Here is a 57,671-nt window from a genome sequence, read left to right on the forward strand (position 1 = left end):
CGCGGGTAAAAAAATATTAATAATGGTTGTGGCAGTAGCATTAGCAATTTCAGGGGTTTACTTAATTGAAAGCAATTACTATTTTTCCCCTCAAAACACCACTTATTCTCCCCAATTAGCAGCTTCAACAGTATATATTGAAAATGGAGTTTCAGGTGTGGTTACGTTAACAGATCCGTTTTTGAACAAAACAATAAATATTAATGTTGTCTCTGATCCAATGGACTCTGGTTCAGGAGTTACCGTGACTAAGGATGGATATATAGTAACAGCATTTCATGTTGTTTCTGATCCTGATACCCTCGACAATCAAGATACACTTAAAAAAATGAATAGCAGTGATATAAACCATTATGTGGAAGAGGCTGCAGTAAGAGAGTACATATCAAATGTTAACCCTCAACTGGGTACCAAACTGCTAAATGGTGATAGTAGTAGTAACTCATATAGTTATGAAACAAATCAACAGGATATAAGTGCAATAACAGAAACATTGAGTCAAAAAAATTTATTAACTGTAAAATCATCTCAACAAGTTATAAAAGTCAAATTTCCTGCATCTGTTAACGGTGGAAACTCACTCAACGCCAGCTTGATTGATGTTGGAAATCCTGGAACCGATGAAGACGTTGCCATACTGAAAGTTAACCCTGTTAACAATAATCTGCCAGTACTTTCTGTTAGCTCACAAAAACCAACAATTGGTGAAAGTGTCAGCATATATGGTTATCCTGGTAATGATAGTGGGAACTATCAAAAAACCCAATCATCTGTAACGCCAAAATCAACATCAGGCTCCTTGATATCAGAAATATCCAGCTATGGAACTGTTTACTATAAAACAAGTGCACCCACAGCTTCAGGTTATAGTGGAGGCCCGGTTTTTAACTCTCAAAATAATGTGATGGGAATCTTAATTTATGGTTCTATAGTTAAACAACAATCAAAAACAGAATCAGGTATATTCCTATCTTCAGATTACATAATACAGATATGCAAAGCTAACAACGTTTCTATTACAGTTGTTTAACATAAAAAGTTCGTTTTATACTTTTGTAATTGTGCCATTTTCTCAAGTTGATCTTGGAATTAATATTATCAATCATGAATCTAATTTTTTTTATGAATCTGATCAAGATATTTTCTATTGAATCAGATCAAGATGAATTAAAGGAGAATGAACCAAATGAACATACCTCAAAAAGTGATAGACATTATTGAGCCAGTTTATGTGATGGAAGGTGCTGGTGTACTCTTGCGCAGGAGTATAGCGACCCAAAGGCTGGATCACCTTGACCCATTCCTACTTTTTGATCACTTTGGATCGGATAACCCTGAAGATTATCTTCCAGGCTTTCCCATGCACCCCCACAGAGGGATCGAGACTGTGACGTATATGTTAAACGGTCAGGTTGTTCACAAAGACAGTCTGGGCAACTCGGGAACTATTGACGGTGGTGATGTCCAGTGGATGACTGCAGGTAGCGGAATTATTCATGAAGAAATGCCAAAACCCCCTGAAAATGGGAGAATGGAAGGATTTCAGCTCTGGGTAAACCTTCCAGCCAAGTTGAAAATGACAACACCACGTTACCAGGAGATTAAATCATCAAAGGTCCCTGAAATTCAACGTGAGGATGGAGTTGTTGTTAGGGTCATCGCAGGTGAGGTAGATGGTGTGAAAGGTGCTATCACTGAAATATACGCTGATCCAGAGTATTTGGACGTATTCCTTCCTGCAGGATGTTCCTTTGAACAGCCCGTTTCCGAGGGTTATTCTGCTTTTGCTTACGTATTTTCTGGAGAAGGGCTTTTTGGTGACCTTGAGTCTGGGACAGCCGTTCAGTCAACTCAGCTTTTAGTGTTTGGTGAGGGAGATTTAGTCAAAGTCTACGCTGACCAAGTTCCAGTCAGGTTCCTCTTAATTTCCGGAAAACCTCTAAACGAGCCAATTGCACGTTATGGTCCCTTTGTGATGAACACCGATGAAGAGATCGAACAGGCCCTTGAAGACCTCAACAATGGCACTTTTGTCAAATAAGCCTTTATTTATCAATTAATTTTTAACATGATTTCATTTGGTAGGAACAGTTTAGCTGATAATAATGCCCACTTTGTTATTGAACTTATTTTTAACGCCCAATTTAAAAACCATAATTATTTATAATTTTTAAGAGATATTTAATAAAAGATTCTTTGGATGTAATAAAAATTGGATTAAGTGGGGGGTTTTAAAATGGCAGAAGGAAGAAATGTTTTTATAGGCATTCTGGCGATAATACTGGGATTAATAGTTATACTGTTCCCAATAGTTAGTGTTGCCACATTCAGTATTCTTGTAGGTGTTGGAATTATTTTCCTGGGTATCTGGTTACTGCTTCAAGGCTTCAATATCTGGGGCAAGAACATGGTAGCCGGAATAGCCGACGTAATATTGGCTATTTTTGCAATAGGGTACGGATTGATATTTGTTGGGAATATTAAAGGACTGGAATTTTTGACATTTTTAGCACTTTACGTTGTGGGAGTTTTCATAATAATAACAGGTTTAACAGCCCTATTTTCTGATAAAGGTGTCAAAGGAAGATCTATTGGTGCTGTAGGGGTTGTGCTGGGTATTTTATTCATGATAATTGGTACATACCTCAGGAATATATTCGTTTTAGCCGGAATAATAGGTGCTTTCCTGATAATTGCAGGAATAATGGAGATTTTTGAGTTAGGAGGAGAAATAGTTCCTGAGACATTGAAGTAGTTATTCATCAATTCTTGGTGTTCCCGTTAATTATTTTCATCTTTTTTTATTTTTGTAAAATCTTGGATATTTCTTAGTTTAAACCAAGTAAAGTTAAAAAACATCAAATTAATAAATAGGAGTTGAATAACATGACAAAAGTGAAAGGAACCAATAAAAGAACAAGACCAAAACCAAAATACAAAAAACCTGGAAGTAAAAGGGGAAGGGGAGTTAAGAAGAGATAACTCATATACTGGACGGCATAGTTTACTTCTCAGTAGTGCTTATATTAGCCAAGTTTCTATTCGAACAGATCTTATTAAAGGATCGTGCAGAATCTTCAAGCATTTGGCCACCAATACAAACTTTAAACAGTGGGGAACAGTCTTATTATTTCATCTATTGCTTTTTCACGTGTATCCATAAAATATTTAACTTGTTTTTTTGCAGTTTCAATTCCACCAGTTAGCTCATCTTTTAGAGGATTTATACCTACTAAATTGCTATAAATTTTTGTTATTGGTTTTTTATCTTTGAAAGGTTGGTAATAATCCTCGACTTTTTGGGCAATGCTTTCTTCGACAGGTATGATCAACCTCAAATTTTCATCGTGCCTGAATGGAACTCTCATTCCAGGCAAATATTGTTCTGGGATCCCTGCATCGAGCAATGCTTCATTTCTGAATCCCATCTGAAGCAAATGGACATCGGTTTTTATCTCAGAATATAACTGAGTTATTCGTTTTTTTTCTTTATCGGGGATATGTGCATCACTTTTTCCATACCAATTACTCAAGAAATCATCTGCCAAACGTTTGTGTCCTCCTTTGAGAATATCATAAGTTATACCCGCATCAATGATATCGAGTTTCTTTGTAACTGGTGTTGAATCCCGCAGGATAGCATCTACTTGGGTTCCAGCACTATCAAAAACAACAGGTAATGGTAAATTGTTGGAATCTGAAAAAAAATAATTAAATATTGCTTGAAATGTTGGACCGCGCTGAATGTTTCCCCAATCAACAGCTCTTACTATCCACGTCTTCATATTTCAACTATTTATGTGTAATGAGTTTATATGTTATTGTGTTTGCATCAATCTTCTGATTCATATCTTACATAATGACGTGAAATGGAATTCTCCCATAGATGTCATGTAATCCAAATTAAAATACATATAATCAATAATCCAAATTGGAACACATATTCCAGAGTAAAATATTGAAAATAGATGTTCATTATCTTTCTTTTATGATAATACTAAATATGTTCATGTCTAAATTTAAATTGAACATAGGAAGTTACAACATGAACGGAAAAATTTTTCTACTGGAAAATGGGAACGAACTGATTAAAATGGAAGAGCGAGAATACGCCTCAGAACTTATACTGCAGGATCTAATTGCAGATTATCCTGATCTACTTGCAGGGGATCAGATGGATGAAGAAAATCCTAGAAAATGGCTTTTAGTTAAAAAAGAACAGGAACTATACTTGGAGGAGGAAGGATCCAACGTTGTTTACTTGGATCACCTCTTCGTAGATCAAGACGGTGTTCCAACCCTCGTGGAGGTTAAAAGAAGTAGCGACACCCGTATAAGGAGGGAAGTAGTTGGGCAGATGCTTGATTATGCATCCAACGCAGTTGTATACCTCCAAGTTGAAGAGATGATGAGCAGTGTTGAATCCAACTTTTCGGGTCATGAGATGGGAGATATTTTATCTTATAAACTTGGGTTTGATGGGGATCCCGATGAATTTTGGCTTAAGGTTAAAACGAATCTTCAAGCTGGTAAAGTCAGGATGATCTTTTTGGCGGACAGTATACCTCCAGAGCTTAAAAGAATAGTTGAGTTTCTCAATGAACAGATGGACCCTGCAGAAGCATTTGCAGTGGAAGTTAAACAGTACGTGGGTGAGGGACTTAAAACACTGGTGCCAAGACTCACAGGACAGACTGCTGAGGCACAAAAAAAGAGAAACATTTCAAAAAAGCTTGATGAGAGAATATTTTTTGAAAACCTTGATGATGCTGGAAAAGATTTCTTCAAAGGATTATTTGAATTTTCCAGAAAAAATGATCTTAAAGTTATTTGGGGCACAAAAAGCTTCTCTTTGAATGTTGATCTGAATGGAAACAATGTGACTGTTCTCAGAGGGTACTGCAATTTGAGTGCATTTAAACAGGTTTTATTCGTAATATTTGGCAGTATATCCAGTAAAGTTCCAGATGGAAAATCAATTGTAGATGAGTATGCTAAAGGAATGGATGGTGTTGCTGTAAAAGTTTCAGATGGTTATAGATTGGATATAAATGATAATCTAAATAAAAACCAGCTTGAAAAGTTCTATGAAGTTTTAACTCATGTTATTGGGATGATAAGAGTTTCGTAAATGAAGTTGAGTTTAAATTCACTTATTTTTTTTATTTATCTTAATTTTTTAATTCAAATTCTACACAGTTTCTTTAAACGGCTTTAATGTTAGATTTGCACTGGTATATAAAAAAAATCTTAAAGATCTAAAAAAAGAATTGGAATGAAACTTATTCAACATTGGTTTCCATATTGGTATCGATTATGGTGTCAAAGGGTATTTTTTTATCCCATCCACTCTTTTTGAAGATGCCCATGAAACAGACACCAATGATTCTGGGGGTTTCCTCTGAAATCTTATGGATCATGTCCACAACATCTTCAGGAGGACATCCAAACTTGGGCATGGCAAGACCACCAAGTACCACAACAACTGCAGGATCTTCAGGGTCAGCCATTTCATCAACCACACTGATTCCGATATTTTCCTGTTTTTTTATCTTCCTTGCTTCAGTTGTATCTGCATTCGGAACATAAACCATATCAAAACCTTTATCCCTGATACTGTAAGAAAGCAGTTCAATAAAAGGCGTGCATACATCTGCTGAACCTGTAAACACTACTTTGGAACCTTCAGGTATATCTACAACACTCTTCCTGAATGCTCCTGTAAAACCAACTATCCCTTTATTATCCACACAATACCCCTCCATGACATTTTCTATTCTTTTTGGGCTTAAAATTTTCTATAATAATCTGTGTTATTAAGTTTCTATCCCTGGCAAGTTTATTGTGTTAATTTCACCCATAGTTTCCAGTAACACAATTTAAAAGCAGAAAGTAATCTTAATTATTTTTCTGTGCCAAGATTAGAACCACTAAAGTTATTAGTAGTAAGATCCAGAAAAGAGGGTTACATAAGACGTAAACCACGATCCATGTAATAACTGCTAAAATAACCATGATCAAATCGAAGATCAATACCCCAATTACCATTAAAACTACAACACCTAACACTACAATAAGAAACAAGCCTAAAGCTCCGCCAAATATTTCAGTAATTGCCCTTAAACACATAACATTCCTTTTCCTTTTGTGAGTTATAATCAAACTATCTTTACAATTTTCAAGGCACCGTAGGATAAATCTTACCGGTTTTACTCTCCTTACAAAACGTTCTGAAGTCGCAGGCATCACAGGTTCTTTTTTCAGGATTTATCTTCCATGAAGACTGGATTCCACAACCCTTAACCTCCTTGATTATGCTGCCTTCAATATCATCCACAACTGTATCAAATTCACTCAGGGATTTTTTCTGGTTATCGTAATCAACAGGAATTATCCTTATTGAGCGCAGTTTTTTAAGGGAATTTGAAAGTGCAGGAGGTTCAGATTGATCGTTCCATCTCAATATATTCTCCAGATCATCAGCGTAGGGTTTAATATCTGTTTTACCCTCCTCAACATCTCTTTTAAGTTCCTGGATATCGTCCTTGAAAAGTGAGAGTTCGTTGAGGTAGAAAAGGATTCCCACCAGAACTTCGCTGGATTCTGGCTGCATGGACCTTAACCAGGAGTAGGTTAAAACCTGCCATTGGTGGTGTTGCCATGAGGGAGAATTTATTGGAGGTCTCTGCATACCTTTGTAATCCACTATTATCTCATATTCAGGTTTTTCAAGATTTTCAAGTTTGTACTGGAAAACAGGGTTCTGGTGCAGGTATTTAATTATCAAATTTTTATCTGAGGCTTCATCAAGTTTAACAGAGCTTAAAACATCGATTATTCCGGTGATTCCATAGTAGTTTGACCGGCTTGTACCCTTCTGGTAGTGCGGCATGTCCCTTATGCCCTTAAGCTTTACCTCAGAATCGTCTATTAATGGAAATAGGTGTGGTCCCCAGGTGTTTATAGCTGCTTCTGCCCTTATGCTTGCAACCAGTTTATGAGGATGGTTGTGGTCAGGGCAGAGGCCCTGATTTTCATCCTCAGCTTTGAAAGGACAGAAAAGATTGGCAGGAGGTTGCAATCCTCTTGAACGCATTCTTTTATCTATTTCAAGTTCAATATCTCTTATCTGGGTTTCCCAATCCCATGGGAAATCCTTCCAATCATGTTCATCCCAGCGCAGGTACGCCTCCTCCATAACTCCGTGAATAAAGTCACCGAACCATAACTGTATTGGCATGGCTGGAGGTAGAGTTCCTTTGTTCTGGTAGCGGTACTGCAGGCCGCAGGTAAGGTAAGAAAGAAGGTCTCCTGTGAGACTGTACTCAGGGATGATGTAGGGTTTAGATCTAACTGAAAGTGCCATTTATTGTCACCTTTTTACGAAAAATTTTAATTTCTTTTATACTGCTATATGAAAATATTAAATTCTCGATTTGTTTCAAGTTTTAAACTTCAATTGTACTTTTTTCAGGTTCAAATTTATATTACTACTACTCTCCTTTTAATCCTTTTCAAGTTTTAATCCTATTTAATGAACATTTTTAAGATTTAAGGCCTGTTATATTTGCTTCAAGTTTTCAAGACCGGGCCAGTGCCATGAACCATCCCGGGACCATCCTGTGGCCACGTTTGGAATTTCGTGGTGATCATGTTTGGTTTCATAACCTCCTTTAACAGGGTTGATTCCCACAAGCAGAAGCACATCCTGGGGTCTGCTGAAGGCCACGAAGTACTGTCTTATGAGGTCGTCGAAAGCCCGATCCTGGCCTGAGCGGTTGGGACTCTCCAGTGGGGAGCATGCCCTCAGCTCATCTTCAAGGTTGCAGGATTTCCCACCTTCTTCTGGGAAGCGTTTAAATGCATTTTTATGATGGTTTGTCCTGAAATCTGAACCCACATCCACTATCACCACTGGAAATTCCAGTCCCTTGGACTGGTGTATTGACATGATGTTGATCCTGTTGTCTGGAAGTGTTTCTAAAAGGTTTTCATCAACGTCTATCGCCCCTGTGGCTAGGGGTGTGAAAACATTCCAGAAAAGCTCCTTAATTGAAGATAATTCCAGTTCTACATCCTCATCGAAGATCATGTCCCCTCCAAAACTGCTGAAAAGGGCGGTCTGTGCAATGGTCCGGGTTATGGCCTCAAGGTACACCAGTCCCTCAACATCGTCCTGCATGGATGGTATCCATGTCACAAGTTTGTAGGCTAAATCCAAAAGTGGTACATCTCTTTTCCACTTTTTACGGCCAAGTGGAGTACGGGACTGCCATGCTGCAACAAACTCTCCAAGAGAGATAGGTGATCGAGGTTCGGGCTCTGTTTCCACGTACATCTGGGCAGTTTCCCTCCATGAATTTAATCGGTGGACTGCAGTTTTTGGGAGCTTTTCTATGGAATCCTGAACCTGGCATTGTGGGTCTATACATTCAAGTAAAAGGCCGCAGAATACTCCGGCATCATCTGTTCTCTCCAGATTCTGTCCGCGGGGGTTGAACACATCAATTGGGGGGTTGAGATTTCCAAGGTCTTCTCTCAGATAAAATGGCAGTCTTTTCTTTTTAAAAGCTGTGATCTCCAGAGGTGAGCTTAAAAGTATGGACACATCAGTTGGGGAACCATCCTCTGGATCTGCCCTCACCTCAAACTCTTTGTTTTTGAAAGTGAAGTGGAATCCATCGTAGATCACCTGGTGGATGAATCTGGAAAGGTCCTCTGCCAGGGTTTCAACATCATCCCTGAACATGCCGAGCACTGGAAAATCAGTAAATTCTGGCATTCTTGCAGGTTCTATTGGAGGTTTGCCCTCAACCCTTGCCTCCTGGAATTCATTGTCCAGAAGGGCGAACCTGTTGCAGAAATTGACTATTGATTCTGTGGAACGGTAGTTTCTGGAAAGGTTGATGAGTTCAGGTTCTATCTGGAGGTGCTGAACTGTTCTATCCTTGAAGTTGGTGAAAAGATCCACGGTTGCTCCCCTGAACCTGTAAAGTGACTGGTCATCGTCCCCAACCACGGTGAAACTGCCACCGTTATTTATTGCAGAGCGTGCAAGTTCGAAGTATATCTGCTCCTGCAGCAGATTGGTGTCCTGGTACTCGTCCACAAGAACCAGTTTAAGTTCCTGAAGAAAACTTTCCAGTTTCTTATCCCTTAACTTATCCAGAAAATCCGCCTCTAAAATTGCAAAGTCAAAAAGAAGTCTTTCTTGCAGTTCATGCACGTAATCGTTAATTGCATCACAGGCAATTTGAGCCCCAGGATGTTTGTTTTCTTTTTGAAACTCTTCCCAACGGACCTGATCGTAGTAAACACGGTCTTTGATTTCCAGGAGATTTTTGCTCATCTCGTTGGTGTTAAAACCGAATTTTGTCCCTCGAAGACCTATCAAGAAATCCTTCAAATCTTCGTTGTGGTGCCTTTCCTCCTTAAAAAGCCCCACCCTCATCATCAGGGCGTTTGCAACAAAATCCTCAATAACAACAGGCGGAGGAGAACCAGGGTCCCTGTGATTTCTTAAAATATCCTCGGAGATGCTGTCAAGGGTCCCGGTTATTATCTGGTTAAAATCAAGTCTTTGAAGGCGGGTTTTAAATGATTTATATTCTGGATCCTCAAGGAGCCTCTGTCTTATCTGGTCGCCCCAGCTTAAAATCCTTGATCGAAGTTCTGCAGCTGCCTTTCTTGTGAAAGTTGTTGCAAGGATGCTTCCGGGATTGACGTCGTCCACGTAGATGAATTTAAGGATCTTCAACACCATAACCGTGGTTTTCCCGGAACCTGGACCTGCAACTATGAACTGAGATTCATTTTTATTGGCTGAGATTGCCCTGTTTTGATCAGGGTTTTTGTCCTCCCTGATATCACGGTTGAGGTTTTCTATGACTATTTTTTGGAATTTTGACCAGGTTAACATTGTAATCATATTTTTTTAAATGTTTTGAAACTACAAGATAAGAAGGTTCAACCTCTCCATGAACTGGACAAACCCATGTAGTTGCAGTTTTAATATTAACTGGTTTATTATTCCAATTTAAATAGGTAATGATTTTTGGATGGTTTTTAACTGGAAAAGGAGGATTTAAAAATAAGGTGTTGGTTTAAATAAGAAATTTTATTAATCCAAGGATGCTAAATATAAGTAAAGTAAAATTGGAAATGGTGTTGGATATGCAGAGCATTAAACGATATGAAATTACAGATGTTCAAAGGAAGAATATACTGGATTCTATTCAATCTGTTTTAATGGGAAAAAAGGAAATTCTCTTTGCATACCTTCATGGATCCTTTCTGCAAAACCTTTTCAGGGATGTTGACCTGGCCATTTATGTTGACCAAGACATTGGAAGGAAGGAAGCATTTCACTTTGAACTGGCTTTGGAGAGGGAGCTGGATGAACATTTAAGTTTTCCAGCAGATGTTAGAATTCTGAATTATTCACCATTATCCTTCAAATTCAAGGTCTTAAAGGATGGAAAGCTTTTGATAACCCAGGATGAAGGTTTAAGAAGTGATTTTGAGTCTTTAACTATGAACGAGTATCATGATTTTAATTTTTACAGAAAACGATACATGAAAGAGGTTTTTGGCCTTGAAATTTGATGAAGATAGGGTTGCTAAGCTGTCCTCAGAGGTACTTAAATCTCTGGAAGGACTAAGGGAGATTTCAGATATTTCTAAGGAAGAATTTCTGAAAAAACATTATTTAATTGCTGGTGCCAAATATTACCTCATAGTTTCAATAGAAGCTATTATTGATTTATCTAATCATATTATCTCACAAAATAGCTTTAGAATACCTGAAAGCTACTCTGATACATTTAGAGTAATGGCTGAAGCTGAGATTATACCTTTAACCTTAACAGAAAGATTGATAGAAATGGCAAAGTTCAGAAATAGATTGGTACATATATACTGGGAAGTGGATGATGAACTGGTTTATGATATAATAAGAGAGGATATAACTGACATTGATGACTTTCTGCAAAATTTCATTGCATCTTTAAAATCTTAAAGACTTTTTAAGAGCTATTTTTTATCTTTAGAAAATATTTTTTGTGTTATCAAAAATATTCCTTGTATTTCTTTCTAAAATTTATTTAAATTGACATAGAAAAGATTCAGTATCATGAAAAAAAGTTCAAGTGCGGGGTCAGGGACTCGAACCCTGGTAGGCCTACGCCAGCAGGTCTTGAGCCTGCCCCCTTTGGCCGCTCGGGTAACCCCGCCTAGAGATAATCTATTTATATTCTGATTATTTAAAGTTATTTATTATTAATAATGGGTTTGGGGATACTTAAAGGGATTTAACTTCAAATTGTAGTTGGATTAAGGAGCAGTTAAAGGTTGAGCGCTGATATTTATGTGTTGAAGCGACCTTCATTTACCTTTAATCAGTTCTTTCAGTTCATCCATTTCTAACTGTAATTTATCCAGTTTATCATGAATAGTTTTTTCTTCTTCCTCTTCAGAGCGTTCAACTAACTTTGAAGTTATTGTGGCTGTAAGAAAGCCCATAAATCCTATTCCAGTGAACATTATTATGGCTGCTATAACTTTACCTATATCAGTTTTTGGTGATATGTCACCGTAGCCCACTGTTGTTATGGTAACTAATGTGAACCATAGAGCATCAGTTAAACTGTGAATGTTACTATTTACACCTTTCTCAACTAAAAAAAGAGCCATCGATCCTGAAAATAGTATTAATATTACTATAAAAAATCCATAATCTATCCGTGTTTTATGTAAAAATTCAAATGCATGTGCAATCTCCTTTTTGAAAAGTGAAACAATCCGTATTAATCTGAAATATCGAAACAAAAATCCTACCTGTGGTGCAAGGATCTCTGGAACCATTCCAATAATGTCAGTCCAGTTAGCTTTTAGAAATTCTTTTTTATCTTTTGATTTCAAGAGTTTGTTAATAAAATCAGGTATTATGATTAACACTACAATTAAATCAAAATAAACAATCAATGTATAAATTTCAGGACTTACAGGAATGAATGTTATGATGGTAAGTAAAATAATATCCAGGAGGATTAAAACTATTATGAACATCTCGGCAAAACGTTTCAATGTTGGTGTTATGGATGAATCAATAGATGATTCTGGCTTTTTTTCTTTCATGAATGTTATTGCTGTAGTAATAAAGAGTTTTAACTTTTTTTTCATAGAGTTGTCCTTCAAATATTTTTACTTACATGAGGCTGATCCTTATTTTGTTCCATGACGACCAATACTTAGTTAAAGTTTAATATTACTGGTTTATTATTCCCATTTAAATAGATAATGATTTTTTAATGTAATATAAACTTCAATTCCAAGATTTATATGATAAAGTGAACAAGCATTTGGATAAATTTGTTTCGATAGGAGATAAATAGATTAAGATTTGTTTAATGTAAATTCATATTTTCTAAAAATATTTCAAATATTTTAAGTATTATGTGGTACATAGTAACATGTGGAGTATAGATAATTATGAAATATATTATTTCAGGTTACTTTTTTTTGGATTAAATTGGGGGTTGAAGTTATGAAAAACATAGTAGAGACCGGTATAGAAATGGGGCAGTTTAATACATTGGTGGCTGCGGTTAAGGCCGCGGGACTTGTTGAAACATTAAGTAGTGAAGGCCCATTCACAGTGTTTGCTCCAAACGACGATGCTTTCGCTAAATTACCTGAAGGAACCGTGGAAGGACTCCTCAAAGACAAGGAAAAATTAACAGAAGTTCTTACATATCATGTGATTCCAGGCAGGTATCCGGCATCAGACGTCATTAAAATGAAATCTGCAAAAACCCTCCAGGGCAGGGAAGTAAGGATCCATACTGCAAAGGGTTTTATGGTAGGTAGGGCTAATATTATCCAACCGGACATCATGTGCACCAATGGAGTGTGCCATATGATAGATGCAGTACTACTGCCAGAGTAGTGGCATTATAATAAAAAATTAAGGACATTATAATAAAAATTAATTTTTTTTATTGGAATTTTTTATAGGTTTAGAGAAGGGCTTATATTATTTGATATTATAGATGAATAAAGAAATTTTTTTGATTTGAATATTTATTAAATAAATCTTTGAAATTGATTTTCGAAATTTTGAATTGAATGTTAAAAACAGGGCTGGTTTTAGCAATAAATCAGTTAATGAATAAAAGCTTCTGTTTTGACGAATAAAAGCTTTCGTTTCTAACAAAAATAAAAGTAGGGATAAGATATGAGTGAGTTAATCCACACAAAAGATAAAGGCGTTATGGTACCCACCAAAACTAAAGACGTCATTAAATGTAGTAAATGTAATTTTAAAGTTCATAAAAACCATATACATCAGAAATATGAACAGGGAATTCTGGAAATACCAGTAAAATGATTTTCATTTTGAGCTGGATTAAATGGTAACTTAAAAAAGTATAAATAATTAAAAGTTTCTGTGATGTTCAAGTTCCTTAACATGTAGGGTGCAGTTAACCTTGCACACTCTAGATTTAACTCCTGCAAACATAATGTATCGGGGGTTTCTTTTAAAAACCAGTTCAAAGTTTATTATTTAAATAATTTGGAATCTGTTTAAGTTTATTTTATTCTATCTGATTATTGTCAAACATTTTATGTGTCTTGGGTACATAGTAACATATGAAGACAAATATTATGAAATAAAATATTTCAGGTTACCTTTTTTTGAGATTACATGGAGGTTGAATTAAATGAAAAATATAGTTGAGACAGGCATAGAAATGGGGAAGTTTAATAAGTTAATGGCTGCAGTTGAGGCTGCGGGGCTTGTTGAAACATTAAGTAATGATGGTCCATTCACAGTCTTCGCTCCAAACGATTATGCTTTCGCTAAACTGCCTGAAGGTGCTGTTGAAGAGCTCCTCAATGACAAGGAAAAATTGACTGCAGTTCTCACATATCATGTGATTCCAGGCATTTATAAAGCAGAGGATCTCAAGAATATGAAATCTGCAAAAACCCTTCAAGGCGGAGAAGTACAAATTAATACTCGTAAGGGTTTTAGGGTAGGCAAGGCCAATGTTATCAAACTGGACATCATGTGCACCAACGGGGTATGCCATATGATAGATGCCGTGTTAATGCCTGAATAAATCAATCTATAATTTCTTATTTTTTTTATTAGATCTACTTAAACTAGGTTATTTGATAGTTAATGAATAAAAATACTTCTGGATACTTTTGTAATTGGTAATTAATGAATACGTTTTGTAATTGTTAATTAACGAAATCTGGTTTAATAGATCCATAGAAATGCTGGAAATCTCCTTAAAATAATTAAAAAAGCAATAAAAGAAATAAACGACTGATTTTATTTCCTTTGAATGTGTTTGCGTTAATCAAAGATTCTCCATGGATATGAAAGCAGCATCCTTAAGAGAGTTGTACTTATCCACGTCGCAGGTTACCACAACCACCTGAAGATCCCTTGCACTTTCAGACAGTATTTCCAGGGCATGGTGCATTCTCAAAGGGTCTGTGTTGACCAAGGGATCGTCCAGCACCACCAGCTGTTTGTCTTCTTTACTTAAAAGTCTGCCTAAAGCCAGTCTGAATATGCACCAGACCTGTTCTTGAGTACCAAAAGAAAGTGAATCCAGTAGAGCTTCATCATCACGACCTTCAGGTGTCACAGAACACGGCTTCATTTTATTGTCAAATTCTAAAGAGTACCTGGGACCCAGAAGCTTCGTGAGATCGTCGGTCACGATCCTCTTGATTGGGTCTGTAAGTGAGACGATGGTGTTTTCCTTGTAGTGTCTTGTGAGATCGTAAAGGAGTTCAACAGCATCTGCATCTCTTTTCAGGTCTTTCATTGTTTTTTCTTTGTACTTTAAAGATTCTTCAAGTGTATTCAGGTCAAGTCCCCTGATATTTTTGAGGTCGGTTTCCATCCTGACGTGGGACAATTCCATTTCTCTCAGATCCTCTGTTAATCTTTTAACCTGAGTCTCGTAGGTATCATAATCTTTGATGGGTCCCTCTTCTTTTTCCAGTACCTCATCCTGGTACATCTTCAGGACCCTTCCCTTTTTCTCTAGTTCCAGGGAAATCTGGTTCTGTTCAACTTCCATTGCCTCGACTGTAATCCCATCTTTTTGCAAATTTCTCAAACGTTCATTTGATCTTTCAATGAACTGATCGTTGCTTTTTATTCCAGTTTCATCGCGAGATATACACTTATCAATGTTTACGTGTTGATCTTGAAGTGCCTGCATGTTAGCGTCAAGTTTGCTTTCATTATTTTTAAGGTTTCTTTCATTCTCTTCGATTTCGTGTATCTTTCCTGAGAGTATTTCAACGACAGAATTTTTGTCCCTGTCCTTGCAGTTTTTGAAGGGAGAATCATCAGGTATCATAGCCCAGTTGCGTTCAATTTTACCTTCAAGTTCTGCAACTTCTCCTATGAGGGAATCCATACCAACTTCAGATTTTTTAGTTAAATCTGCGTTAATACGTTCAATTCCCTTTTCTAAACTATTTTTAGTATTTAAAAGTTCCCTGAGGGGTTCTAACTCCTTTTCACCATAAGGTGCAGTTAAACGTGTGAGTTCTGTTTCCATCTTCTCCAATTCAGACTTCAAAAGTTTAACATTTTCATTTCCACTTTTGATATCAATGGTACCCTGATCCAGCTCTATTTTAACAGACTGGTGTGCCGTCCAGTTATTGTTTTCTAATTCAGATCTTTCCCCGTCAAGGTAGATGGAACCTTTAAATTCACCAGAAGCCCGGATGTTCAATCCTATGGCATCCAGTTTGGTTCTGGTATCTCGGATACAGTTTATTAAAGTTTCAATTTCATTTAACTGGGATCTGGAAGGTGCTTTGATGGATCTGTGCGCATCTTCTTTGGATTCCAGTTCCTGGTTCAACGACCTTAAATCCTGGAGTCTGGATCTTTTATCCTCAAGCTGTATCTCCCTCATAACAGTTGTATGGGCTATGCTGGCTGCTGTTTTCTCCTGGGAAAGATCCTCCATACTGCACTTGAGATGTTTAATCTCTTCTTTAACACCTTCTATTTCACCTTCAACTTTTCTTAAATTTGATTCCTGTAGTTTCTTGTCTTCAGTTAGGGAATCATTTTCCAGGTTCACTTTGTTGATCTGGTCTGTTATCTGGGTGATCTCATCAATTTTCCCTTTGATGGAAATGTACCTTGTGTTGAGGTTTTCAACTTCTCTTTGTAGGTTTTCCCTTTCTATTTTATGATTTTGAGCTTCTTCAATGATCTTCTGAAGGTTTGAGAGGTGGTCCTTGGCTTCGTTTAAGCTGAGTTTCTTTTTACCCGTTAAAAACTCGTTGTCCTCCAGTTTGCGCATCAGGTCATCCTTTTCAATCAGTTTTTCCTTTGATTGTCTGATATTTTCGTTGATATCTTCTATTTCAGTGTTTAACTCCACCAGTTTGGAGCCTTTTTTCTGTTTTTTGGTTTTGGTGTAAAACTCTGAGAACCTGTCCTTTATGGATTGGTATATCTTTTTTTCCTCTTCTGATTCTATGGATGCACCTATCATGGACTGCAGGGATGTGAATGTTTCATCGTTGAGTTCGTCGGATATTATGGGCTCGCCCTGCACCATCCAGAGGCACTGGCCTATTCCCCAATTTTGGGACTTTGTATCGCCTGTGCGGGGCAGCTCTCCCCCAACTATTTTTGTCACGGCTTTATCTGCAAGGTCGCCTTCTGAAATCTTCTCCCAGTTGTTGTTCCACTTTTCAAGGATGCTTTTTGGTTGTATGAATGTTTTGGTTATCCTGTATCTGTCTCCATTGTTTCGGAAGGTTATTCTGGCTTGAGGTGCAAGCTGGGAACTCCAGGGTACTATTGATTTAATGTTTTTTGCTTTGCTTGAGTGTTTGGAGAAGAGTGTTGTTCTCAAAGAATCCATGAGGGTGGTTTTACCGCTTTCATTTGGGCCGTATACAACATTTAAACCGTCTTTGAACTGGATTTCCACGGGGTTTCTGAACTTTTTCCAGTTTTCAAGGCTTATACTTTCAAGTATCATTGTGAAACCGCCTTAACCATCTGGTACAACATTAGTGAAGCTCTTTTCAGGACTTCGGGGCTTGCATTTTGTATGCTATCCACGTCCTTTATATCCTTGAAGATCTCCTCAGCATCTTCAGGTGAGATGCTTGAAAGTTCCTGTGTCATGGGGTCATACTTCATAAGGGCCATCAATGCCTTGAATGTTCTTGGAACATAGGAACCTTCGGGTATCATGGCCTTAAATTCCAGCATGTTGGGTTTCAGGTAAAGTTCATCTGTTTTCAGGTTAAAAAAGAACAAATCCTTCACATTCAAATGTTCCAGGTAATCAAAGGCATCCTGTCCAACCACACCCTTGAGTTTCAGGTTTAAAATTGTGTAATCAGGATTTAATGTTGTTTTTAGGGTATTTTCCAGGTTTTCAACATCTTCCAGGCTGGTGATGTTTACGTTCATTGTTTCCCAGTTCAGTTTGCCCACTTTTACAGGTTCGATGGTTAGGTTTGTTGGTCCATTGGCTTTAACAGAGTCTATGTTGGGGGTTACTGTTTTGATTGTTTTTACAGCTTCAATATTGAGATCTTCTGATCTTTCAATGTCTACAAAGACCACGTTGCCGCTGGTGTTCTCCCCGAACTTGGTGGTTTCAGGGGTTCCAGGATAGACTGTGCATTTCTCGTACTGGAAAAATGAGTGCCATTCCCCAAGTGCCAGGTAATCCAGATTTGAAATATCTGCCCTCCTGGGGTTTATTGGGAAGTTGGATTCATCTGTAAATCCTGGTATCTGCAGGTTTCCATGGGCCAGTCCAATTGAAATATGGTTATTTTCGGGATTTATCCATTCTGTGGGGTCGCTCTGTGACTGCTTCTGGTTTACAGGGCAGGGGTACAGTGTAACATTATCCTGAATATCCAAAGGTTCGGCCTCTTTGAGTATGTGGATGTTTTCTGCAGCATCCCAGATAGGGTTGTTGTAGGGTGAGTCCCGGGTGAGGGGGTCGTGGTTTCCAGGAAGTATGTAAACTGGCAGGTAGGTCCCGGACAGGTCACTGCATACTTCATGGATTATCTTTGAGTCAACATCGTTGCTGTCGAATAGATCCCCGGCCACCAGAATAAAATCAACGTTCCTTTCTCTGGCAGTTTCCAGGAGTCTTTTTATGGTTTCCATCCGAATTTTGCGTGCTATATCAGCTTTTGGCCCGAGCTGGGCATATTTTATTCCTAAGTGCCAGTCTGCAGTGTGTAAAAACTTCACCATTTTTATAAATCCCCCTAATAAATAAAACCCTCAAGATGAAACAGGTTAGATCAATTTAATCCTTAAACTACTATTTACACGTTGTATTAATACAAGTTGTATTATTAATTTATTTAATCTTTATTATTTTGTGATGTTTGGACTGTTATCAGACCTTTTTGAAATCTGAAATAAACTAGTGATGTTTGAACCGTTATCAGATCTTTGAAATGTGGAATCAAGGAAGTTCAAATTTAGGTGATGTTTGAATTGTTATTTGATCTTTGAAATGTGGAATCAAGGAAGCTCAATTGATGTTTGAACCCTTATCAGATCGTTTAATATGGAATCTATCACATCAAACTTGACCAGTTTATCCTGCCACCTATCTGGAATCCCACTTTCACCATGAATCCCACTTTCACCATAATACGCTCCAGCAATCTGCCCGTATATTGCACCTGTGGTATCTGCATCGTCCCCTAAATTAACAGCCATTAAACATCCCTCTTCAAAGTTTTCACCGTTATAAAAAGCCCAGAGAGCTGCTTCTAACGATTTAACTACAAATCCCCTGCCTTTAATTTCTGGAGGATTTTTATCTTTAAATGAACCGCAGGCAACCTCATCAATCTCTGGGGCCAGCTTGTTCTCTTTCCAGTACCCATCTACAGGAGAGTACCTTTTTGAAAGTATTTTCTCCTTGGATTCTCCAATCAAACAGCCTATTATCAGTCCTGCCATGTACCTGCAGGCGTCAACAGTTAAAACATGGGCGTGAGTTGTTCTGGAGCTTTCTGCTGATGTTTCAATGGCCAAAACTGGATCTGAAAAATAAAAAAGTGGAACAGGTGCCAAACGCATTATTGAACCGTTTCCAGCGGATCTTTCATGGTCCGCTCCGGGATATGGTTCATGGGTCTTTTCAAACCTGTTTAAGGATTCCCTTGTGGTGTTGCCTATGTCAAAGCATGTTCCATTAACACTTAGATGACCTTCCCTGTACCATGACAAAAATTTTTCAAGCTGGTCAACCGGGTCGAACCCTTCCTTTTCAATCAAGCTTTCAGCTGAACACAACGCCATTGAGGTGTCATCAGTCCATTCACCGGGTTTCAGGCCGAATGTACCGCCGCCAATCATATCATCCACGGGCTGGAAGGTTTTTGGTGGTTTAAATTCCAGTGGAACTCCCAGAGCATCTCCCACTGCCAGTCCAATGATACTTCCCCTGGTTCTGTCGACCATGCTTTCTTTAATTTCCTTTAAACGCATCAGGAGCTTCAAGAATATTTGACGGTCGATCATCTCTGCAATTAAACCTTCCAAGGATCTATTTGCCCTTACTATGGTGGTGAACAGTTTTTGAAGTGTTACGAGATCTGCACGGCCTATCAATTCAGGATCATTGAAATATCTGCGTGTTTCATCATCCCATTCAGACCTTTTAAACGTTTGAATCATATTTTCATGGTAAAGGGCCTTGTAAAAAGTTATAACTTCTTCAGAATAATTGTAAAATGGTAACTGGTTAAGATTAGGGATTATCCCATAAAAATTGTTCTCTGGGTTGTTGAAGTAGGGTAAATATTCCAGCAGAGCATCCATATTCTTGAGATTAGGATATTGTGGATGTTTAGGATTTTTCCAGTTTTTAGGTTCGGCTCTGTTCTCAATGGATTCTTCTGACATGAAATGCCTCCTGAAATTAAAACAAACATTTATTCATAAAACTAGTTTATTATTAACTACTTAATATTTTTTATAATTTGAAATAAAAAAATGGATTGGTGGTACAAGTGGTGAAGGATGAAGAATTTATCAACCAGGTATATGGGGCAGTATCAAAGGCATTTAAAACAGAAACAATTTATTTAAAGGGTAAAGATGGAGTAGGTAGAATAGTCTTATTTGATGAACCAGAATTAATCCCTGGAGAAATGAATAGATATAAAATATCAAATCCAACTATGGCAGTTTTTGACGGTGAAAAATTGGTAATGGTTGTTGAAGCAATTCCTAAAAAACCCACACCTAAAAAACTTGTGGGACCAATTCCAGTGTGCATGATAGCACGAAACATGATTATCAACAAAAAAGATGGACAAAAGGAGTATGAATTGAATAGCAAGGATTCTAAATTCCTTCTTTTGATTGTGGTTCCAGATCAGGGAGAGGAAAATGGTCAAAGAAGTGAGAGAATCTTGGATTTGAATGATAAATTTAGAGGAGTCATGGATCTGGACAGTGAATACTCAAACCTCAAAGATTTTGCTATATGTGAGATTGAGGATGTTGAACAGGTTTTAGATAAGTTATTAAAAGATAATCTATAGAATGGGAATTATATAGAAGGAGGATATTATGAAATTGATTGCAGATAATTTTGCCTGGCGTTTTGGTCATTGGGGGTTTACTTTGCTGAAAAAGACATAAAAGATAGATGTGGGGGATATATCCAAGATTCTGGCTGGCTAATTCAGTACTGCTTTGGAAAAGATGAAACTGGTGAGTATCTGGATTACTACGCAACTCATAGAATGACAGGGGATTCACATGTGCGCATGTATGCAGATGGTAGGGAAGAGTCCCTCCTAACACTCTCCAGCATAGTTAAAATCAGTGAGGATCCTGTAGAACAGAAGCGACTGGAAGATGAACATGACAAGTACAATCGTAAAGTGGTAAAAATGTTGGTTGATAATGGATTCGATAAGTTCACAATGAACATGTTTCTCAGTGCAGGAATGGATAAAAAAATGAATGAAGTTATTTAAAGTCTTTTTTAGTAATTATATAAGACTTTTTAACAGCTTCAAGTACTTTTTCAAGATCCCCTTCCTTTTGGAGGTAAATAGCACCCCATTGAGAATCACCTTTCATACTATCTAACTCTTCTATTCCCTTGTTGCCTTGATAAATGTAAAATCTAATTTTGTAGGGATTGAAAAAGTGAGCTGAGAAAAATGTTTTTTCAGGAGAACTAAATGATTTACCACCTTTTATATTTTTACTCTTAATATCCGTACTTATGTACTCTAAATGTTTTTCAAAGTCATTAAATAGATTTTTTACCTCAGATTCTACAATTTTAAGGGATTTAATTGCTTCATCTCTAACTTTGCGGTCTGGATCTTTTTGAGCTAACTCTTTAAGAGTATTCACAGATTTTTCATCGTACCATTTAGAGACAGCTCTTGCAGCTCTCCAACGAACTGTGCTTTCCTCATCTGAAAGGGCTTTTTTTATGGGAATCTCAGCTTTTTCACTTTCAATTTCACTTAAAGCTTCTATTGCCATTTCACGCTGGTGATAATTTTTTGATTTTAGTGCAGAAATTAGATCATACTCTGAACTTTTTCCAATCTCCACAAGAGCCTCTTTGGCAGCCCAACGAAATTCTGGATCAACAAAACCTAAAATTCGAATCAATGGTTTAATAGCTTTTTCATCCCCTATTTTACCTAAAGAACGGGCAGAAGCCTTTTGAACGAATCTGTCACCATCATCTAAGGCTTTTATTAATAAATTTATGGATCTTTTATCTCTTAATCTACCTAACCTTACAGTAGCTTTCCTTTTTTCAAAATCGGATCCATTTTTAAGCACATTCATATTACCCAAAACTTCTTCATCATTGTTGGATCCCATGGAATCTATTCTTTCCGCCAATTTAAAGTCTAAATCTGTAATGGCATTTTTATCATGGGTAAATATGTTCAGGATAACTTCACCATATGAAATCTGCACGTCAGGATGGTGATGAACCTCTTCAGCAATTTCACCTACCTTGTTAACAAATTCTAACGCCTCTTTAAAGTCTTCAAACTCAAAAACCTTCTCTAATTTAAGAGTATTTAACAATGCCCAGTTTCCATTTAAAGATGAAACTTTACTTTCAATTTCATTTTTATTTAGATCTTGCAATTTTACACCCTCTTTAAATCACAATTATCTTTTCAGGTCCTTTCAAACCCAAATTTCTCCGATTATCAATAATTTCATTGGTCAAACCTTTTAAATATGGCCTTATCCATTTAGGATCGTTACCAGAATATAGTTCAACTTTCCATTCACCATTTGAGTCCATATTTGAATGTTTCACGGCACTGGCGCAGTAAAACATGTTGAAGATTCTTTTAATGTATTTATTCCAGGTTTCATCCTCGTGATTATGGCTTTGTGGAGGATTGAAATATCTCAACTGTTCCGGGGCTTGTTTTAAGGGTGTTGTATTGTTCCTGAAATCAATTTCCATGGTATTTTTTGTGCTATTACAATATCTGCAGAGAGTTTGCAGATTATCTATGGAATCTTTTCCTCCGAAGTAACGGGGATTGACATGATCCACTTCTAGGAGCATTTTGTTTTTTTCTCCACATGAAAGACAGTTTGGATATCTTTTCTTCACTTCAATTTTGGTTTCATTATCCAATTCATTATTCTTACTTTCCCCATTAACATAGACATCATCGGGCATGCCGTCAGTTAATTCGTTCAGTCTGCGAACACATGCATAAAACTGGTTAATAAAAGAATCATAGTTTGGATAAATCGTATCCCAGTATCTATCTTCCCTTTCAAATTCAAGTTTTAATTTATCATTAACCTCAAATAACTGTATACTCCTATATTTCCGAGCGAGTTGATCCATATCATGATTCTTTCTATCCTCAAACTCGAAAAATGGTGGTTTTTCTTTCCCTTGAGCTATATGGCATACAATGTTGAATATGTTGTTTTCTAATCCATCGTCATAGCTATTTTCAGGATCAAGAAAAGTTTCAACCCACTCGTTCAAAACATCGGATTTTGATTCAACGTTAATTTCTTCACTTTCAAAGTCAGATAGGTCCAAAGATTCCAAATGATCCATAAATTTTTCATAACTCTCTTTTTCATTCTCAAATACCATTACTAAACGATTTACTTCTATGTAATCATCCTCATTTTTAGAGAGAGTATAAAATTTTGTTTGATACCATCCTAGGGGCATGTTCTTTAAAAATGGGCCAATTTCAAGGCCTTTATTTTGGAACATTATTCTGGAGAGGTGTCTCACAAGATCAATTGAAATTAGCTGTAATGGTGGTCTTTTTTGTGGATTTATTATTGTGCCACCAGTACCACCTTCATCAAGCGGATCCCATTCCGCCCAATTGATCTTTTGATTCCAGTTATCAACAAAGGATACAATATAAGCCAAGTCTGTTCCACCAAATTTAGGGCCTCTAAGCGCCCTTCCAATCATTTGTGTTAAAAGAATTTTGCTGGTGGTTTGTCTCGTTAAAAAAACACTTTTTACATCTGGAACGTCCGTACCTTCAGTTAACATACGTATATTAATTAGAACATCAAGTTCATCATTTTTGAACCTCTCCAAAACCTTTGAATTTTCATCTCCACCACCTATAACCCTACCCGTACCTGTTTGATGAACATGACTGAACATGGTCCCTGCTTTGACTCCTTCTTTTCGTAAAAATTCACATAACTGAACGCACTGATTCCATCTATCTGCAAAAATAATGGTTTTACCATATTTAATCTTATTCTCAGCATATGCACGTGCAATAAACTGATTTCTCCCCCTATTATCAGCAAGTTGATTTATGATATCTTTAGGTAAATCTGAATAAGTATCAATCCATTTTTCATACTCTCTTTTTTCAAAATCAGGTTTAAATTCTGTATTTGGATCTTCAAATATTGGTTCAGCTAATATCTCTTGTGCCATCAAGTCCTTTAATGTAACCTGGTAAATGATATCCTGTGGAAATAGTTCCTTTAACCAACCTTTCTTTTTTTCATCGGAATATGTTGGTGTTGCCGTAAGTCCTAAAAGATACATCTGTGAAAATTGTTTTCTTAACTCAAGAATGAGGTTGCGATAACTTGGAGCTGGAGATTGATGTGCTTCATCAAAAACTACAAAGAGTTTATCTTCAGCAGATTCTAAAAATTTCATTAGATGAGGTTGTTTTCGTTTATATCCGCTACTTACGCTTTGTAACGTACTTATTAAAACATCATCTGTGCTTTCTATCTGTTGTATATTGAAATGGTTTTTAGTTCCAGATACCACTCTAACATTGAGATTTTCCCTCGGTTCTTCAATGAATCCAATTTCAAAACCCTTATTTTGATCTATTTCATGAGGTCCAAAGCTATAATAAGCCTGTTCCAATAAATGATGTGTGTGTGCTAACCAAAGAACTTTATAACCCTTAGATAAAGGTCCTTGACATAAAAATCTAACTGCAGTTAATGTTTTACCACCACCAGTTGGTAAAACTAAAATACCGCCTTTGTTACCAGTTTTTTCTTCTTCAAACCAATTCCTAAGATTTGTTTGGGCATCTCTTTGATATTGGGCCAAATTTATTTTTGAAGGGTTTTTTCTAGCTTTTATAAGATTATATTCCCTATAAAAATCGTTTTTTTCATTCATTTTGATCTCTCCATATTCTCCAATTTTGTTCTGGCATAAGTATCAAGTGGATTTAATTTTAAAGCTGCATTAAAACATTTTTTAGCTTGATCTTCTTCTTTTGCCTCTAAAAGAACAGAACCTTTATTTGACCAAGCATCCGAAAAATTAAAATTCAATTTTAAAGCAGCATCAAAGCATTCTAAAGCCTCTTCATTTCTCTCCAAACATTTAAATATCATTCCTTGAACATTCCATAATTCATGATCTTCAGGATTGATCTTCACAGCATTTTCACAGAACTTCAGGGCCTCATCATAATCTCCCTTAATTCCAAGTATGTTTGCTGTTTCTAATAGGGCATGGACATTTTCAGGGTCCAGTTGGAGTACCTTACCATAATAGAGAAGGGATTCTACAAATTTTTCCATAATTTTAAGCATTTCAGCCTTTCCAAGCCAGGTTAATGGATTTTCAGGGTCTATCTCTATTGAAAATTCCAGGCTTTCCAGGGCATTTGCATATTCTCCATCATCCATCAAGATCTTTCCTTTGAGTAGCCATGCTGGAGAAAAATTGGATTTAATCTCAATAATATTATTTAAAACATCTAAAGCCATTTTAGTGTTATTTTGTGCCTTAAAATGTTTAGCTTGAGTATATAAAACTTTAATATTCTGTGGATCAATTTGAATGGCTTTTTCAAGTGATTCAGCTGCTTTTTCAGGTTCAATTTTTTCTTGAACCCTGGATTTACATGTCCCGGCTTCTGCTGAAAGGGGTGCTAATTCAATTGCATTCTCAAAGGCTTCTAATGCTTTGGAATAATCCTTTAAATTGAATAAGACATTTCCAAGACTGTAAAAAGCTTCATAATGTTTATTATCCAGTTTTACACATCTTTCATAGGATAATGCTGCTTCTAGTAATTTTTTATCCCTTAAAAGTGTAGATCCATGATAGTACCATGAATCTGAGTCTTTGGGATCTAGTTCTAAAATCTGTTCATAGGTTTCTCTTGCCTTGGAATAATTTCCCATTGCTTTCTGGCATTTGGCCTTTGATCGGAGTGCATCAAGGTTCATAGGTTCAAGTTTCAGTACCTTCTGAAAGATGTTAATTGAACCTTCATAATCTTTTAAGGTAAAAAGATTAAAGCCTTTATCAAGAAGAACAGGAACATTCAATGGATTTTTATCTAAAATTACATCAAAACAATTGTTAGATTCATCTATTTTATTCAATATTCGGAAACATATTCCTTTACGGTGAAGAGCATTAATACAGTTTGAATCAATATCTAAAACCTTATTATAACAATCTATAGCAGAAAATAAGTTACTTATATTCTCGAATATTTCACCTTTATGGTAATGTGCGTTGGGACATGTGGGATCCAAATTTGTAACCTTGTCCAGATACTTAAGAGATTCTGGGTAGTTTCCATATCTAAAACAGGCCAAACCTTTTTTATAATATTTTTTAACTTCAGTATCTGCACTTTTATCTTCATTTTCAAGCAGTTGATTGATCTTTTCAACCTGGGAGGGATTTTTAGATTTAATGATGTTGTTTAAAATGTTCCAGCTAGCAGGATTTAACTCCACAATTCCTTCTCTAAAACGTTTGATCTCACTTTCAAAGAAGTTTCCATCTTTAAGGTCCTGAAAACTTGGAGGATGTTTAAGTTTAATCCGGTCTTCCTTTCTTAGAGTTAACTTATCGTAGGCACTATTTTTTTTTAACTTGTAAATATACTCAATTTTCTTATGGGGGCTGGATTTGTATATTAAAACAATATCTCCTGGGTCCGGTCTATCATTTTTAATTAGTTTATTGAGTTCATCCTCTTCTTCTAAACTAAACCAGTCTAATACATTAGTTGTTACAAGTATCCATTTTTTCAATTGAAACCCGACCTATTTTCATTTTCCTGCTTTGTTACTTTTATTGAAAAGGTTATGTGCAGTTAAATAGTTCTATATTTCAACTTAGCTTATATATGTTCTCTATTGAATTGTTTACTTTTAGACGAAGTTTGATATTTTTGGGCTTTTCATTCCATTTTTTTTGGTTCCACAAGTATGATCTAAATAATCTTCATTTAAGTTGAATATCATTTTTAAGGGATTCATTAAGCTCATGCATCATAAAACCAATTCCTTTACATTTACTAAGTGGATTATAAACCTTTTTATCTGTGAAAATATCACTAACCATCTTAGTGTAATTTTTGCCACCTAAAACAACTATATTATCATATTTATCCAGTTCTTTGGTTGATTTAGAAGATTTTAGTTCATCTAAGGTTATTGGACAAGATTTTTTATTATTAAAACTCACATTGTATGTGCCAGGTACAATATCATCTGGAAATAAAAATCCATACTTTGCTGAGAGTATACACCAAGATTTGGGATAAAACTTCTCAGCATATTCACGACATTTAGTTGTAAATGGACCTATATACACATATTTAGCTTTTGTTGGCCCATTTTGAGGTTCTTTATCCCATATTTTCTTGCTTCCTCAGGGTATTATGCATATAGTATCGTTCTTTTCGCTCATAGTTATCTCTCCAAAATATTTTTTAAAATAGCCTTTATAAATAAACTTAAATTATCCTCTTCAACACCATCTTCACCAGGAGTTAAGGGAAAGGCACCAACAGATGGAATTGGCTCAGAATAAATCTCCTGGAATATTTTTTCCTCATCTCCAGGGTATAAAACGTAGGCTCCCTCAGTGTAAAGTATTGCATCCTTATAAGTGTGCATCTTGTAAATATCTCCATATTTATATTTACGAGAAATTTGCTCTTCCTCATCCCTTTTAGTTACAATTTCATCTTCAATTTCATAAATCTCATCAGATGGAAGCTTTTTTGAACCAATTTTTTCATAAAACTCCAAGATCTTTCCTTCAGACTTGTATTTAGCATCAAAATGAACAAAATAAGTTTCACCATCAGATTCTATGAATAAGGTATAATCTGGCCTAAATGGCAATGAATAAGATTTATATTTGGTATTATTTGAAAAAAGACGATTATACATCAAATTTAATTTTATTTCCATTAAAGTCCATGCTAAATATTTGAAGGGAATCTTGCCCTCTTTTAACTTTTATAGACCATTTGTCTGGACTGACATTGTATATATCATTGTAAACTAATTTTTCATTGCTTAATTTGTTTAAAACTTTTACAAGCTTGAAGTAACACCAATATTCATACAATTCACTTAGTTTACGTTCATATCCCTTGATTTGATCCTCTACCTCTTCCCACTGGAGTCTAAAGGAAAATTCAAATTGAATGTAGTACTTGAATATGTCCCTGTAACCTTCTCTTTTTTGTATAACTTGTGAATTTAGGGGTAAATAATTGAGTTTACCAACATTTTTCACCCATTTTTCTGATAAGTAGTCTTGAACTATTCTTTGATACTTATAAAGCTCATAAAGAACGTAACCACCTTTTCTAAGTTCTAAAAGTTTTTCGATGAGATCGTCTATCAATTTATCCAGTAACTCTAAGAAATATTTGAGAAAACGATTTTCTGGAGTGTCTATGGTTTCGTGATAATATCTTTGGGTTACAGTATCTGGAACGTATCCATTTAAACTACTGGGCCAATCACTTGGTATATCTTCAGTTTTAAAAAGATTATCAGGGCGTGATAATATATCTAACATTTCTGAAGGCCCTAAATTTGATGCAAAACTTGCAGGAACAACTTCCACGTAACTTTCCAAGAGACTGTACATGTTTCTTTTTATGTACTCATAGGCTGTAGGAAGATTTTCTAGCCTGAATAAATACTCCAAAAACATGAAATCTTCATATAATGTTTCTTTAGGCTTTCTGTAAAATTCAAGGTCTTGAGATAAAGGTGAATCCATCTCATAGATTATTCCAGAGGCAACTTCAGATAGATCTGCAATCATGGCAGGATAGTGTTCATAATAATTTATCTTCTTGGATCTAACCTCAAAGGGACAAGGAACTGATTCAACACCATCTATTTCAACATCAAAAAATGACTTTCCAACGTAGCTGTGAAAATTGAGAATTCCTGCACACCTGTAACTTTCATCGGATCCAATTTTGAACCTTAATTCCTCAAATATTTTAGTTTCACTCCTTTGAATGGTTTGAAAAACATTAGGTTCCTCTTTAAACTGAAGTTTGGTTTCAAATAAGATCTGATACTTAGTTTCTTCAAGAAGCATTAACTTAGAAAGACCATTAACCTCTTTATTGGAGTAGTACTGTATTGGTGTTTTATCATCCGGTTTTTCAACTAAAGGAATATTCTCAAAGGTCATAATTCCCTTTTTAAGGGATCTTTGATAGTTTAGGTTATCTTTAACAGCACTTATGGTTAAAAGACCTAATTCATTCCCTTTTTTATCCTGAAGATTTATAAGAACTCTTTGTTCCACCATTAAAAAAGCCCCTAATTTATGAATGAAACATATCTTTGCTCGTACAATACTTTATCCATCTCTTGAATCTTCAAAGCAGAGGAAAGATACTTAACTGTTTCTTCTGATTGGATATCTCCAAGTTTATGTGGTGGAAGATCTACGGCTTCAATGTAACAAAGTTCGAAGAGTTCCTTTAAAACATTCTCAAGAACTCTCTGTGACCCGTGCAGCTTTGGAAGCATCTTCTGTTTAATCTGTGCATCAAAATAACGCATCCAATTGTCCCAAATTTCGGGTTTACCATCATAAACCCAAGCAACATACATGAAACGCAAAATTTCATCAATTACCCTGAAACCAAAATCAAAACCAGCTTTGCCCAGAACTTCCTGGAATTTGTTAATTTCATCTGCTAAAATATCCCAAAGGTAGACTTGTTCATCGATCTTGACATCATTTAATCTTTCTTTTAATTCTTGAACTCTGTAATTCCTAGTTTCAAGATCAGATAAAGGATTTTCAAGATATTCAGTATCTCCAGTTAAATTGGTGTTTTTATAATTGTTTAACATGTAATTTTTAGCAGGAGAAGTGGAAAACTCGATGGTGTTAGCCCTATCTAAAACCTTAGGACTGAACATATACGTTGTTTCATCAACGTTAACGGTACCAACCACTAAAAGATTTCTAGGTATTTCTAACTCTCCCGGAATCTTTTTATCATCATTTGAATGTAAAGGTATGGTTTCTTCACTTTCCATTGCAGATAAAAAGTCAGCAAAGTATCTTTCAACATGGGAAAGGTTCATTTCATCTAAAACTAATAAATGTGGAGTTTTTGGGTTATTTGAAGCTCCCATAATTAAATTTAAAGCAGGAGTTTCTTGGTAATCTTTGGTGATGATGTTGTAAAATCCAAGTAAATGCCTGTTTTCAGTCCAATTTGCTCCAACAGGAACAATATTATATTTGGTAGAGTTATATTGAGCAAAAAGCTGGGCTAATTTGGTCTTACCAGTACCAGAATTACCAGTTAAAATAACGAATGGTTTTATTTTTAGAGATAATAAGAAATTTTCAACTATCTTTGGGTCAAAGAAATAACCTGATTTGATTAAGTGTTCATAAAATGATGTATTTGGTGGTATAATTGGTTCAGGTTTGCCTTTTTTTATTCTATCAATCTCATAAACAAAGTCTCGAACATTTTCAGGGAGTTTTGTGTCATCTAACTTTCCAATTACAACAACATCAGTTTTTACATCTCCATCTTCAACTGAAGTCCATTCCCCTTCATAGTTTTCATCAAAATCTTTCTTAGCAAAATTTCCACCTAATTTGCCCCTATGAATTACATAAACATTTCCTGATTCATCCTTTGCAAATGCTCCAGCTACCGATCTTTTAATTCCTCTTATTGGGAAATTTATTTCACATGTAATTGTATGACCTGAATCTTCTTTAGGCTCTTCAATTCCAAAACCATTCCAATATCTACTATTTTCAATCTTTCTAGAACATAACCAAATTCCAAGTTTATTCGACCAATAGAAATTTCCTTCTTCCTGGCCACCTTGAAAACCAGCTTTACCATTCACAACTTTATTTGCAGTGTCTTTGAAAATTTTCAGAAACTTTTCCTGACTTTCTGATATCTCACTTTCACTTTCAATTATTTTAAGTGGTTTATTTTCTGAAACTAGTAGATCATACATCTCTAAAACTTCCTTCAAATTTGATTCAAGCTTTTCTTCTGATGGTATGTCTTCTAAACTGTAGTATTTTGCATAGATATTACCGGCTTCATAGAATGGAGCATTTGAATTATTATTAGTTGTTAAATCAATTGATTCTAAAAAATCGTCAGGTATGTTGGTTAATTTATTTAGTTTATCCCTAAATTCTTGTGATCGTATTTTTAAGATATTTTTTGTCTTAGATTTCTTGGTTTCTTTTAGTTTATCAGTACCTTGGTTTAAAGATAAATAAACCCCTTCCATATCCTCTTTAAATAGATAAACAGGATAAAATCCTGATTGAGCTGTTTCTGTAATATGTTTATCGAGTATTGCTACCCATGGGCAATGTGTCCATGTTCCTCTTCCTGCTGAACCCGAAAATTTATATTTATTAGAATTACCAACGATTTTTTCAAGGTATTTTGGAAAATCAATTCTTAATAGTTTAGCCATAGGATGTTGCGTAAAATTTTCGTTGCGAGCAGTTTTATAAGTTTTTAGAATTTGTTCAATGTAATTTTTTAACATTCATATCCCCTTTTTCCAGCTCTAATCTTTCTAATTTTAATTAACATTGTATTAAATACTTAAAACTTTTTATAATTTGGAATAAAAAATAGATTGGTGGTACGAATGGTAAAAAATGAGGAATTTTATCAATCAGACTAGATAATAATGATTTTAGGCTTCTTCTTTTTATCTTACTGTATTATTCATTGTTAAGCTTGATTGTAATAGTAAATGCTATATATATTCACACCAAACACATATTTAGAGTATATTCATAAATTAAGAACCATATAAATGATATTTAATTATTATAATTGATGTTAAATTTTAGTAAAAATAAAGAAACGTTTGATCAAATAACCCAAATTTAGGCGATAAAATGAATTTAACAGACAATGAAATACGGGACATCAACCATTACTTGGAAGAAGGAAAGCCATTACCTGAAAAATATAGATTTTTACTTTTCGAAGATAAGAGAGAAGTTGAACTCGTTTGGAACGGTAAGACAAATGAAGTTTCTAATGTTGTTTTACCGTTTCAAGTCATAGAACAGGTTGATGAACCTCGAGCTGAAGGAATTAAAACCGATAAACAAGTAACTCTTTTTGATAGCAGAGGAAGACAGCTTGCAGGTTGGACAAACAAGTTAATATGGGGAGATAACAAGTTAATTTTAAGTAGTCTCAAAAATGGCCCTTTACGTGAAGAAATAGAAAGAAATGGAGGCATAAAGCTCATTTATATTGATCCACCATTTGATGTGGGTGCTGATTTTTCCATGAAGATCGATATAGGTGAAGGAAATTCTTTTACAAAAGAACCAGGAGTTCTTGAGGAACTTGCCTATCGTGACACTTGGGGAAAGGGCACAGATAGTTTTATTGCAATGATTTATGAGCGTTTGATATTAATGCGAGATTTACTTGCAGAAGACGGTTCGATTTATGTTCATTGTGATTGGAGAGTTAATAATTTCATTAAATTAATATTAGACGAGATTTTCGATATAGATAATTTTAGAAATGAGATTATTTGGCATTACCAAACATATCAAGGTCAAGTAAAAAATTATTTCCCCCGAAAACATGATTCAATTTTTTTATATTCCAAATCTAAAAATCCCATTTTTAAATTGCTGAAAGATGAAAATGTTGAGCAAACGATTGATTTCACTCGTTGGTCAAAATACCTAAATGATAATAATGAGATTACTGGTGCAAGTTACCCTAAAACAGATTCAAGGTTTAATGGTTATTACAAGAGATTTGTGAAAGAAAACCATAGAAAACCGGGACCTCAAGATGTGATTTTAAAGCTAGTTGGAAATACAATTGATAGTGTATGGGAAATTAAAGCAGTTGATCCCAAAAATTTAAATGAAAAGGTTGATTATCCTACTCAAAAACCTGAAAAGTTACTTGAAAGGATAATCAAAGCATCTTCCAATGAAGGGGACATTATAGCAGATTTTTTTTGTGGTTCTGGAACAACTCTTGCAGCAGCTGAAAAATTAGGCAGAAAATGGATAGGTTCGGACCTTGGTAAATTTGCTATTCATACAACAAGAAAAAGAATGATTAATGCTCAAAGGGAGCTTAAAAAATCAAGCAAAGATTATAGGGCATTTGAAATATTGAACTTGGGAAAATATGAGAGACAACACTACGTGGGTATTAATCATAATTTAAGAGAGGAAGAGCAACAAAAACAGTTAGCAAAAAAAGAAGAGGAATTTATAAAGCTTATTTTATATGCTTATCGTGCTCATCCTATTGAAGGTTTCAGAACATTTCATGGTAAAAAATCAGCTCATTTAGTAGCTATTGGACCAGTGAATTTGCCAGTTTCAAGGCTTTTTGTGGATAAAATCATTGGTGAGTGCCTTGAAAAAAGTATAACCAAGGTAGACGTCCTTGGATTTGAATTTGAAATGGGTCTTTTCCCAAACATACAGGAAGAAGCCAAAGGTAAAGGAATTGATTTAGGTTTAAAATATATTCCACGTGATGTTTTTGATAAGAGAGCTGTTGAAAAAGGACAAGTGGTTTTTCATGATGTTGCATACATTGAGGCACGTCCACAAGTAAAAGAAAATGCTGTTGCGGTTGAATTAACTGATTTTTCTGTTTTTTATAATCAAGGATCAATAGAAGAAGTAGAATCCCGCCTTAAAAAGAATAGTAGTGAAGTTATAGTTCAGAATGGCCAGGTTATAAAAGTTTACAACAGGGATGGATCTCTAAAACGCAAAAAGCTCACTGAAAAATGGACAGATTGGATCGATTACTGGTCTGTAGATTTTGATTTTGAGAGTAAGAAAGAGATCATCACAATAATTGACAAAGGTGAAATTAAAGAAAAATGGACTGGAGGTTATATATTTGAAAACGAATGGCAATCATTTAGAACAAGAAAAAATCGTAATATTGAACTTAAAAGTGTTTTTAAGAAAGTTAAACCAGGTAGGAGAAAGATAGCTGTCAAAGTAGTTGATATATTTGGTAATGATACCATGAAAATAATCCCAGTTAACATAGGAAGTGGCAAATAATGGCATTACATAAAGATTTCCCTGAATCACCATATGAATTTCTTGATCCTGATAAAAGGTGGTTACCTGCCGATGAACATTTTAGGGATCAATTTTACGGGCAATTAATACCTCCGCTTGTCGATAAAATCAGAAGAGAAGTTAAAAAATGGAGAGATTCTGATTATAATGGTGCAAGTGATACCAGTAAATCTTTACTTCAGTACTGGTTTGAAACTGAACATTTAATGCATTCAAAGAAGGGTATGATTAATTTCAGATATTACTTCGCCCAAAGGGAAGCTGTAGAGACCATAATTTATCTCTATGAAATTGTTAAAGTGGAAGACAAATATGATCTTTTGCGGTTTGATAGTAGTGGAGTACTTACGGAGAGTATGTTTGATGAAAGTTGGAGGCGTTTTGTCATTAAAATGGCCACAGGAAGTGGTAAAACAAAGGTTTTGAGTTTAATACTTACCTGGTCATATTTCCACAGGCTTTATGAAGCAGATTCAACATTGGCAAGGAACTTTCTTGTGATAACACCAAATATAATTGTTTTAGATAGAATCAGATCGGATTTCGATGGACTTAAAATATTTTTTAATGATCCTGTACTTCCTGAAAATGGGTACAATGGTCATAACTGGCATGATGATTTCCAACTCACTTTACATATCCAAGACAATGTGAATATGGTTAGGAAAACTGGAAATATATTTTTAACCAATATCCATAGAGTTTTTTCCAGTAACCAGACTTCTCCTTCCATTGAAGATGATAATACAATGGATTATTTCCTCGGTGAAAAAGCTGTTGTTTCTACAACAGATTCAAAAGTTGATCTTGGGGTAATTGTCAGGGATATCGATGAATTAATGATATTAAATGATGAAGCTCACCATATTCATGATAAAAATCTGGCATGGTTCAAATCTATTCAAGAGATTCATAATCGTCTTTTACAGAAGGGTAGTAAACTTTCAATGCAAGTAGATTTCACGGCAACTCCCAAACACTCCAATGGATCTATTTTTGTCCAGACAGTTTCAGATTATCCTTTAGTGGAAGCTATACATCAGCATATAGTTAAACTTCCTGTTTTACCTGACAAAGCCAGTAGAAAAAAATTAAGTGTTAAAAAAAGTGCCAAATATTCTGAGAAATATGAAGATTACATTGATTTAGGATATCTTGAATGGGAGAAAGTTTATGAAGAACATGCAGAACTTGGTAAAAAAGCTGTCATGTTTGTAATGACTGATGATACTAGAAACTGTGACGAAGTAGCCCAATACTTAGAAAATAGATATCCTGACCTTAAAGATTCTGTTTTGGTAATTCACACCAAAAAGAATGGTGAAATATCAGAATCAAGCACGGGTAAGAAGAAAAAAGAATTAGATGAATTGAGAAAAGCTGCAAATGAAATAGATGATCCTAATAGTAGATATAAAGCAATTGTTTCAGTTTTAGTCCTTAAGGAAGGATGGGATGTCCGAAATGTAACTACAATTGTAGGTTTAAGGGCCTTTGCATCTAAAGGAAAAATATTGCCAGAACAGACCTTGGGTAGGGGATTAAGAAGGATGTACAGGGATCCAGAAGCCCAGGAAATGGTTAGTGTCATTGGAACGGATGCTTTCATGGAATTCGTTGAATCTATACAGAAAGAAGGTGTTGAATTGACTCACAAGCCTATGGGTCATGGAACAAAACCGTTAGCACCACTTGTAATTCAAATAGATAATGATAATCTAAAAAAAGACATCAACGAATTGGATATTCAAATACCAATTCTCACACCACGTATTTACAGGGAATACAACAACATTTCAGACCTAAATGTTTCAAGATTTAATACTAAAAAATTAAAAATAAAAGAGTTCACTGAGGAACAACAGCGTGAAATAGTATTCAGAGATATTCTGTCTAATAAAATTAAACATAAAACCAAACTAGACCGAAATGCAATAGATTACAGGGGCATTATTGGATACTTTGCACAAGTCATAATGGATGAACTTAAAATATTCAGTGGTTATGATCTCATTTATGGTAAAGTAAAAGAGTTCATAAAATACTATCTCTTTTATAAAGAAGTAGATCTTGAGGATCCAAATGTTTTAAGAAATTTATCGGAACTAGAAGCAAGAAAAACCATAACAGAGACTTTTAAGAAAAAAATAAATGAATTGACAGTCTTAGATCATGGGGAAGCCAAAATAAGGGACTATATAAAAATAAGTGATTGTAGACCGTTTGTTACAAAAGAAAGAGAATATTTAGTCCCTAAAAAAAGTCCATTCAACAGGATAATTGGGGATAGTCTCCTTGAATTAAACTTCGCTAAATTTCTGGAAAAATGTGATGATATAATATCATATGTGAAAAATTACTTTGCAGTTCACTTTAAAATTGATTATAAAAACCACAAAGGTGAAATTTCAAATTATTACCCTGATTTTGTGGTTAAACGAAATGAAGATGAAATTTATATCATTGAAACCAAAGGGGAAGAAGACCTTGATGATGTGCTAAAATTAAAAAGACTTGAACAATGGTGCAAAGACATAAATGTCCTGCAATCAAATGTTAAATATGGTTTTGTATATGTTGACGAAGAAAAATTCAGTAAATATGATCTTAAAAGCTTCCAAGAATTATTAGAAGTATTTACTGAAACTGGCCCACAATTAACTGAAAAAGAGTTTAAAACAGAGTTATCTGAAGAAGATAAAGAGCAAACTAATCTTAATTTCAATAAAGGTGTTCCTTTTGATCAGTGGATTGAATCATTACCTTTCCCCTTAGCTTCAATATTGTGGGCTTGTATAACTGATTCAAATAATGAACACAAAGTAAAATATTTGATACATTTCTTTGAAGCCCTTTCTGAGTTTAACGTTGCTTTAATGGTTAGCGCTTTATCATCAGATAAAGAGTTTTATAAAAGAGAATTCAATCGGTGCAAAAGCCCCGATCCCAGATTTCAGGGTTGGTACCTCAAACCGGCTTTTGGTAATTGGAATTTCTTTGGAAGTTGTCTTGCTAAAAACGTTCGAAGGCTTTTAGAAGATAATGATAAATCTAAAAAATGCCTTAAGTTGTTGGGGAACCCTGAAAAAGCTTTTATCAATATGCTTACTAACAAAAAGCTTTATAATATATTAAATCAAGTAGTAAACTATCGTAATCAGTGGGAAGGGCATGGACCCATAGTCAGTCCTAAAGATTATGAAGAACGTTTGTGTATCTTACGCAATGAGGTTTTAAAAGTTCGTAAGTTGATATCAAACGCCTATAATAATATTTCTTTAGTTTTACCTGGAGAAACTAGATATGAAAATGGGGTTTTCCATTATAAAGTTAAGAAACTCATGAGCACAAGGGCACCTTTCAAAAATGAGGAACTCAAAACTCGCACGCCAATGGATTCAACAAAGAAATATTTGATTCATGGGAATGAAGGAACTCCAATTGAGTTGATTCCACTTTTTGATATTATAGAGAGTCCAGAAATGAAACAAGAAGCCTGTTACTTTTACAATAATTATGATAAAAAAAATGACAGAGTTAGGTTTGTTTCTTATCATTTCAATAAGGAATCAGAAATATTTTTACCATTTAATGATTTTAAAGTGGTGATCTCTTTGTTAAACTGATTTAGATTTAATCTTGATAATGAAGGAAGATGAAAATATTTGGTTTTAGTCATCAATACCAATAGAATATGCGGAAAGGATTTACAATGATTATAAATTAATATTTCTATAATCTGTTTGTTGGAGGGGGTTCTGATAAAACTAAGTTTACTTTCCAAATTTTTTTTAATAAGTTCTTTTATATTACATCATAAATTTATTGGTAAAATTAGATCTGGTTAATAAATCAGAATTTTTTAAAATTCTTGAAAAAAAACTTCTTTTGAAAATTTGAATTTTATCTGACAGTTTGAAACAACCTAACTTTTTTTAATTAAATATAATTAAGAAAAGTTTAAAAAGAATTTTTAGGAATTTTTGAATAGTTAATCACGGTTTCTTATCCAAATTCCAATTCACAGCCCCACAGTTACATCTCACATTATCTGCCTGCTCTCCCCTACCAGAAACCCTCAGCATCCCATCACACTGGGGGCATTGAAAAACATCAAAAAGATCCTTAAAAGAGTCAACAACAGGTCGGAAATCTTCCACAGTAAATTCAGCCCAGTTATTGTAATGCACGCTCGTGTTCAAAGCCCACCGTTCCACATTAAGGCGTTCAAACACATCCCTGGAATGATCATCAATTTCTTTTAATCTTAAAACTTCGTCACGATTACCCCATGAATTGGCAGCATCTTTAGCCTTTTTTAACAATTCCTTATATTTACTGAGGGCTGCAGGAATGAAATCTCCCAAACCCCATCTGCCGTTATCCCTGAATATCACCTCAGCCTGCAGAAGGTCGCATGCTGAGCGGAAAAATTCTTCAGATCCCCTTCTAAGCTCGAAGGCCGCAGAACTCACATCATGGGCTATGAGATCATTTTCTATCCCATCCCATATGTTTCCATGTGAACTCACACTGGGGCCTGTTTCAATATTCCAGTTGTAAAGCTCCACAACCTGTCTGGTATTTATCACACCTTCGGTTCTGAGCTGGTTGGCCCAGGTCCTGTCATGGGTTGTGATAAAAAACTGACGCCCCTTGAAGTAACCTGCAAGCAAACGACATATTTCCCTGCGGTGGGGTGCATCCACAGATGTCATCACATCGTCCAGGATAATGATGTCAATGTAACCCTCTGTAATATGTTCTGCAAGGGCCAGATAAAGACAGATGCCCATGGTATCCTGATGACCTTCACTGTGGAGTGCATGGGGAGGATTCACTCCCCTTCCATGGAAATTTACTTTGAAATCCAGTCCTGCACCATCTGAAACAAGGAGGGCATCAAAATTTTCTTCATCCCCGTGGATCTGCCTGTAAAGTTCAACAAAACGATCCTTGATTTCGTTGTAAAGATCATCCAAAATGGAGTTTCTGGACTCTAAAAATGAATTTAAAAGAATTTCAGCCTTTTTATAAGCTTCATGAGATAATCTTTCCTCTTTATCTGCAGCTTCAAATGCTTTAAGATTATCTTCAAGTCTTGTAAGATTGTCCCAGGCAGTCTGTTCCATGGATGGTTTTGGGGAATTTATACTGGCTGCAGAATAGATTTTATCTAAAATTTGGGACAGATCATCCGGTGCAAGGAGAACTTCAACCCTTCTGTGGGTAAAATCTGGATTAAGATATGTTTCACTTTCAATGAGTGAAGAGAATCGTTCCAGATCATCCATCCATACTTCAAGTTTTTCAGATTCATTCTCTAATTCTAAGATCTTCGCTGATTTTGTTATTTCTTTCAAATTAACTTTAACATTATCTGCACTTTCTTTTAATTCATTTAAGAGCTCTGTTATTCTGTCAAGATCATGGGCTGCAGCTTCAAATGTTTTGATCTTATTTTTCAGGTGATCTTTGAGTTTTCCAGGTGCCCATGGAGTATCACACAGGGGACATTTATCAACATCCATTAATTCAAGTCCCCGACGTGTTAACTTCAAACCATCTACAGCATCTTCAAGATGGGGGTTTGAATATAATTTGGCCTTCAAACCACGTAATTCAAGATCAAAAATGCCTAAATCTTCATCTGAAATTATCTTACGAACGTTTTTAATATCTTCACCAAGCAGTTCCGTGTTTATGTTATTATCCCTGATGAAGGCAGGTGCTACTATATCTTCCTTTAAAATCGATGCGTTTAATTGATTGATGGGTTTTCCACCAAGGATCTTCCTGCTGTTGTTGATGAAAAGTATTATTTTCTCTTCGTTGAATGTTTCAGACCCAGTTTTGAATATGATGGCGGTTTTAATTGAATTTAATGAACTTGTTGCAGCATCATACTCATTTTTCAGGGCATTTTTAACTTTAACCAGTGCTTTGCGGGTTTCCTTAACATCTTTGATCTTGAGGAGTGTTTGAATCTGTTTGAATCGGGTGCTTGAGTCTGCATTCACGTAGTTGAGTATTTCACGTCGAGTTAAAACATGCTGTCCTCTTTTAGCCATTTCCAATGTTGGTTTAATTTTTTTCTTTACAGCTTCATCACAGATCAACGTTCTTTGATGATTGGGTGAGCGTTTAATTTCAACGGGATCTTCAATTCCAGGTAATTTGACCAGTGCCTTTACAATGGAGTCTTCAGGTGCAGAATCCACATGGGGGCCGTGTTTTTTTAGTGTAATTCCCCGGGTTCCATTACCCTTCATATGGGATATTTCTCCTGTGAGGAGAAAATCAATTGCATCAACTATGGTAGTTTTACCTGAACCGTTGGGGCCCAGTATCAGAAAATTCTTGCCATGTGGTTTGATTTGCAGGCTTTTAATACCGCGAAAATTTTTTATTTCCAGTTCCATCAGTTTCATTACTGACACCCTACTCTTTTAAGGCAGCAATGATACTGTCTGGATTTATTTTGCCCTTTTCCATTATTTTATGGATTTTTTCAACAGTTTCTGGCTTAAATTCTTCCTCTGTCATTAAAACTTCCAGAGTTTTCACCCAGATTTCATCCAGAATCGTTATTGGAACTTCTAACTTTTCCCCCAAAATAATCCCCCCGTTATTATAGAAAGAATTAATATTCACACTCTATATCTGATTACTGAGCTTCTTTATTATAAATTTAATTATTTATTCATACTCAGAAAAAAAAGCATTATGAATTAAACCCTTTTAATCAAAATATTATATCTGTTCCTGAACTTCTAGGTTTTCCATTTTAAGCGTTTTGAGGCTGTCTCATAGTTCAAAATCTGCAAAAAAATAAGGACAAATAATGTTTTAAACTCGAAAATAATCAAAATTACGCATGTCAAAAGTAATCATGAGACACCCTCTTTTTTAAAAAAAATTAATCTTGAATTCAACCCTACTTCAGGTTAATCTTCTTCGTATTCTTTCCCGAAATCCCAGTACCTTTCATTGGAGTTGAGAACTATCAGATCTTTCAGGGTTCGGGTCATGGCAGTGTAAACTATTGAATCCAGATTTTCATCTACAGACCATTTTGGCGGTATGAGCATTATAACGTTGTTTGCTTCCCATCCCTTGAACTTGTGGATAGTACTGATTCTTAAACGTCCATTTCCTGAAATAAAGGTTTTTTTGTTTCTCCAATCTCTTTTACCATCCACCACAAAAACATGGTCCACATCAACCTGTTGTTCGGTAAAAAACTCCACAAGCTCAACACCCATACTGTTTTTAGGTATCAGGATCACAATCTGGGAGTTATCAACCACTCCCTGTTTTTTTATCACTTCGTAAGCTTCCTTAACCTCTGAAAGCCAGTCTGCAGTTTGAATATTTTTCCATTGAAATAAGGTTGAATCCTTCAGTAAAGTTGCCTGGGAATAGTCCATATGAACTGATTGATCCAGACCATATTCTTCACTGAATTTATTGGAAAAATCTGCTATTTTCTTTGGAAGCCTGTAAACAGTGTTTAATTCTGGCCATTTTCCTTTGAATTTAACTTTACCCTCAAATTTACCCATGTTATCGATCCAGTTGAGTTCGCGTTCGTAGACGTTCTGTTTTTTATCACAGACAAAGAAAAGCTCGTCACGTTCGTTTAAAAACTGGGATAAAAGGTTGTACCAATCCCATTCATAGTCCTGACCTTCATCAATGAGTATGGAATCGAATTTGAATTTTTCTATATCCACACCATTGATAGATTCTTCAACCAGAAATGGAACATCCTCTATATCACCCATTGGAACCATCAGTTCGTTTAAAATGTCGCGACAGAATCCATGGAAATGTCTGAAGGTTATGTTTGCCCAGTCAAAGTTGTAAGGGGTGTTATCCACAAAATCCTTAATGTAGTACCATAAGGTCCGGTTGTAGGTGATCACAAGTACTTTATGACCTTCTGAGGCAAGTTGGGCTGCTCTGTAGGCTATAACCAGTGTTTTCCCACTTCCGGCTGATCCTCGAAGTCTACGATGTCCTGGTTGGGGTTTGGCACGTATTTTCTGTTCTCCTGTTAATTTTAGTTCTGTACGTTTATCATGGTGGTAGGATGGTTTCAGCCATGACTCAAGTTCACCGGCCCATTTACGTTCCATAAACTTACTTCTGGAAAACTCAGCACCTGGAACAACGTTGGTTAAATTATACTCCTCCAGATCATCGTAACCACAGGCTGTAAGGTATGGGTAATCAGAATACCTTTCACGGACCTGGGATCCAGATAGATCATGGATATAAACCCCAGTTTGGATAACCACAAATATCTTTGAGTTAATGTCCATCTTTTCAGCCATATCTGGAACTAATTCCTGGATGATCTTGTTTCTGTAGTAGTCGAGCTGTTTTTTATCCATTTCAGGGGTGCTGTTGGAGGAGGTATCCATGATCTTGTAGATCATAATTCCACTATCTGGATTTAAAAGGATTAAATCAGGATAAGAACCATTTAAATAAGGTTCGATGAATATCTTCCATTTACCTGGGAGATTTTTTTCTAAAAAAGAAATTAAAGCTGTTTTTGCCGGGTTTAATTCATATTCTAATTCGTTTAGTTCATCCTCTGACGTATATGTCCTACTTAAATCCACAAATGTCATGCCCCCAACCATTGTCTAATGAACCGTAATAATTATGGGATATCACTGAACATTCTATGATTAGAGATTATATTTAAACCTTGGGACTGAAATCATTGAAAAACTCCATTAAATGGGTTTAACATACTTGATGGTGTGGTAAAATTGAAGACTTTTTTTAAATTGTGCAAATCAGGACTAAGCCTGAAAAATATACACCAACATCCCCAAAGGAACCATTATTCGAATTGTATTTTTAGCAGGGCTCATCAAAACACGAGATTACAACTCCAAAACAGCCCTACAAAAGCTTTAAGAAACCTAAAAAATCTAAGACCCTAAATTGGTTTTATTCGGTTTAGTTGTCCGTATTTTGAGGATAAAATCGAAAGTTTTATTTATTGTGAAAATATTATCTTGTTTCGGGTATGATAATATATTCATTTTATACCTTGAATGGGCATAAAGGAGGTGAAAAAGACAAGATGAAACCTAAAAACAAGCAAATAAGAATTAAAATTCCTTTATTGTTACTAATATGTGTTTTAATATTTTCTGGTATTAGTGCTGTAAGTGCAGCCGGTACAGATAATTCCACAATTTATGTTAGTACACAAGGAAATGATAGTTGGGATGGATTATTGCCAATATATAATACTACAAGCGGGCCAAAAAAGACTATAACAAATGCCACAGGTACCGTTGCAACAAACGGAACAATTTACATAGCACAGGGAACCTACAACGAATCCGGAATAAACATCAACACTAACATGACAATCACAGGTGAAAACCCTACGAACACCATAATCAACGGACAACAAAGTGGAAACAGTATATTTTACATAGCACCTGGAATAACAGTTACCATAACCAACTTAACACTAACAAACAGCACTGCAATTGATAATGGTGGTGCTATTTTGAATGGTGGAAGTTTAACGGTAATTAACAGTACATTCACAGACAACACTGCACGTAATGGTGGAGCAATCACTAATGATGGTAATTTAACAGTAACAAACTCCATAATTAACAACAACACCGCAACAACTTATGGTGGAGCAATCTACAATGATGGTACTTTAACAGTGACAAGCACCACACTTAAGAACAACACCGCAAGTAATGGTGGAACAATCACTAATATGGATGGTATTGTAACAGTTACAAAATGCACACTCACAGACAACACTGCAGCCACTGATGGTGGAGCAATCAACAATTATGGTAATTTAACAGTAACAAACTCCATAATTAACAAAAACACCGCAGCATGTTACGGTGGAGCGATCGAAAATTATGGGACTTTAACTTTAACTAACAGCACACTCACAGGCAACAATGCAACATATAATGGTGGATCAATCTTCAATGCGATGATGGGTACTGTAACAGTGACAAATTCCACACTCACAGGCAACACTGCAGGATATATTGGTGGAGCAATCTACAATGGTGGCAGTAGTACTGTAACAGTTACAGACTCCACACTCACGGGCAACACTGCAACCACTGATGGTGGAGCCATTTACAATGATGGTGATGTAACAGTGACAAACTCCACACTTAATAAAAACAACGCAGGAAATGATGGTGGAGCCATCTACAATGATTATGGTAAAATAACAGTGCTAAATTCCACACTTACTAAAAACAATGCAACAAATGATGGTGGAGCGATCTACAATAGCTATTATCTTACTTTAACAGTTACAAATTCCACACTCACAGGCAACAATGCAACAAAAGGTGGAGCAATCTACAATCGTAATTATCAGTTTACAGTTGTTAGTTTTACTAGTATTGTGAATAACTCTGCAAGTTTTGGTAGTGCTATTTATAATGAGTATGGTGTTATAGATGCTAAGTCTAATTGGTGGGGTTCTAATAATCCAGTATGGACAGACCTCCTATATGGAATGTCAAATCCCCTAAACTGGTTATACATGACAATAAATGCCACACCAACCACTATCAACAATACTCAAAGCAGTTTAGTCACAGTTAATTTCAACAACCAGTATAATGGTACTACAGTTACTCCATTCGATCCTAGTACAGGTCACATACCTGATGGAACGCTTGTAACCTACAGCAGTGCACTGGGAAGTTTCAGTCCTGTAACCGCCACAACGGTTAATGGTATTGCAACATCATTATTCACAGCAAACAACGCTAGAACAGGTAATCTCAATGCAACTACGGATAATCAAACAGTTACACAACTGTTAACTGTGAATCCCGTGTCGTACTTGTATATGAACGTTACAAGTTCAAAGAAGAACCCAAGTGCTGGTGAAAAATTCATTGTAACATATAAGCTCAGTAACAGTGGACCGGACAATGCAACGAACGTTACAGTATCGTTCCAGATACCATCTGATTTGGAATTTGTAACTGCAAGTGTGGATAATGGAACATGGACCTACAACCCAACCAACCGAACCATAACATGGACGCTCAGCAACGTGGCTGTGGGAGATCCTTACCTATACCTTACAGTTAAGGCAGTGGGAAGTGGAAGTTACACAATCACACCAACAATAACCTCAGAAACATATAACAGTAACACCGAGTCATTAGCACCGTTCACGGTCAATGTACAGGAACAGAGCAACTCTAATGGTAACACAGTGAACGCTGCATCAACAACCAAAACAGTACCAATGCAAACCACGGGTATGCCAATTGCAGGATTAGTACTTGCAGTACTTGCAGTACTCGGTGGAACACTAGCACCAAGGAAAAAATAAACCCAATTTATCCCATTTTTCTTTTTTTTAAGGCTATAATAATTTAAAATCGTGTTTGCGAAGAAATGATAAATCTAATTTTGGATTCTACATTAAAATGTGAATTACTACTTTCATAATTGAATATTAATAATCAGCAGGTGCATGTGACAGACCTGAATTCATCCTTGAAAGACTATTTTAAACCCTTTAAAACTGTATTTGAAGGATAACCTGATTTCGGGGTAGCAAAGATTTGGTCATTTGAGCCTGACTCGGTAAAGACTTGGAGCTGAACCTCCCACGGGTGCACCACAGGACCTGGAATTCTTTTTCTATTTGTGTTTTTTGTGAATAGCATTATTTGTTGTGGTTAAACAGTTTACGTGTGTATTGGATATTTTTTGTATTCTTTTATCAATTTGCAGTGTAATATATGATTTTTATTTTCATATTTTAGTTAATATATTGCGGAACTGTTTAATTTAAGAGTATTATCTCCCATGGAGTTGATATTTTTTGTAAATTGTTTTTATACAATTTGATTGTCCGTATTTTGAGGATAAAATCATAAGTTTTATTATTGTGAAGGTATTACTTAACAATGGATACGAAATTAAGATAATATCTTATCCGGAACGAGCATGAAGGAGGTGAAAAACGTGAAAAAACAAACAACAACTAAAATGTTGATATTGATGGTTTTAATTGGTCTTCTCATTGTCATAACATCCTCAAGTGTTTGTGCAGCTTCAACTGTTTATGTTAACGCAACCGGGGGAAACGACTCTAACACTGGAACAATTGACAATCCATATCAAACAATGGCTCAAGGAATAAGTAGTGTTGATGAAAATGGGACCGTGCAACTTGCAGATGGAGTTTACTCTGGAACAGGCAACACCAATATCACAATTGATAAGAACATTACCATACAGGGCCTAAGCCAGAATGGAACCATAATTAATGGAACAGACACTAACTGGATATTCCATATCTCACCTGGTGTGAATGTCACCATCTGTAATCTGACATTTACCAACGGAATCGCATATGATGGTGGTGCTATCCTAAACTATGGAATATTGTCCATTTCGAACTGCACATTCACCGAAAACACTGCAACTCATTGGGGTGGTGCTATCTACAGCGATTCGTACCAAAGTATAATGTCTTTGACAGACTGCACATTCACTAAAAACACTGCATTAAACGGTGGTGGTGCTATTGCATATCTAAATATCTGCAATGTAACTAACTGCACATTCATGTATAACTCTGTAAAGGGGGTTGCATCCTGGTGCGGTGGTGCTATCGGTGCATATAGCCTTAGTAATTCTACTGTTACTGGGTGTAACTTCGTTGGAAACTCTGTAGATCCGATTCCTGATAGTTTCGGTGGTGGTGCCATCTATGTTTATAATGCCGCTTTAACAGCTAATTTTAACAGGTTCTACAATAACTCAGCCGGGTTAGGTAGTGCTTTTGCATATAATGTGGGTATAAATAGGGTAATAAATGCAGAAAATAACTGGTGGGGATCTAATGTTGATCCAACAACGGTTACTAACCTCATATATGGTCCTGTGGATGCTAATCCCTGGGTTATTTTAACTGTCAATGCAACCCCCAGCACCATCAACAACACCCAGACCAGTTCAATCATAGTGAGTTTCAACAATCATAGCAGTGATGGTAGTTCTTCCAGTCCATTGGACCCCTCTAATGGTCATATACCTGATGGACTTCCAGTAACTTTCAGTTTAATTGGCAACATCCTAGGTAGTTTGAATGAACCATTAACCGTAACAACAACTAATGGAACTGCTTCTATACTGTTCACATCTTGTAGTGCAGGTATTCAACAGATCAATGCCACAACTGATAAACAGAACGTTTCAGCATATGTAACCATTCTCCCTGCGTCTTTTGTGGGGATATCCAATGAATTCAGGGATCTTCCATGGGGTAGTGTTATAACCGCTGCTTATTACAATGACAAGATTTACGCCATTGTGAAGATGCACAACTTGGGACCGGATACCACTTCAATAAATGTTCGGGATCTGTTAAATGGTCTTACATGGACCGGTAACTATTATGTTTACCGTACTGTGGGATCATATCCTAATACAGAATCAGCGTGGGTTTTTAATGACCCTAGCTATACATTCAACGGCACAGACTGGAATGTAGGCTCCCTGTCAACCATGATTGGTAGTCAAAGATGGCTGGCCATTGAAGTAATTGTTAACCAGACTGGAACAGTTTCCAACTACGCAGAAACACTAAACCAGAGCACGTCACCTTACCAGGGATATGCTAATTACACTGCATATTTAACCAGTGATAGCATACCTACCACCATTACCGTGAATCCTGTTAGTGGCTTTGCTGGTCAGAATGTGACTTTCACAGTTAATCTGGTGGATTCTAATGGAAACAACGTGACTGATGGGCAGGTAACATTCACAGTGAACAACACCAATATTGGCACTGTGAATGTTTCTAGCGGCACAGCCATCCTAACATGGACAATACCAACTAACTGGACTGCAGGTAACTACAATGTCGTTGCAAATTATTCTGGTACTAATTATTTGGCTTCTACCAATAGTACGAACTTGACTGTGACTCCAAATCCAACTACTATTACTATGGGAAGTGTTAGTGGTTATGCTGGTCAGAATGTGACTTTCACAGTTAATCTGGTGGATTTTAATGGAAACAACGTGACTGATGGAAATGTTACATTCACAGTGAACAACAACAATATTGGTTCTGCAAACGTTTCTAACGGCACAGCCATCAAAACATGGACAATACCAACAACATGGACTGCCGGTAATTACACCGTCGTTGCAGACTATTCAGGAAGCAATAACTACTTAAATTCCACAAATAATACCTTATTAACACTGAACCCCTCAGCTTACCTGTACCTGAACGTTACAAACTCGAATAGTAATCCTAATGTGGGTGAAACATTCTTATTAACCTACAAACTCAGTAACAATGGACCAGACAATGCAACAAACGTTACAATGTCTTTCCAGATACCCGCAGGATTAGAATTTATAACTGCAACTGTAGACAATGGAACATGGACCTACAACCCAACCAACCGGACAATAACCTGGAACTTAACCAATGTGGCCGTGGGAGATCCATATCTATATCTTACAGTCAGGGCATCAGGAGCTGGAAGCTACTCTATCCTGCCAACGATAACATCAGATACATTCAATCAGAACACAGACCCATTAACATCATTTAACCTTAACGTACAAACACAAAACAGTGCTAACAATAACTCAACAGCAAACTCCGCAACTGTGAATGCAGCATCAACCACAAAAACCGTGCCAATGCAAACCACTGGTGTGCCAATTGCAGGATTAGTACTTGCAGTACTTGCAGTACTCGGTGGAACACTAGCACCAAGGAAAAAATAAACCTAATTTACCCCATTTTCTTTTTTTTAAGGATCAAAATAACAGAGGTTGAGTCGTTATTTTTTTTTAAAATTATTTTTTTGGGGTGGATTAACCTATAATGAAGGAATTGATTATACTTGAAATCAAATAAAAGCATTTCTAATCTTAAATGTTTAAAGAGTTTATTCATCACATTTTTTCTTAAATTTCAACATGTATTTTCTCCATCTAATTTAAATCAAATCAATCATTAATAACTATAAATATTTATTTATTACTCTTTAATGGCCCTACAACTAATTTTCAACAGATTAAAATGGAAAATAATAATAAATATGATTTTTTAATATAAAATCTGGTGTTTCAATGGGCTACTTGATCTGTGAAGAATGCAACATTTACTACGAATCTGAAGATGAGATGGAAGCTGAAAACTTTGTTTGTGAATGTGGCAATAAACCAGTTTATTTTAAATATCTCGAAGATTACTATGAAAATGGGAACAATAGTGAGAATTCAGATGATGAATATGTGAGAGACCGTATTTCTGAAGGTTTAACTTACACTGAGCATCAAGCATACTCTTACCTTGCTGAAAAAAATCTTGGAATTAAAATGGTTATAGCAGGTTTTTTAATCAGTTTATTAAGTTTAATTTTAGCGTTTGGGTTTAATAACATGTTTTATTTGGTTTTGATCTTAATTGGTGCCTTATCTATCCTATGGGGAGAATATAAAAAGGCTGTAAATGGTGCGGAAGGTTACTCATGGATCAAGGGTTTAAAAGGTGAAAATGAGGTTTTCAAATGTCTTGAAACCCTTCCAAAGGATTATTTTATTTTCAACGATGTTAAACTACCTGGGAAAGGTGGAAACATAGATCATATTGTTATCGGCCCCAGTGGAGTATTTGTTATAGAAACCAAAAATTACAGTGGAAAGTACCGTATAAACGGTAATAAATGGTTTTACTACAAAAACGGAAAGTATGTAGAAACATCAAAAAGTCCGGGTTCCCAAGTAGTAAGGAATGTTGTGAATCTCAAAAATTTCATGACAAAGAGAGGAATTCCAGGGTTGTGGATGGAAGCTATTGTGGCTTTCATAAATCAAGATTTCCGGGTAGTAAAAAAACCAGAAAGATACATGGTTCTGGTACCAGAAACAGTTCCAAAATATATTTTAAATCGTAGAAAGAATCCGGATAAAGAACTGTTAAAAAGGATTGCCTTAAATTTGGAGCCTTACTGTACAGATATTTCCGTCAGCCACAAGAAAACCCAATAATTGAATTTTATGAAATGAAGCTTTATATATTTCTTTAACTTGAAAAAATAATAAATAAGGGTTTTTAAAACCTTGAAATTCTTTTTTAAACTTCTTAGAATTCTTTTTAATTCTTGGATATGCTTCAAATTGGATATGCTTCAGGTAATATCTACTGTACGCCATGCGGTTGTATCAACAATTCCCTGTTTATTCGATACATCGGCGTTTATCATGAACTGATTACTGTTAATCATGCTTGATGGTATTCCTATTATAATCCCATTGTGTTTAACAATTGTTTTTATTTTAAGGTTGGATTTAACACTGTTTTGTGAAATCATTTGGTAGTTTGCCCTTCCGTTCATAATTTGAATGTCAATTCTGTTGGTGCCGTTGCTTGCGAATGTTCTTAAATGGAAATCGTAAAAAATATTATTTGAAATACCATTTCTTGTTTTTAGGGAGATCCAAGTGGTATTTTTATCCATTTCAAATCCTACTGCCATTAGATCTAAGGAATCTGTGTTATTGAGATTTAAATCATTTAAATATCTTATATCGTTAGCCATCAGTTCATTTTCAGGGTCGTTAAAGATGTCATTAACCATGAGGTCATTTTCAGGGTCGTTAAAGAGGGTTGGGGGAAACACTGATCCTTTGAGGAAGTTCGTTGATCTATTCTGTACAGATATATTTAAATCAGGATAAACTGAGAATAATTCATTTCTTTTTACAAATGATATCAGGTATGATGAGTCTGGTGTAATCTGGGATTTATAAGATTTTATTGCTAAAAATTCGAGTGCTTCATCATATCTGTTTAATGGAAATGTTATCCATGATGCCTCGTTTGAAAGTTCTGGAGAAGGTGTTAAATAAGAATTTGGGTTATATCCTCGAGGGTAAGGCCAGAGTGAATAAGCGTGGGCCAAATAGCCATACTTAATGCACTTATAATTCATCTGAGTGGTTGCATAGTTTATAAATGCACTTGTTGCCCAGTGATCTGTATTTTTATCATTTGGATCAGGATAAATTATTATTGTTGGCTTGAAATCTCCAATTACCTGCTCTAATTCATTGACTAGATTTTCACCGCAATATGGTGCGTTTAAATCATATGAAAATGAATTTCTGGAGTGGGATGTACCATCAGATTCTTCGTATAGATTTTTGTAATCCCAATTTTGATTGAATAAAAATCTTAAACCTTCAGGATAATCCAAAAATATAATTTTATCACTTTTAAGCCCCAATTTTCCCATTGCAGTTAAGGTTTCGGAATGTCTTTGATTTCCTATACTTTTAGAATCTCCACCATTGGTTACCACAAGAACTTCTACAGGGATATTATGTTCAATACAATACCGTATAACCCCCGCACTGCTAATGGTTTCATCATCAGGATGGGGTGCCACCACAAGAACCTTATCTGATTGTCCTATAGAATGACTTTCAGGATAGGTGGTGTTACTGTGGTAACCCTCGTAAGAATATAATGTTAATCCTAAAACTAACATCACAAACAAAAAATTCAGTACTATCCTCCTGTTAATCAATTTATATCAACTTTTTCAAATTTTTTTGTTTAAATTCATTACAAGAACATGAATTTCTATTTTTAAACAATTACAGATTAATGGGGTCCTATAAGATTTACCTATTTTTTTTGTTTTATGATGGTTCTCATGATTACTTTTGACATGTATAATTTTGCTTATTTTGGAACTTAAACCTTTATTTGCCATTATTTTTTTGCAAATTCTGAACTATGAGACAGCCTCTTTATACGATGTGAAAGTTAATATTCCTAACAACAATTTGTAAATATTTATTTCTAAACTTATGGTAATCCATTTTTTTTCTCTCTTAAATTAGTTTATTTGTTCAGTATTCCCTTCGTTGAGTGAAAAATTACTTGAATTAAAATAAAATATTAATTTTCAATCTTTTTGAACTATTCCTTTTATATTAGAAGTTATGGTTAAATATTTATTCCCCAGTTACACCCCAATTTGAACCCATTCTTTCTAAATACGAAAAATTCAGCAAATTATAAATAGCGCATCCCTCAAAAAGCCATAATATCACTATAATTTTCCTTGATTTGATCCATGATATCTGGTTAAGATTTTCAAACACTTCCATTTTTTGAATACCCAAATTTTTAAATGGAGATGGGATAAGATTGGGGCCAAATTAAGGAATAACTACTTAAATATTACTCAAAAAACTAAGACCCAGAAATATGTGGGGTTATTTTTTTTAAAGAATACTGTATTTCATGTAAGATAAAACAATAAAACGTTGATAAGTTTTTAATGGAAATATTTAATGCACTGTAACTCAAAAAGTGTTAAAAACCCATTGCACGTTAGGCAAAATATGGAAATAACCTTTTTTTTACAGAATACAAGAAACTAAGATTATTTATGGTTTAACAGTGGTATTATGAAAGGAAAATACAAAGTTATAATAATTATGATCAGTATCTGCATTGTGGTTGCTGGGACATTCTTTTTACTGGCTAACATGAATAACTCAAAAATTGGTTCAAATAGTAAAGGTTACGTTACAAAGGAAGTTTATGCTTCTTCAGGTTCGCCTCAAGTTAAAATTGCAGTTATTACGGGTATGCATCCGAGGGAGCTTCATGCTACTGACCTTGTTCCGCAGGTGGTTAAAGAATTTGCACTTCAAAATAATGTGGAAATTATTAATTACCAGGTCAATGTAACAGACGATCCACAAGATTTCAGTATCGGACGTAGCAATGGACAAGCCTTAGTTGCACAGTACGTGATTCCGGACATTAAAAAATCCAATGACTCCCTTGTGATAATCTGCCATGACCATAAAGAGGGCTACGGAACTGGTTACTACATTGCTACACCAACCCATGACAATAAATCTGTTACTTTAGGTCAGGCTGTGAATCAATCACTCCCTCAATTCAATTACTATCCCGGTTCAACAGATAGTAGAGAAAGCAGTTCAATAAACCAGGTAGATGAACCTTTAACCCAAGCAGGATTCCCAGTATTTGTTTATGAAATACCAGAATGGGTTGGGAATACTGAAGCTAGCAATATGACGTACGAACTTCTCAACGCGAGCTTTAATGCCTTAAAAGGCGAATAATTTATAAAATAGATATCTAAACGGACCGTGACTATGATCATGTTTGCCATTGATATATATCAAAAAATAATCCTTGGTATTTTAAGCCTTAATTGTACTATCTGAGCATATACAATAAGAAAATTAATAAGATAGATGAAAGCTAGTTTTAAAGTTATAGGAGGAGATCAAATAGATATTATTCAAGCCATTATTTTAGGGATAGTTCAGGGGTTGGCTGAATTTTTACCTGTGGCCAGTGCGGGACAGGTTATTCTAGCAACACATGCAATGGGTGTGACTTTCCCCAGTAATTCATCAGCACTTGCATTCAACACTTTACTCCACTTAGGTACGCTTACTGCCATTGTTATTTTCTTCTGGAAAGACATAATAAAGATCGTAGTTGCTTTTGTCTCCAGCATTATGGACATATTCCAGGGCAAATTTCAAAACGGCTTAAAAGATGATTCTTATAAGAAATTAGCGTGGCTTCTGTTGGTAAGTACCATTCCTGCCGGTATAACAGGCATATTGTTTACGAAACAGTTTGAAATGCTTTTCAACAGTGTGGTTGCTGTAGGCATCTTCTTAATTATAAACGGTTTCATATTATGGAGCTCGGAATATGCAAGAAGAGGAAACAAGAAAGTAAGGGAGATTACATTTAAAAATGCATTGTTCATTGGTATATTCGAGTCACTTGCTCTGTTTCCCGGAATATCACGATCAGGTTCATCCATCACTGCAGGTTTGTTCTCAGGTATTGAAAGAGAATGTGCAGCAAGATACGCTTTTTTAATGGCAGTACCAGTAATAGCAGCAGCAGTTGCAGTAGAATTTAAAAATATTGGGTCATTATCCTATGGAACCGGTTCAGTTTCACTCATAGCTGCTTATCTGGCTGTAGTAATATTTGGTTACCTGTCAATTGGACTTTTAATAAGAATAATAAAAGCCACAACCCTCAGAATATTCGCTTACTACTGCTGGATAGTAGGTGCCTTAGCCTTAATTTTAAGTTACATGCATATTTTGATCTAGATCCTTATCCATTCTTTTTATCTTTTTTTACACTTGTATGATACTTTTGAAGGTTTTAAGTTTCAAATGTTTTTGGATCTAAATAAAAAATCTTTTAACATCCCCTTTTGAAATATCAATTTTTATTGGAATGGTAAATAGAGGAAGTTGCTGTTGAAAGGTCCTTGGGAACTATTAAAGTATTCTTAAAATAATGTCAATAAATCGCAGAAATTTCCTTGAAATTGACGATCCAAACTATTTTTAATTTATTTCTGTTCATAATTATTTCTAATCAACTGAAACTGTTTCAATGGTTTCAGATTCCTTTTTCCCAAACTTAAAAAGCAGTATATATATTTCATGTAACCGTAAATATAAGTTATAAACTGGAAAAAGGGAGATGTGATTTCCATGGTCTACTGTTCGCAGTGCGGAGAAAAGAATCCAGATGGGGCTAAATATTGTTTTAACTGTGGTGCTCATTTAATCTATGAAAAAGACATTGAGGATGATTCAAAAAAGAGTGTACCTGAGAAGAGTGCAAAAGGTGTGGAACCTAGTCTGAAAGATGTTAAGCTGGTGGGGGACGATGTTGAACATTTAGAATCCTTGAGCAAGGAAAACTTCCAGAAGGACATGGACACACTGAAAGCATGTAACCATGAGATCATGGACCTTGTACATAAATTCAACAACACGAAGATGGATAAAAATGATTTCGATGGGTTTCTTCAGGATCTGATAGATGAGATAGATTCAAAGATCAGGGCATTAAATAAAGAATTAATCTGCGTGAGCCCGCAGATTGTCAGCGTTACCATCATCCAGGATAAGGAAAATCCTTACAAGATAAACATCACAACAAACGCAGATAAAGACAGGTTAAATAAATACGTGGAAACTTTAAAGGCAAGATTACAGTCTAAAGAGGCACAGGAAAACCTTCATGAGGCTATACCCTCAAATCCAAATGTAAATTCAGAAGCTAAAAACCCTCCAAAAACTGCATCATGGAGAGATCGGTGCCCTGTCTGTAAAAATGGAACCTTAAGCCTCTGCACCGAAAAGAAACTATTCGGTCTGGTCAACGAGAGCGAACTTCGCTGCCAGCACTGTGGAGCGGTGTTCACACAAAAAGGCCAAAATTATACATTATCCAGGGTTTCAGATACAAACAATCCTGCATGGAAAAATTATGGTAAGCAGGCCCTTACAGAATCTGAATGGACCAGCATCGCAAACGGGGGAATGTCCCAGGCACTTCAAAGAACAAGCGACCTGAACAATTGGATTGCTGATGCAAGGGCCGGGAATGTGAGGTTCACAGAACCCGCATCACCTGTTATATTGAAAAAGAATGAAAACGCGGTTCTTGTACTGCACAACATTGCTTTCTGGGAGCCCAGGGCTGTGAGGCAGACAAGTGGAATGTATGGCGGACCAAGTATCAGGGTTGCCAAGGGTGTGTCCTTCAGGGTTGGGGGTATGCAGGCTCGAAGCGAGTCCCATGAAGAGCTCAGGCAAATAGACAGTGGAGTGCTCACCCTCACAACCCGGAGGCTGATATTTGCAGGCAGCAAACGCACAATCAACATTGACTTGAAAAAGGTCCTGTCGATAGAAGCTTATAAAGATGGGATAGCATCTCAGCGGGAAAACAAGCAGAAAACAGAGTACTTCCTCAACACTGATAAATCAAGCCTTAATGTCACGGCCCATGGCAACCATTACGATCTCCCTGTAAATGGTGTGGTACTGAAGGCCATAGTTGAGGGGATGATAAAGCAGTTGTAATGCTATAATGGGTTTCAGTTATCCTAATTAGTTCATCCCTGAGTAAATATTTGGTTCGTTCCATGAGTAAACCAGTTTATTCATGAGATATTTATTCTGATTTATGCCTTAATTTAGACCTATTTTCCATTTTAAATAGTTTTATTTTACAAAATTTGTGTAATATTTCTTAGAAAGCAAAAAGAAGTAAAAAAGAAGTTTAAATAATTGAATGAAATAATCAAATGATTTTTATCCTTTTTTTACAAGAGTATAAGTAAGTTCATACAATGTATATACATCAAGATGTGGAATAAACATCAAGATATGAAATAAACATCAAAATGTGAAATAAAAACAGAAAGTTCTTGAAACTCTTGAAAATTGAATAAAAAGGTGAAACTATGGATCTTGATATAAAAAATAAAGAGATTAAAGGACTGAAAGAATTAGAATCAAAAATAAAACTTAAAAAAGAGATGAATCCTTACTATTCAAGGATTTATATCCCTAAAGACCTACTCAAAAATAAAATAAAATTTAATGTGTTGGTTTATGGGACTGAAAACCCATATCAAATCACAAAACCAGAAAATAAGTCATAAATGATGTCATTGAATTTAATTAAACTTTTTTTAAATCAATTTTCCAAAAGAATACTAACCCTTTTTTAAACTTTGAATTTATTTTAAAAAAAGAAATAAAACTCTTTTATGGGATGCATTATTTCCTGTGTTTAATGGTCTGCGTAATCATTTAGGACTTAAAACACCAGGGAATGTCATAAACTCCATCATAATAAAAATAATATCAAAAGGGCTAAATCCATATCTCCAGAGGATCAATATCATTGTAGGAATGTTAAAGGGGGTTCAAAATGGCTGAAAATAAAGGATTATGTATACATGACACAATACCACAAAATGAATTAGAGTCATTTAAGAGATATATTGAAAACAAAAAGGTAGATTCCAAACCCAATGATGTTTTAAATATAAAAGGATGTTTACTTAATGAAATAAGTTATTATGATAGCGTATTGGAAACAATTAGGATTTATACAGTAATTAAAAAAATCAATTTAAATGAGTCGGACAGGTTTTGTCCAATAAAATAACTGTTTTTTACTCTTTTTCAATATCTTTTTTTCTATATTAATCTATTTAAAGTTATATTGCCGTATAATGAGAGTTTATTCTGGATAATATACATTCAAAGTTCAAAGAATTCCAAAAAACTTTTCATACACTCGAATACAATGAAAAGTTAATAAAAATTTACAAAGTATTAAGGCCTTTAAAATCAAACTAATATTATCGATTTTTATTAAAAAAAACATTCTAAGTTCGTTAATTACTAATTTTCAATCTATAAGTACCTAAATTTCGTTCGTATCCTGATAAAACAATATAGACATTAAATAAAAAAAGGTAAGAAAAAAAATGGCTGAAAAAACCGGTAAAAAAATTCCTTTAAAACTATCACTTGATGAAAACGCTGTAAAACAAGCAAAAGAACAAATTCCAAACATTAGCAGAGTCATAGATGGCACGTTGAATATGATGTTAGAAACACAAGACACAGATGAATTTAAAATCAAAATGCAAATCAGGGATGAAGAAGAACAAATCATTAGGAGTGAAAATAGGATCAATGTTCTGCACGGCCAACTCAATATGGTCACGGACTTCCGCAACTCCAATGAGAAGGAAGTAGTCTGGAGCTTGGCCTGGA

The 57,671-nt window shown here is 35.4% G+C and carries 41 protein-coding genes, 1 tRNA gene and 1 pseudogene (2 of these 43 running past the window's edge); 23 read left to right on the forward strand and 20 right to left on the reverse strand.

The annotated features are described in order from the left end of the window. From MSWAN_RS04050 to MSWAN_RS04060, 3 genes are all read left to right on the forward strand, one after another. Positions 1 to 1,030 carry the 3' portion of a S1 family peptidase gene (locus MSWAN_RS04050; protein WP_013825335.1) on the forward strand. Its footprint begins 5 nt before the window's first position, so only the last 1,030 of its 1,035 coding nucleotides appear in the window; its start codon lies beyond the left edge, outside the window; the stop codon is at positions 1,028 to 1,030. A gap of 156 nt (positions 1,031 to 1,186) precedes the next feature. Further along, a complete protein-coding gene (locus MSWAN_RS04055) occupies positions 1,187 to 2,041 on the forward strand; it encodes a pirin family protein (RefSeq protein WP_013825336.1) in 855 nt (284 codons plus the stop codon). Between the two features lie 195 nt (positions 2,042 to 2,236). Then, positions 2,237 to 2,755 carry a DUF308 domain-containing protein gene (locus MSWAN_RS04060; RefSeq protein WP_013825337.1) on the forward strand — a complete coding sequence of 173 codons (519 nt, stop codon included), beginning with the start codon at positions 2,237 to 2,239 and terminating at the stop codon, positions 2,753 to 2,755. A 349-nt stretch (positions 2,756 to 3,104) separates the two neighbouring features. Here the strand turns inward: MSWAN_RS04060 and MSWAN_RS04065 are convergent, their stop codons facing one another. Beyond that, positions 3,105 to 3,785 (reverse strand): hypothetical protein, encoded by a 681-nt coding sequence (locus tag MSWAN_RS04065; protein ID WP_013825339.1) that lies wholly within the window; start codon positions 3,783 to 3,785, stop codon positions 3,105 to 3,107. A gap of 260 nt (positions 3,786 to 4,045) precedes the next feature. Here MSWAN_RS04065 and MSWAN_RS04070 point away from each other — a divergent pair, with 260 nt between their 5' ends. Next, positions 4,046 to 5,131, forward strand: coding sequence for a hypothetical protein (locus MSWAN_RS04070; protein WP_052296840.1), 1,086 nt, complete (start codon positions 4,046 to 4,048; stop codon positions 5,129 to 5,131). Between the two features lie 151 nt (positions 5,132 to 5,282). Here MSWAN_RS04070 and MSWAN_RS04075 read toward each other — a convergent pair whose 3' ends face one another. From MSWAN_RS04075 to MSWAN_RS04090, 3 genes are all read right to left on the reverse strand, one after another. Beyond that, complete coding sequence (locus MSWAN_RS04075; protein ID WP_013825341.1) at positions 5,283 to 5,750, reverse strand: DUF2124 family protein; 468 nt, start codon at positions 5,748 to 5,750, stop codon at positions 5,283 to 5,285. 428 nt (positions 5,751 to 6,178) lie between these two features. Beyond that, positions 6,179 to 7,366 carry a PD-(D/E)XK nuclease family protein gene (locus MSWAN_RS04085; protein ID WP_013825343.1) on the reverse strand — a complete coding sequence of 396 codons (1,188 nt, stop codon included), beginning with the start codon at positions 7,364 to 7,366 and terminating at the stop codon, positions 6,179 to 6,181. Positions 7,367 to 7,561: 195 nt separating this feature from the next. Beyond that, positions 7,562 to 9,919, reverse strand: coding sequence for an ATP-dependent helicase (locus tag MSWAN_RS04090; RefSeq protein WP_013825344.1), 2,358 nt, complete (start codon positions 9,917 to 9,919; stop codon positions 7,562 to 7,564). A 254-nt stretch (positions 9,920 to 10,173) separates the two neighbouring features. On the opposite strand from MSWAN_RS04090, the gene mntA reads away from it, so the two are divergent. Together mntA and hepT are read left to right on the forward strand one after the other, a co-directional pair. Further along, positions 10,174 to 10,605 carry a type VII toxin-antitoxin system MntA family adenylyltransferase antitoxin gene (gene mntA / locus MSWAN_RS04095; protein WP_144011544.1) on the forward strand — a complete coding sequence of 144 codons (432 nt, stop codon included), beginning with the start codon at positions 10,174 to 10,176 and terminating at the stop codon, positions 10,603 to 10,605. Further along, positions 10,595 to 11,017 carry a type VII toxin-antitoxin system HepT family RNase toxin gene (gene hepT, locus MSWAN_RS04100; protein WP_013825346.1) on the forward strand — a complete coding sequence of 141 codons (423 nt, stop codon included), beginning with the start codon at positions 10,595 to 10,597 and terminating at the stop codon, positions 11,015 to 11,017. Before mntA ends, hepT begins: the two co-directional genes overlap by 11 nt. A 131-nt stretch (positions 11,018 to 11,148) precedes the next feature. On the opposite strand, the gene MSWAN_RS04105 is transcribed toward hepT, so the two are convergent. Next, a tRNA-Leu gene (locus MSWAN_RS04105) sits at positions 11,149 to 11,231 on the reverse strand. A gap of 151 nt (positions 11,232 to 11,382) precedes the next feature. Continuing rightward, positions 11,383 to 12,180 (reverse strand): potassium channel family protein, encoded by a 798-nt coding sequence (locus MSWAN_RS04110; RefSeq protein WP_013825347.1) that lies wholly within the window; start codon positions 12,178 to 12,180, stop codon positions 11,383 to 11,385. A gap of 364 nt (positions 12,181 to 12,544) precedes the next feature. Between MSWAN_RS04110 and MSWAN_RS04115 the strand changes: the two genes are divergently transcribed. The 3 genes from MSWAN_RS04115 to MSWAN_RS04120 all read left to right on the forward strand — a co-directional run bounded on the left by MSWAN_RS04115 (position 12,545) and on the right by MSWAN_RS04120 (position 14,123). Continuing rightward, positions 12,545 to 12,946: a fasciclin domain-containing protein gene (locus tag MSWAN_RS04115; RefSeq protein WP_013825348.1), complete on the forward strand. Its 402-nt coding sequence runs from the start codon at positions 12,545 to 12,547 to the stop codon at positions 12,944 to 12,946. Between the two features lie 288 nt (positions 12,947 to 13,234). Continuing rightward, positions 13,235 to 13,387: a hypothetical protein gene (locus MSWAN_RS12930; RefSeq protein ID WP_013825349.1), complete on the forward strand. Its 153-nt coding sequence runs from the start codon at positions 13,235 to 13,237 to the stop codon at positions 13,385 to 13,387. A 334-nt stretch (positions 13,388 to 13,721) separates the two neighbouring features. After that, on the forward strand, positions 13,722 to 14,123 hold the full coding sequence (locus tag MSWAN_RS04120; RefSeq protein ID WP_013825350.1) for a fasciclin domain-containing protein: 402 nt from the start codon (positions 13,722 to 13,724) through the stop codon (positions 14,121 to 14,123). Positions 14,124 to 14,369: 246 nt separating this feature from the next. On the opposite strand, the gene MSWAN_RS04125 is transcribed toward MSWAN_RS04120, so the two are convergent. The 3 genes from MSWAN_RS04125 to MSWAN_RS04135 all read right to left on the reverse strand — a co-directional run bounded on the left by MSWAN_RS04125 (position 14,370) and on the right by MSWAN_RS04135 (position 19,963). Then, a complete protein-coding gene (locus tag MSWAN_RS04125) occupies positions 14,370 to 17,045 on the reverse strand; it encodes an AAA family ATPase (RefSeq protein ID WP_013825351.1) in 2,676 nt (891 codons plus the stop codon). Further along, a complete protein-coding gene (locus MSWAN_RS04130; protein ID WP_013825352.1) occupies positions 17,042 to 18,292 on the reverse strand; it encodes a metallophosphoesterase in 1,251 nt (416 codons plus the stop codon). The genes MSWAN_RS04125 and MSWAN_RS04130 overlap by 4 nt, the downstream gene beginning before the upstream one ends. Positions 18,293 to 18,568: 276 nt before the next feature. Then, positions 18,569 to 19,963: an ADP-ribosylglycohydrolase family protein gene (locus tag MSWAN_RS04135; protein WP_013825353.1), complete on the reverse strand. Its 1,395-nt coding sequence runs from the start codon at positions 19,961 to 19,963 to the stop codon at positions 18,569 to 18,571. A gap of 110 nt (positions 19,964 to 20,073) precedes the next feature. Between MSWAN_RS04135 and MSWAN_RS04140 the strand changes: the two genes are divergently transcribed. Both MSWAN_RS04140 and MSWAN_RS04145 read left to right on the forward strand, forming a co-directional pair. Next, positions 20,074 to 20,607 (forward strand): hypothetical protein, encoded by a 534-nt coding sequence (locus MSWAN_RS04140; protein WP_144011545.1) that lies wholly within the window; start codon positions 20,074 to 20,076, stop codon positions 20,605 to 20,607. A 69-nt stretch (positions 20,608 to 20,676) separates the two neighbouring features. Next, on the forward strand, positions 20,677 to 21,048 hold the full coding sequence (locus MSWAN_RS04145; RefSeq protein ID WP_013825355.1) for a hypothetical protein: 372 nt from the start codon (positions 20,677 to 20,679) through the stop codon (positions 21,046 to 21,048). On the opposite strand, the gene MSWAN_RS12230 is transcribed toward MSWAN_RS04145, so the two are convergent. The 7 genes from MSWAN_RS12230 to MSWAN_RS04175 all read right to left on the reverse strand — a co-directional run bounded on the left by MSWAN_RS12230 (position 21,041) and on the right by MSWAN_RS04175 (position 31,399). Further along, on the reverse strand, positions 21,041 to 22,198 hold the full coding sequence (locus MSWAN_RS12230; protein WP_013825356.1) for a 4a-hydroxytetrahydrobiopterin dehydratase: 1,158 nt from the start codon (positions 22,196 to 22,198) through the stop codon (positions 21,041 to 21,043). The genes MSWAN_RS04145 and MSWAN_RS12230 overlap by 8 nt on opposite strands. A gap of 13 nt (positions 22,199 to 22,211) precedes the next feature. Next, positions 22,212 to 24,722, reverse strand: a complete 2,511-nt coding sequence (locus MSWAN_RS04155) for a DEAD/DEAH box helicase family protein (protein ID WP_013825357.1) — start codon at positions 24,720 to 24,722, stop codon at positions 22,212 to 22,214. After that, positions 24,719 to 26,608 (reverse strand): tetratricopeptide repeat protein, encoded by a 1,890-nt coding sequence (locus tag MSWAN_RS04160; protein WP_013825358.1) that lies wholly within the window; start codon positions 26,606 to 26,608, stop codon positions 24,719 to 24,721. The genes MSWAN_RS04155 and MSWAN_RS04160 overlap by 4 nt, the downstream gene beginning before the upstream one ends. A gap of 193 nt (positions 26,609 to 26,801) precedes the next feature. After that, positions 26,802 to 27,218 carry a DUF6884 domain-containing protein gene (locus tag MSWAN_RS04165; RefSeq protein WP_394295801.1) on the reverse strand — a complete coding sequence of 139 codons (417 nt, stop codon included), beginning with the start codon at positions 27,216 to 27,218 and terminating at the stop codon, positions 26,802 to 26,804. Positions 27,219 to 27,271: 53 nt separating this feature from the next. Further along, positions 27,272 to 27,778, reverse strand: a complete 507-nt coding sequence (locus MSWAN_RS13100; protein WP_265101174.1) for a nuclease domain-containing protein — start codon at positions 27,776 to 27,778, stop codon at positions 27,272 to 27,274. Next, positions 27,750 to 29,150, reverse strand: a complete 1,401-nt coding sequence (locus tag MSWAN_RS13105; RefSeq protein ID WP_265101175.1) for a restriction endonuclease-like protein — start codon at positions 29,148 to 29,150, stop codon at positions 27,750 to 27,752. Before MSWAN_RS13105 ends, MSWAN_RS13100 begins: the two co-directional genes overlap by 29 nt. An 11-nt stretch (positions 29,151 to 29,161) precedes the next feature. Further along, on the reverse strand, positions 29,162 to 31,399 hold the full coding sequence (locus MSWAN_RS04175) for an MrcB family domain-containing protein (RefSeq protein ID WP_013825360.1): 2,238 nt from the start codon (positions 31,397 to 31,399) through the stop codon (positions 29,162 to 29,164). Positions 31,400 to 31,760: 361 nt separating this feature from the next. Between MSWAN_RS04175 and MSWAN_RS04180 the strand changes: the two genes are divergently transcribed. Together MSWAN_RS04180 and MSWAN_RS04185 are read left to right on the forward strand one after the other, a co-directional pair. Next, the gene (locus MSWAN_RS04180; RefSeq protein ID WP_013825361.1) at positions 31,761 to 33,935 is read left to right on the forward strand and encodes a site-specific DNA-methyltransferase; all 2,175 of its coding nucleotides are present in this window, start codon (positions 31,761 to 31,763) and stop codon (positions 33,933 to 33,935) included. Beyond that, entirely contained in the window at positions 33,935 to 37,582 is a 3,648-nt protein-coding gene (locus MSWAN_RS04185; RefSeq protein WP_013825362.1) for a DEAD/DEAH box helicase family protein, read from the forward strand. Before MSWAN_RS04180 ends, MSWAN_RS04185 begins: the two co-directional genes overlap by 1 nt. A 369-nt stretch (positions 37,583 to 37,951) precedes the next feature. On the opposite strand, the gene MSWAN_RS04190 is transcribed toward MSWAN_RS04185, so the two are convergent. The 3 genes from MSWAN_RS04190 to MSWAN_RS04195 all read right to left on the reverse strand — a co-directional run bounded on the left by MSWAN_RS04190 (position 37,952) and on the right by MSWAN_RS04195 (position 42,598). Further along, positions 37,952 to 40,387: an AAA family ATPase gene (locus MSWAN_RS04190; protein WP_013825363.1), complete on the reverse strand. Its 2,436-nt coding sequence runs from the start codon at positions 40,385 to 40,387 to the stop codon at positions 37,952 to 37,954. Positions 40,388 to 40,397: 10 nt separating this feature from the next. After that, positions 40,398 to 40,571 carry a hypothetical protein gene (locus tag MSWAN_RS12725; RefSeq protein WP_013825364.1) on the reverse strand — a complete coding sequence of 58 codons (174 nt, stop codon included), beginning with the start codon at positions 40,569 to 40,571 and terminating at the stop codon, positions 40,398 to 40,400. Positions 40,572 to 40,903: 332 nt separating this feature from the next. After that, entirely contained in the window at positions 40,904 to 42,598 is a 1,695-nt protein-coding gene (locus tag MSWAN_RS04195; RefSeq protein WP_144011546.1) for a UvrD-helicase domain-containing protein, read from the reverse strand. A 141-nt stretch (positions 42,599 to 42,739) separates the two neighbouring features. Here MSWAN_RS04195 and MSWAN_RS13040 point away from each other — a divergent pair. From MSWAN_RS13040 to MSWAN_RS04210, 4 genes and pseudogenes are all read left to right on the forward strand, one after another. Then, positions 42,740 to 42,893 (forward strand): annotated as a pseudogene (locus tag MSWAN_RS13040) (IS5-like element ISMefo1 family transposase); the annotation flags it as partial. Between the two features lie 169 nt (positions 42,894 to 43,062). After that, positions 43,063 to 45,333, forward strand: a complete 2,271-nt coding sequence (locus MSWAN_RS04200) for a DUF11 domain-containing protein (RefSeq protein ID WP_048187898.1) — start codon at positions 43,063 to 43,065, stop codon at positions 45,331 to 45,333. A gap of 641 nt (positions 45,334 to 45,974) precedes the next feature. After that, positions 45,975 to 48,767 (forward strand): Ig-like domain repeat protein, encoded by a 2,793-nt coding sequence (locus MSWAN_RS04205; protein ID WP_048187900.1) that lies wholly within the window; start codon positions 45,975 to 45,977, stop codon positions 48,765 to 48,767. A gap of 348 nt (positions 48,768 to 49,115) precedes the next feature. Beyond that, positions 49,116 to 50,036 (forward strand): nuclease-related domain-containing protein, encoded by a 921-nt coding sequence (locus MSWAN_RS04210; RefSeq protein WP_013825368.1) that lies wholly within the window; start codon positions 49,116 to 49,118, stop codon positions 50,034 to 50,036. 140 nt (positions 50,037 to 50,176) lie between these two features. Here MSWAN_RS04210 and MSWAN_RS04215 read toward each other — a convergent pair whose 3' ends face one another. Then, positions 50,177 to 51,538 carry a PIG-L deacetylase family protein gene (locus tag MSWAN_RS04215; RefSeq protein ID WP_048187902.1) on the reverse strand — a complete coding sequence of 454 codons (1,362 nt, stop codon included), beginning with the start codon at positions 51,536 to 51,538 and terminating at the stop codon, positions 50,177 to 50,179. Between the two features lie 931 nt (positions 51,539 to 52,469). Here MSWAN_RS04215 and MSWAN_RS04220 point away from each other — a divergent pair. The 6 genes from MSWAN_RS04220 to MSWAN_RS04245 all read left to right on the forward strand — a co-directional run. Continuing rightward, positions 52,470 to 53,159, forward strand: coding sequence for a hypothetical protein (locus MSWAN_RS04220; RefSeq protein ID WP_013825370.1), 690 nt, complete (start codon positions 52,470 to 52,472; stop codon positions 53,157 to 53,159). Between the two features lie 135 nt (positions 53,160 to 53,294). After that, entirely contained in the window at positions 53,295 to 54,182 is an 888-nt protein-coding gene (locus MSWAN_RS04225; protein ID WP_013825371.1) for an undecaprenyl-diphosphate phosphatase, read from the forward strand. Between the two features lie 393 nt (positions 54,183 to 54,575). After that, complete coding sequence (locus tag MSWAN_RS12235; protein WP_013825372.1) at positions 54,576 to 55,958, forward strand: zinc ribbon domain-containing protein; 1,383 nt, start codon at positions 54,576 to 54,578, stop codon at positions 55,956 to 55,958. Between the two features lie 383 nt (positions 55,959 to 56,341). Beyond that, positions 56,342 to 56,542 carry a hypothetical protein gene (locus MSWAN_RS04235; protein WP_013825373.1) on the forward strand — a complete coding sequence of 67 codons (201 nt, stop codon included), beginning with the start codon at positions 56,342 to 56,344 and terminating at the stop codon, positions 56,540 to 56,542. 272 nt (positions 56,543 to 56,814) lie between these two features. After that, positions 56,815 to 57,054: a hypothetical protein gene (locus tag MSWAN_RS04240; RefSeq protein WP_013825374.1), complete on the forward strand. Its 240-nt coding sequence runs from the start codon at positions 56,815 to 56,817 to the stop codon at positions 57,052 to 57,054. Positions 57,055 to 57,379: 325 nt separating this feature from the next. Then, positions 57,380 to 57,671 carry the 5' portion of a hypothetical protein gene (locus MSWAN_RS04245; RefSeq protein WP_013825375.1) on the forward strand. The gene runs 203 nt beyond the window's last position, so 292 of the gene's 495 nt are visible here — the first part of the coding sequence; the start codon lies at positions 57,380 to 57,382; its stop codon lies beyond the right edge, outside the window.

The sequence above is a fragment of the Methanobacterium paludis genome (assembly GCF_000214725.1).
Lineage (GTDB): Archaea > Methanobacteriota > Methanobacteria > Methanobacteriales > Methanobacteriaceae > Methanobacterium_C > Methanobacterium_C paludis.

Excerpts from the sequence above, each read along its gene's own strand:
- MSWAN_RS04055 (WP_013825336.1), top strand. The coding sequence starts at position 1,187 with ATGAACATACCTCAAAAAGTGATAGACATTATTGAGCCAGTTTATGTG.
- MSWAN_RS04060 (WP_013825337.1), top strand. The coding sequence starts at position 2,237 with ATGGCAGAAGGAAGAAATGTTTTTATAGGCATTCTGGCGATAATACTG.
- MSWAN_RS04065 (WP_013825339.1), bottom strand. The coding sequence starts at position 3,785 with ATGAAGACGTGGATAGTAAGAGCTGTTGATTGGGGAAACATTCAGCGC.
- MSWAN_RS04070 (WP_052296840.1), top strand. The coding sequence starts at position 4,046 with ATGAACGGAAAAATTTTTCTACTGGAAAATGGGAACGAACTGATTAAA.
- MSWAN_RS04085 (WP_013825343.1), bottom strand. The coding sequence starts at position 7,366 with ATGGCACTTTCAGTTAGATCTAAACCCTACATCATCCCTGAGTACAGT.
- MSWAN_RS04090 (WP_013825344.1), bottom strand. The coding sequence starts at position 9,919 with ATGTTAACCTGGTCAAAATTCCAAAAAATAGTCATAGAAAACCTCAAC.
- mntA (WP_144011544.1), top strand. The coding sequence starts at position 10,174 with ATGCAGAGCATTAAACGATATGAAATTACAGATGTTCAAAGGAAGAAT.
- MSWAN_RS04110 (WP_013825347.1), bottom strand. The coding sequence starts at position 12,180 with ATGAAAAAAAAGTTAAAACTCTTTATTACTACAGCAATAACATTCATG.
- MSWAN_RS04115 (WP_013825348.1), top strand. The coding sequence starts at position 12,545 with ATGAAAAACATAGTAGAGACCGGTATAGAAATGGGGCAGTTTAATACA.
- MSWAN_RS12930 (WP_013825349.1), top strand. The coding sequence starts at position 13,235 with ATGAGTGAGTTAATCCACACAAAAGATAAAGGCGTTATGGTACCCACC.
- MSWAN_RS04120 (WP_013825350.1), top strand. The coding sequence starts at position 13,722 with ATGAAAAATATAGTTGAGACAGGCATAGAAATGGGGAAGTTTAATAAG.
- MSWAN_RS04125 (WP_013825351.1), bottom strand. The coding sequence starts at position 17,045 with ATGATACTTGAAAGTATAAGCCTTGAAAACTGGAAAAAGTTCAGAAAC.
- MSWAN_RS04130 (WP_013825352.1), bottom strand. The coding sequence starts at position 18,292 with ATGGTGAAGTTTTTACACACTGCAGACTGGCACTTAGGAATAAAATAT.
- MSWAN_RS04135 (WP_013825353.1), bottom strand. The coding sequence starts at position 19,963 with ATGTCAGAAGAATCCATTGAGAACAGAGCCGAACCTAAAAACTGGAAA.
- MSWAN_RS04155 (WP_013825357.1), bottom strand. The coding sequence starts at position 24,722 with ATGAATGAAAAAAACGATTTTTATAGGGAATATAATCTTATAAAAGCT.
- MSWAN_RS13100 (WP_265101174.1), bottom strand. The coding sequence starts at position 27,778 with ATGGAAATAAAATTAAATTTGATGTATAATCGTCTTTTTTCAAATAAT.
- MSWAN_RS13105 (WP_265101175.1), bottom strand. The coding sequence starts at position 29,150 with ATGGTGGAACAAAGAGTTCTTATAAATCTTCAGGATAAAAAAGGGAAT.
- MSWAN_RS04175 (WP_013825360.1), bottom strand. The coding sequence starts at position 31,399 with ATGTTAAAAAATTACATTGAACAAATTCTAAAAACTTATAAAACTGCT.
- MSWAN_RS04180 (WP_013825361.1), top strand. The coding sequence starts at position 31,761 with ATGAATTTAACAGACAATGAAATACGGGACATCAACCATTACTTGGAA.
- MSWAN_RS04185 (WP_013825362.1), top strand. The coding sequence starts at position 33,935 with ATGGCATTACATAAAGATTTCCCTGAATCACCATATGAATTTCTTGAT.
- MSWAN_RS04190 (WP_013825363.1), bottom strand. The coding sequence starts at position 40,387 with ATGAAACTGATGGAACTGGAAATAAAAAATTTTCGCGGTATTAAAAGC.
- MSWAN_RS04195 (WP_144011546.1), bottom strand. The coding sequence starts at position 42,598 with ATGACATTTGTGGATTTAAGTAGGACATATACGTCAGAGGATGAACTA.
- MSWAN_RS04200 (WP_048187898.1), top strand. The coding sequence starts at position 43,063 with ATGAAACCTAAAAACAAGCAAATAAGAATTAAAATTCCTTTATTGTTA.
- MSWAN_RS04210 (WP_013825368.1), top strand. The coding sequence starts at position 49,116 with ATGGGCTACTTGATCTGTGAAGAATGCAACATTTACTACGAATCTGAA.
- MSWAN_RS04215 (WP_048187902.1), bottom strand. The coding sequence starts at position 51,538 with ATGTTAGTTTTAGGATTAACATTATATTCTTACGAGGGTTACCACAGT.
- MSWAN_RS04220 (WP_013825370.1), top strand. The coding sequence starts at position 52,470 with ATGAAAGGAAAATACAAAGTTATAATAATTATGATCAGTATCTGCATT.
- MSWAN_RS04225 (WP_013825371.1), top strand. The coding sequence starts at position 53,295 with ATGAAAGCTAGTTTTAAAGTTATAGGAGGAGATCAAATAGATATTATT.
- MSWAN_RS12235 (WP_013825372.1), top strand. The coding sequence starts at position 54,576 with ATGGTCTACTGTTCGCAGTGCGGAGAAAAGAATCCAGATGGGGCTAAA.
- MSWAN_RS04235 (WP_013825373.1), top strand. The coding sequence starts at position 56,342 with ATGGATCTTGATATAAAAAATAAAGAGATTAAAGGACTGAAAGAATTA.
- MSWAN_RS04240 (WP_013825374.1), top strand. The coding sequence starts at position 56,815 with ATGGCTGAAAATAAAGGATTATGTATACATGACACAATACCACAAAAT.